Genomic DNA, 57,671 nt, shown 5'->3' with positions numbered 1-57,671 from the left:
GATGAAGGCCTCGGGCATCTCGATGGACGACGTTGAAGTGGGCGGGGTGGACGCCACCCCAGACGCCCTGGTTTCGATGCAGGCGGGTGATATGGACGTAACGGTGTTCCAAGATCTTGCTGGTCAGGGCGCAGGCTCGATCGATACGGCCATCAAACTGGCGGCTGGAGACGATGTTGATAAAACAGTCTTCATCCCCTTCAAGCTGGTTACTCCGGACAACGTGTCCGATTTCCTGAACTAAGCTAGTGAACAGGTCAGGCGGTGCTCATGTGCCGCCTGACAGACTTACCCTGACAAAAGAAGCGGCCCGACGGACCGCTCAAACTGGAGGCATCCATGGCCGACGCAACGCAGGGCACCGGCGGGCTGACATTTGACGCCAGAAAGCGCGCCTGGCCGAACGAACTCAATATCTTTTTTGCGCTGATCCTGATCATCTTCGCGTTCGAGGCGGCGGGCCAGTTGCTGCCCTACATGAACGGGCAAAGCTTTCTGTTCGATACACGTGACCGCTTCGACAGTATTTTCAACGAAGCGCGGCTGCGCATCATCATTCTTCAAGTTGCGATCATCGGGATCATCGCGTTGGGGGTGACGCAAGTGATCATCTCAGGCGGCATCGACCTCAGCTCCGGCCCCCTTGTCGGGGCAACGGCTATGATCGTGATGTCCTTTGCACAGACAGAGTTGGTCAATGGCGGTCCAAATCCCAAGGCGGTGTTTGGCGACTGGGCCTTTGACTTGCCGCTTATCATCCCATTGATTGTCGGGCTCAGTTTCGGGGCCTTTATCGGGGCCATAAACGGCAGTCTGATCGCGTACACCCGCATCCCGCCCTTTATCGCGACACTGGGTATGTTCCTAATCTGCCGTGGCATCGCACAGGCTTGGACACGCGGGCAGCCGGTGTCTTTCCCCACCGAGAGCTACGCACTGATCGGCAAGGGTATGATGCCGGTGTATCTGTTTATTGCATTGGCCATACTGTTCCATTTCATCCTGAAATACACCGTCTACGGCAAACACACCTACGCCATAGGCTCGAATGAGGATGCCGCTCGGATGTCGGGCATCAACGTCAAACGGCACAAGGTGATGGTCTATATGATCGCTTCGATGCTTGCGGCCTTTGCTGCCATCGTGCTGAGTTCAAAGAACCTGACGGCGCAGTCTGGCATGGGCATTTTCTACGAACTCTACGCCATTGCCATGGCTGTGATCGGCGGCGTTAGCCTGACGGGCGGGCGTGGGTCCATCATCGGCACCGTGCTGGGCGCCATGGTGTTCGGGGTCATCCAGTCAGGGTTCACTTACATCAAGCTCGACGCCTTCTACCAGTTGATGGCAATGGGTGGGATCATCATTGGCGCGGTCGTGCTGGACAAGGTCCGGCAGGAACGCGCGGCATCGCGAAGTTGAGGGGAAGCACCATGAACGACGACATAGTTCTCGAAACGCGGGGTCTTACCAAACACTATGGTGGGGTGCACGCACTCAACGACGCGAACTTCACCCTGAAAAAGGGGGAGCACGTGGCGATCATGGGCGACAACGGAGCGGGCAAGTCTACCTTTGTCCGCCAGATCACCGGGGTAGAACAACGCACGCGGGGTGATATTCTGTTCTACGGCGAACCGGTACAATTCGACGGCCCACTTGATGCCCGTAAGGCAGGCATTGAAACAGTGTTCCAAACGCTTGCCCTGGCGGACGACCTCGACGTACCCGACAATCTGTTCCTGGGTCGCGAAAAGACCAAATTGGATTGGCTGGGACCTTTTCGCCTGCTCGACTACAAAGCGATGCGGCAAGCCACTATGGATGGGCTTGAAAAGACGGCCGTGAAAATCCCCAATATCCGCAACACCATCCGCAATATGTCTGGTGGACAGCGGCAATGCGTAGCGATTGCACGGACGGCCACCTTCCACTCGAGGCTCACCATCATGGATGAACCAACTGCGGCGCTGGGCGTGCAGGAAACGGCGCAGGTTGAAAATATCATCCGAACGCTGAAAGAAGCGGGCGAACCGTTGATTCTTGTTAGCCATAACATGCGGCAGGTGTTTGACTTGGTGGACCGGATCGTGGTTTTCCGGCGCGGACGCATTTGCGCGAACCTACGCAAGGAAGACACTGATGGCCAAGACGTGGTCGCCTACATCACCGGTGCCAAGACGCAGGAAGGATACGAGGACGCGGCCTGAAGAGGTGTGCGACCTTGGGTGCGGCCCGGACGGCGACCAAGTCGGTACGAGGGTCTGATCTGTGGCTGTAACGCTTAAGGATGTGGCCCAACGGGCAGGTGTTTCTCGCTCTGCTGTGTCCCGCTGTTTCACACCTGGCGCGTCGATCAGTGGCAAAACGCGGGAAAAGGTTGAAAAGGCTGCGGCTGAGTTGGGCTATAGTCCCAATGCGCTGGCCTCATCCCTCACAACGGGCCGGACCAAGCTGGTCGGCGTGATCTCCAACAACTTCCACAACCCGATCTTCTTGGAAGTGTTCGATCTCGTCACGCGCGAGTTGCAGAAGCGCGGCCTGCGACCTTTGTTGGTCAATCTTTCGGACGAAACCGACCCGTCGAACTCTGTCCGCCTTCTTCAGCAATACTCTGTGGATGCGGTGATCGTGGCGTCCTCTACGCTGCCCGTCAGCTTTGCTGAAAGCTTTCACGAAGCGGGCATGCGCGTGGTTCATTCCTTTGGCCGCCTCACGGACGCGCCGAAGATCAACGTGCTTGGCATCGACAACATTGAGGCAGGTCGGATCGCCGCGCGAGAGTTGATCAAGCGCGGTTACAGGCGGGTCGGGTTTTTGGCCGGACCGCTCAGCGCCACTTCAACCCGCGACCGCCACACCGGGTTTGTCGAGGAGCTCGGGCGCCACCCCGAGATGTCGCTTTCGGTCAGCTATGCTGCTGCCTACTCGTTTAGTGCGGGCAGGGATGAGATGGCGCGCCTTCTCTCCATGGGGCCAGCCGAGGCATACTTCTGTGGCGACGACGTGTTGTCCATCGGCGCATTGTCGGCGATCAAAGATGCTGGGCTGTCCGTTCCGGGTGACGTTGGTATCCTCGGCCTCAACAACATGGAAATGGCCGCTTGGGAGTTGATTGACCTCACGACGATTCACAACCCGATTGACGACATCGTTCGCACTTCTGTCGATCTGGTAGAAGCGATGCTGGATGGCGCGGAAACCGTGGCACAATCCCTGACCTTCGATTGCCATGTGGTTGAGCGCGGCACCTTGCGCCCGGTCTTGACCTGACTGAGCGAACGATCCGATGAAGTGGCTGTCTGGCCGATTGCGTCGGGTACAAAGCCGCTTACCCGGTCAGGCCTTCGCGGACAACGACGGCCTTGGCAGCATTAGATCCGCCCAGATGGGCAGATGATCTGACGCGAGCTTTGCCAGTTTCCCTTGGTCGACACCCGCGTCGGCTACCTTGATGGCGCTGGAATGCGCGATGCGATCCAACGCAGCGACCGGACGTGCTGCGTGAAAAGACTGGCCGGGGCTTAGAACGGTAAATTTCGGCGTCAACGGTTCTAGCCCCCTCCGGGCGGACCATTCGTTGAAGTCACCCAGGATAATCGCGTCATCGACATCCTGAACTTGCGTGGCCAATCTCTCGAGTTGAAGCCGCCGGTGCCGACGCATGAGGCCCAGATGGGCACCCATGACGGCAACCGACAAGGGGCCGAGATCAACTTCAAAATAGACCGCACCACGCGGCTCGAGCCCGGGCAGGTCGATCCGTTTTACACCAGCCGCCTCAATCCCCTTGCGCAAGAGAATGGCATTCCCGTGCCAGCCTAGGCTGACGTCGTTTTGCGCAGTTGGCAGAACCTCAAAGTCGGTGTCTGTCTCGATCATGCGGCACGGCAACGCTGCGGGTCTATCGCCCAGCCTTCTGTCAGCTTCCTGCAAGGCTATGACGTCAGCGCCCAGCTCGTTCAGAACGTCCAGGATACGGCCCGGATTTCGTTGGCCATCCAGTCCGCGCGCCTTGCGAATATTATAACTGGCAAAACGCAGTGTTTGGGGGATGCTAAGCTCGGCCATGGTGCTTACGTATGTAGTGATATTTGAAAAAGAATAGGCCTATGGACCGGCTCAGAAACCAAAACCCTATCTTGTTGATCCTATGGGGTGTCCTGCTTGCGGCGTCTCTTGTTGCTGTTGTCGTTGGCTTTTGGGAACTGGCATTTGTCGCTCTGTTGACGCTTGGGCTCTGTATGGCACCACTTTTTCTGGCTTCCCGATACTCCATTACCGTGCCTTTTCCCTTTCTGATTGCCACGACACTCTTCATCAGTGGTTCCATCTTCATGGGTGAGGCGTTTGGCTTCTATGAGCGTGTCTGGTGGTGGGACCTTGCTCTGCATGGGTCCTCGGCCATCGGGTTCGGTTTGATTGGTTTCTTGTTCATTTTCATGTTGTTCGAAGGTGATCGCTATGCTGCGCCACCGGTCGCCATCGCGTTTCTGTCCTTCTGCCTTGCCGTGACGGTCGGCAGTCTGTGGGAGATTTTCGAGTATGCGATGGACTCGATCTTTGGTCTCAACATGCAGAAAAGTGGCCTCGACGACACGATGGGCGATCTTATTGTAAATGGCATTGGGGCGATCATCGGCGCCGTCAGCGGGTATTTTTACCTCAAGGGGCGTGAAAGACGTTTGTTTGCGCCCTTCATCAGACAGTTCGTTGATGCTAACCGGAACCTTTATCACCGGGCAAAAGACAAGCTACGCCGCTAAGGCATCTCTCCATGAGCCCAAGCATCGCCTGCGCTGGGTCTGGCAAGGCTTCCTCTTTGAGGTGGAGACAAATTCACTTTGGTAGGCAATGTGTTGCGGTCACCCCAGGGGTAACCGCATGCCGACTGTTCAGCCTATCGAAACATCGGTGGCCGCGCATCCAGCCACGCGCCGTCCTGCTTGCCACTTTCAGCCACCGCGAACACGGCAGCCATTGACCGCAGCCCGTCCTCAGCCCGCGGGTAAAGGTTCGCTGCCGGGTCCATCAACCGACCCTCTTTGCGTGCGCAGATTGCTTCGGCCAGATCGGTATAGATATTGGCAAACGCAAGCGGCATTCCCTCGGCATGGCCGATGGTGACACGGGTTGTGCGATCTGCCTCTGGTGACAGGTTCGCCTCGCCCCGTTCGATCACCCGCAGGCGTTCATTCAGCGGCATATAGTAAAGCTGGTTCGGTTGCTCCTGGCTCCACCTCAGACCGCCTGTTTCCCCAAAGACTTGAATGCCTAACCCATGCTGGCGCCCGATGGCCACGGAGGAGGTCCAAAGCCGTCCAACGGCCCCGCCGTCCATGCGGAAGTTGACCATGGCGTCATCTTCCAGCGTGCGCACGTCGATGCAGGACACCGTATCGGCGCTCAGTTTCTCGACTTCTTGCCCCGTGACGAAGGAGGCCATGTGCAGCGCATGGATGCCGCAATCGGCAAACTGCGCGGACACCCCCGCCTGTGCCGGGTCATAGCGCCATCGGACGCGGGGGTTGTCCGCGTCCGTCGCGTCAGCATGGTGACCATGAGCGAATTCAGCAACCACCAGCCGCACCTTGCCGATGTCGCCGCGTGCAATCATGGCCCGCATGTGCCGGACTAGGGAGTAGCCGGTGTAGCCGTAGTTCACGGCGCAGATGTTGCCGGTTTTCTGGGCGATTTCGACGATCTCTTGCCCTTCCTCGACGGTCATGGTCATCGGCTTTTCGCAGAGCACGTGGAAACCGCCTTCGAGGAAGGCTTTGGTGATCTCGTAGTGGGTGGCGTTGGGCGTGGCGACGGTGACAAGGTCGATGCGGTCGTCGCGCTTTTGCTCGCCTTCCAACATCTCTTGCCACGAGCCGTAGGCGCGGTCGCCCAAGCCCAGACGCTTGCCGTAATCACGTCCTTCTTCAGGCCGGTGATCGAGCGCGCCCGCGGTAAAGTCGAAAAGCCCGTCCAGCCCGGCTCCGAGCCGGTGAGCCGGTCCGATCTGGCTGCCTTCACCACCGCCGATCATGCCCCATTGCAGCTTTGCCATGGCTCAGGCTCCTTCAAATCCGATGGATTGCAGATAGGCGCGGTTCAGTTTCGCGTCGTCGATTGGTGACGTGTCGCCTGTCGGGTCGCAATCCTGTTCAACCGTGCACCAGCCGTCGAACCCGTTGTCCAAAAGCGCTTGCCTAACCGCAGGGAAGTCCACATCCCCGTCGCCTAAATTGCAGAAAATGCCCTGACCGCAGGCGTCATAAAAGCCGGTGCGTTTGGTGATGACGTCGGCCTTCACCTTCGGGTCGATGTCCTTGAAATGCATGTAGCTGATGCGGTCGATATGACGTTTCATGAAGGCCACCGGGTCAAAGCCCGCATAGGAGTGGTGCCCGGTGTCAAAGCAGATTTTCAGGATGCTCTCATCAACCTCGTCTAGCAGGCGTTCCAATTCGGGCTCAAAGTCGATGAAGCCTGCGGCATGGGCGTGCATACCAACGGTTAGGCCGTACTCTTCTGATCCCATCTTGGCGACGGTCGCGATGCGGTCACGGAAGGCGGTCCACTCCGCCTTGTCCATCTGCTCGGCCTCATCCGCGCGCCCCGCGGTGGGGGCACGGCGGTCCGAGATGCTGTCGATCAACACCAGATGCTGCGCGCCATGGGCCTTGAGCGCTTTGCAGGTGCGCACCGCGCCGTCCATGACGTCATCCCACGCATCCGGATCATGGAAGGGACGGAAGACAACACCGCCCACCAGTTCCTGCCCGAACTCCTCAAGCGCGTCGCCCAAGGTGGCAGGGTTTTCTGGCATGAAGCCTACGGGCCCCAGTTCGATGCCGGTATAGCCCGCATCCGCGTTCTCCTGCAGCACCTTGCGCCATGCGGGGTTGCGCGGGTCGTCCGCAAATTCCACGCCCCAGGAACAGGGGGCATTGCCGATCTTGATCATGGTGTTTGCCTTTGTTCAGAAATCCGCCACGTTGACCCAGGCCTCTTTCCGAGAGGACGCAAGGGCCGCAGCCACAACTTGATTGACCCGCAGACCTTCTTCGAATGTGGGCCAGACGGGATCGCCCGTATGGATGGCCGTCAGAAAGTCCTTGGCTTCGATGATGATCTGGTCCTGATAGCCAGTGCCGTGACCGGGGCCCTGACAGAAGGGCAGGTAGTCGGGATGGGCGGGACCTGTCAGGATCTTGCGAAAGCCGCGCTCGGCCTCTGGTCCGTCCGCGGTGTAGAGCCAGAGCGCGTTCTGGTCCTCGCCATCGAAGCGAATGGCACCGCCCGTGCCGTAGATGTCATAGGCGTAGCCCATCTTGCGCCCCGTCGCCACGCGGCTGATGAAGAGGCTGCCGTTGATGCCGGAGGCAAAGCGTAGGGTCAGGTAGGCCTGATCTTCATTGGTGACCTGCACGCCACCCCGCTCGGGATGCACAGTTTCGACCCGCGCAAAGAGCGCCTCAATCGGGCCCATGAGCGCCTGCGCGCAATTGATGGGGTGGGGGGCCAGATCGCCCATGCAGCCATTGGCGTCACCCTGCGCCCGCCACGTGCCGGGATCATTCGGATCAGCAAAGAAGTCCTCGGTCATCTCGCCGCGAAAGGACGTGACCTGCCCGATGCGTCCCTCGGCCACCAGTTTGCGAGCATATTGTGTCGCCGGCGTCTTGGCGTAGTTGAAGCCCACCATGTTGGCGACGCCCGCCGCCTTGGCGGCAGCGACCATCTCGCGTGCATGATCGGGTGTCTCAGCTAACGGTTTTTCGCACAGAACAGGCTTGCCCGCTGCAAAGGCTGCAAGTGCAATGTCGCGGTGCGTGTCTTGAGGCGAAGCGATAACGATGGCATCGACTTTCGGATCATCGACCAACACGCGCCAATCATCCGTCGCGCGCGCGAAGCCATAGGTCGCGCGGTACTCCTCAGCGGACGCTTGCGATGTGGCGCAGACCATTTCCAGTCTTGGACGCAAGGCGGTGTCGAACACTGCGGCTACAGCGCCAAACGCCACCGCGTGGGCCTTGCCCATATAGCCTCCGCCGACAATGCCAATCCCGATCTCTGCCATCCGGGCCCCTCCAAAAAGTGTTTGCAACCGGTTGCAATACCGGTATCGTCATTGCGACAGACGGGTCAATACAGAATCGTCGATAAATGAAATCGCGCAGCCATGGGAGGATAGAATGGCGGGCAGCGACACGGTGCGTCTAACGACAGCGCAGGCGATCATCCGCTATCTTGCGGCACAGTACATCGAGATCGACGGGCAGGAATGGCGCCTTTGTGGTGGTGGCTTTGGCATCTTTGGCCATGGCAACGTGACGTGCCTTGGCGAGGCGCTCTATGACCACAAGGACGTGCTGCCACTGTATCGCGGGCAGAACGAGCAGAGCATGGGATTCTGCGGCGGCAGGCTATGCCAAGACGTGGTTGCGCCAGCGGTTTATGTTCTGCACCGCCTCTGCCGGACCTGGCACGGCGAACCTGCTTACGGCCTCGGCCCTGGCTCATGCCAACCGGCTTCCGATGCTGATGCTCTGCGGAGATACGTTTATCACCCGCTTGCCGGATCCGGTTCTGCAGCAGCTTGAGCATTTCGGTGATCCTACCTTTGGTGTGAATGATGCGTTCAAGGCTGTCACACGATACTGGGATCGCATCACGCATCCGGCGCAGATCATCCAATCTCTGCCCAACGCGATTGCCACGATACTGGACCCTGCCGATTGCGGCCCGGCATTCCTTGGCTTGCCGCAGGACGTGCAGGGCTGGGCCTACAACTACCCGGTGGAGATGTTTGAGAAGAAGGTGCACCGCATCCGGCGCCAGTTCCCCGATGTGGCAGAGGTGGCGGATGCCGCTGCGGCACTGAAAGCAGCCAAGCGGCCCGTGATCATCGCGGGCGGCGGCGTGCAGTATTCGCGGGCCGTGGACGACCTGACATCCTTTGCGGAGGCACATAACATCCCTGTGGTCGAAACTATCGCGGGCCGTGCCAACATGATCGACACGCATCCATTGAATTGCGGGCCCATTGGCGTGACGGGATCGGACAGCGCCAATGCAGTGGCCGAAAAAGCAGATGTGATCCTCTCGGTCGGCTGCCGGTTGCAGGACTTCACAACCGGGTCCTGGACCGCCTTTGCACCTGATGCCCAAATCATCGGTCTGAATGCCGGCCGGCATGACGCGGGCAAACATCGGTCGTTGCCCGTTGTAGGAGATGCCAAGCTGGGGCTTGATGCACTGGGTGCGGCGATGATGGGTTACACGACGCCATCCGGTTGGGTCGACTTTGCCAAGGGTGAGCGTAGCAAATGGGTCGCCTATGTCGCGGACAACGTAGCTCATGGGAACCGTCCCAGTTCCTACGCGCAGGCGATTGGCGTTGTGAATGCCACCTGTGATCTGCGCGACCGGGTTGTCGCAGCAGCGGGCGGGCTTCCTGCTGAAGTGACCGCCAACTGGCGCACCCTGGACATCGGGACCGTGGATGTGGAGTTCGGCTTTTCCTGTATGGGCTATGAGATTGCGGGGGCATGGGGCGCGCGGATTGCGCAGGCCGAGAGAGAGCCAGATCAGGATGTGATCACCTTTGTTGGGGATGGGTCATACCTGCTGATGAACTCGGACATCTATTCGTCGGTTCTTTCGCGGAAGAAGATGATTGTGCTGGTCCTCGACAATGGTGGCTTTGCGGTCATCAACAAGCTGCAGAACAACACCGGCAACGAGAGCTTCAACAACCTGCTGAGTGATGCGCCGACGATCCCGCAAGCCTTTGCCGTCGACTTCGAAGCACATGCTGCCAGCATGGGAGCATCGGCCGAGACAGTTGAAAACCCTGCTGAACTGGGCGAGGCGTTCAAGCGGGCCAAGGCCAGCGACAAGACTTACGTCATTTGCATGAAGGTCGACGCCTATGAGGGATGGACCACCGAGGGCCATACCTGGTGGGAAGTGGGCACGCCGCATGTGACGGACAATGAAAAGGTTGCTGCCGCCCATGAAGATTGGGAATCGTCACGTCCGAAACAGCGGAGGGGCGTGTGATGCAAAGCTTCACGGCTGAAACGGCTGATCCCGTTGCGATTTGCGAAGAGTTGCTGAATGGTTCCGGCGCGGTGCGCATCAAAGGTCTGTTCTTGCCTGAGCAGATCGCCGATGCGCGGGCGCGCATCATGGCGCATTCGGAAGGAGAGGGTGAGAAGGTCACTCACTTCCAAGGTGCGGCGATGGAGGAGGGCCGCGCCAACCTGCAGCGCCGTGTCTGGAACCTGCTGGCCAAGGGCGAGGTATTCTCGGACATGGCCACGCACCCTGTCATCATGGCGGTGCTGCGTCGCTGGTTGGGGTCAGAGTTCATCATGGGGTCGATTGCGGCGAACCGCCTGTTACCGGGTGGGCCGGGGCAAGAGCCCCATATTGACTTTCCCTATTGGGATTTTCACCAACCCGACACGCATCCGATGGGCCTGAACGCCAGTTTTCCCATGAACGCACAGGTGACCATCGCGCTTGATCCCTTCACCGAGGAAAGCGGCGCGACCGCCTATCTGCCCGGGTCGCAAAAAGACATGCGCTATCCCACGGCAGAGGATCGCGACCATTTCTACGACAACTGCGCTCGCATGACGGGCGAGCCCGGGGACACAGTGATCTTTTTTGGCGCGGCGTGGCATTGTGCCATGCCAAACAACGCCGATCACGACCGCAACGCATTGCTGATCAATTACATCCCGAAATTTGTCAAACCGCTGGAGGATATGCCGAGGGCTCTGCCACAATCCTTCCTTGATGCAGCCAGCCCCGAGATGCGGCAGCTTCTGGGTTTCAATTACAAGTACCCCGAAATCCTGGACGAAGCGGACGCCGTGAATGCCGAGGGCATTAAATGAGCAGACTTCTGGAGGGCATAAAGACCAATGACTTTGTCATCGTGGGCCGGGCAGGGATCGATTTCTTCACAGATGTTGGTGTGCGCGCCGAGGATGCGGAACGCCTGACCGTGGATCTTGGGGGGTCGGCGGCGAATATCGGCGCAGGCATCTGCAAGCTGGGGGGCAAGGCGGCTCTGGTGACATCCGTGTCAGACGACTCGGTGGGCAGCTACTGTGTGAACCGCTTGCAGCACTACGGCGTGAACACGGATCATGTGCAGCGTGTGGGTGGAGAGTTCCGCAACTCGCTGGCTTTCTATGAAAGCGTGCTGGAGGGGCACCGGAACGTCATCTACCGCAACGGCGCGGCTGATTTTCAAATGACCATGCAAGATGTTGAAGCAGTGGACTACTCCAAGTTTGGTGCACTGATCACTGCGGGAACTGTGTTTGCGGCTGAGCCGTCGCGGACCGCCACCTTCCGCGCCTTTGACCTGGCCAAGACGGCAGGCTTGCCGATCATCTTCGACGTTGACTACCGCCCGTACTCTTGGCCCTCAGCAGAGGTCGCGGCCGATGTTCTCAGCCGCGCAGCCGAAGCCTCGGACATGATTGTGGGCAATGACGAAGAGTTTGGATTCATGGCGGGCGGCATGGACAAGGGACTGGCCAAGGCCAGAGCCTTGTCAGAGACGACTGCTGAAATCGTGATCTACAAGATGGGTGAGAACGGGGCTGTCACCTATGCGGGCGGTGAAGAGATTGCCACTGGCATCTACCCGGTTACGGCGGTCAAACCAAACGGTGCAGGGGACGCGTTCATGGCGGGTCTCATGACCGGAATGGCCGATGGGCGCGATCTGAGAACTGCAATCCTTCGTGGGTCGGCTTGCGCCTCAATCACCGTCTCGCAACCGGGTTGCGCGCCCGCGATGCCCACCCCCGACCTGCTTGATGATTTCCTGACCAACCATCCCGGTCCGACACCAACGTAAAAGGAGGCACGCCGATGCATATCGCGCCTTACGACAACCAGAACAAACCGATCGTGGATGCCGACGATGCCACTGTCCCTCTCAACTACTTCAACATCGTGAAGCTGAAAAAGGGCGAGGCATTTGAATATGCCGTACCCGGCTACGAGACATGCATCGTGCCCGCGACCGGCACCGTCGATGTGAATGTCGAAGGGTTCAAGGTGGATGCCTTGGGCGGGCGCGGCGTAGATGTGTGGGATGGCGAACCCGAAGGCGTCTACGTGCCCACAGCGGCCAAGGCCGAGATGGTGTGCACTTCGGACGAGGCTGAGGTTTTCGTGGCTGGGGCCAGATATGACAAGGTGCTCGACGCCTTTGCCGTTCGCAATGACGAGCTGGATCTGGTGCAATACGGCTCTGACGACACCAAGACGCACCGCAAGATCAAGCATATCCTGGGCACCAAATACCATGACAAGGTCGGCCGCCTGCTGGTGTCCGAACTGTTCACGGTCGGGCAGGGTGGTTGGTCCGGCTTCCCCAGCCACAAGCACGACACCGACCGGTCCGAAGGCGGTGAGATCATTGAGACGCGCCACGACGAGACCTACAACTTCCGCTTCCGTCCCAACCACGGCTCGGGCGTGCAGATGCTGCAACGGAACGACAATACGGCGGGCGACGCCTATCACATCGTGGATGGCTCCACGATCTGCCTCGACAACGGATACCACCCCTGCGCGGTGCTGCCGGGCTACGAGATGTATTACTTTACCATCCTCGGTGGTCTGAGCCAGCGCAGCCTGGTGCAGTATTTCCAACCCACCCATGCCTACCAGATTGAGACGATCCCAGGCATCAAGGACATGATCGCGAAGTTCAAATGACCCTTGCAACACTGGCAGAGGTGCTGGGCCCGGCCAAGGCCCAAGGCCACGCTGTGGCTGGTCTGGTCGCGCTGGGCTGGGAAGACATGCGGGCCTACGTCGCGGCGGCTGAGGCCGAAGATTGTCCTATAATCCTCCAGGCGGGACCGTCCTGCCGGGAACACACGCCGCTGCGGGTGCTTGGCAAGATGTTCCGGCATCTGGCCGAAGGTGCACGCGTGCCAGTGGTGGCGCATCTTGACCATGGGTACACCTTCGACGAGTGCAAAGAGGCGCTCGATAGCGGCTTCACGTCGCTCATGTTTGATGGCTCGCGCAAGCCGCTGGCCGAGAACATTGCCGAGACGGCGGCTATTGCCGAGATGGCACACAAGGCGGGTATTTCCTGCGAAGGTGAGATCGGGTTCGTCGGCTATGACAACGGTGAGGCTTCGGCGGGCACGGATCCGGATGAGGCTGCGCTATTCTCCCGCGAGACGGGCGTGGATGCCATGGCGATTTCGGTTGGCAACGTGCACTTGCAAACCGATCAATCAGGCGGCTTGGACGAGGACCGTATCGCGGCCATCCAGGCGGTCACCGATGTGCCTTTGGTTATTCACGGTGGGTCTGGCGTGCCCGCCGCACAGCGCCGCAAGCTCGCGACCCAAACCAATATTTGTAAGTTCAACATCGGGACTGAGCTACGCCAAGCTTTTGGCAACGCGCTCCGCGATGCCGTGAACAGAGACCCAGACCGGTTCGACCGTGTGCAAATCTTGAAAGATACGCATGATCCGGTGGTCGCAGCGACGCGCACCGTCTTGCAGACAATGAGAGGCTAAGCCCATGATCAACATCGCACTTTTGGGCTGTGGCCGTATTGGGCAGGTCCATGCGCGCAGCCTGATGGGGCTGGAAGGTGCCCAAGTCGCCGCCGTCGCCGACGCCACGCCAGAAGCTGCCAATGCGCTTGCTGCGCGAACCGGCGCTCAGGTCATGGGGGTCGAAGACATTCTCGCAGCATCGGATATCGACGCGGTGGTGATCGGGACACCGACGACCACGCATTACGACTTGATCCATGGGGCTGCGCGGGCGGGCAAGGCGATCTTCTGCGAAAAGCCCATCGACCTGAACGCGACGCGCATTCGAGATTGTCTTGCTGTGGTCGAGCAGCACGGCGTGCCTTTCTTCATCGCTTTCAACCGCCGTTTCGACCCGAATTTCCGGACCCTCAAAGGGCAAATCGATGAGGGCCGCATCGGGAAAGTTGAGATGGTGACCATCCTGTCGCGCGACCCGTCGCCGCCACCCATCGGATACATCAAGACATCCGGTGGTCTCTTCCGCGATATGATGATCCACGATCTTGATATGGCGCGCTTCATGTTGGGTGAAGATCCGATGGAGATTTTTGCCCATGGTTCGTGCCTTGTTGATCCAGAAATTGGACAGGCTGGGGATGTGGACACTGCGATGGTCAGCTTGCGCACAGCATCGGGCAAGCTTTGCCAGATATCGAATTCCCGTCGCGCGACCTATGGCTATGACCAGCGGATCGAAGTGCATGGAGAAAAAGGGATGCTTCGGGCGGATAACGTTCTGACCTCGACCGTTGAAGTGTCCGACGCGCAGGGCTTCACCCGTGCCCCGACCGAGCCGTTCTTCCTTGAACGGTACGCAGCCGCATATACCGCAGAGATGCAGCATTTCGTCGAGGTCGTTACAGCTGGTACTTCGCCAAATCCAAGTGGCGTTGATGGATACAAGGCACAAGTGATGGCCGACGCGGCGCAAGCCTCCTACGAAGGAGGCGTGCCGCAAACCCTGACATTCGACTAAACGTCAGATTGCAGCGCTGTAGGTGCGATCATCGGATTTTTCGTTCTGATCGGTGGTCAAAGTGCCAGCGATCATCCGAACCAATGGGTGAGCCCACCGCACAATGCTGAGTGTCCTGCCGTTCCAGGTCACGGCGTCGCCAAAGCGTTCGACAATGTGCAGAATGGCGGTCAGGATGATTTGCTCTGCCAGCTGCGCGTCGGACAGTGTTGCCGTATGGTAGCACATCAGCTGTTCGACCAGATCGGCTTTCAGGTGGTCCGTGTCGCTCAATTCATAACCACGCCAAACAGCGGATTGCCCCGCTTCGACCTGCGCGGCGTATTTGCCGGTGACTGGAATGTTCTGCGCAAATCCCTGCGGATAGGTTGAAATGGCCGAAGCGCCCAACCCGATCAGGTAGGGCGCCCTGTCGTCGGTGTATCCCTGGAACGAACGTGTCAGGCGCTTGTCGAAATAGGCTTGCGCCAACGCATCGTCAGGCCGTGCGAAGTGGTCGATGCCGATCTGAACATAGCCTTGGCCCAGAAGGGTCCTGCGGGCCAGGTCAAACAGGGCAAGGCGTTGTTCAGGTTTGGGCAGTGCATCACTGGGGATCAATGATTGGCGTTTGGACATCCAAGGCACGTGGGCATATCCAAAAAGCGCAATCCGCCCGGGATCCATCTCCAGCGCTGCTTCGAGGGTTGCCGACAGTGTCTTCTCTGTCTGGAAGGGCAAACCATAGAGCAGATCGAAATTCAGCGCGTTGATGTCCAAACCACGGAGTTGCTCAACGACGTTGGCTGTGAGGTCGCGGGATTGATGTCGACCAATTGCTTTTTGCACTTGAGGGTCAAAATCCTGGATACCCAGACTGACCCGTGACATGCCGTGCTTTTTCAGCATCGCCAGCCGCTTTGAGCCAACATCCGTGGGGTCCACCTCGACGGAAAATTCCTCAAGTTGGTCAAGTTCCCAGATGTCGTTCAGACCGGTTAACAGGCGGTCCAGTAGGGAAGACGACAGAATCGTTGGTGTCCCGCCGCCCAGATGCAGGCGCCTTGGACGTACCCTGTTGGCGAAGCTGTCACGGGCCGACTGTGCCTCGGCTAAAATCCGCTCAACATACGGTGCCAACGGGGCATCGTTTCTCGTGCCTTGGGTTCGACAAGCGCAGAACCAGCAAAGTCTGCGGCAAAAGGGAATGTGGACATAAAGGGAAATCTCTGCATCCTCGGGAGCAGTGGATTGCCAAGTGCGCACGCATTCCTCACCGACAGCATCGCTGAACCAATTCGCGGGCGGGTAGCTGGTAAAGCGTGGCACCTTGGCGTCAAAAAGCCCATGACGGCGGAGGTCTGATACGTGTTTCATGCTCTTAAGCTGAGTGATCTGTCGGCACCACGCATTGACACAGATCAACGGAGGGTGCGGTGAACAAGGTGCTGCCCGTCATGGAGAGCTGTGCAAGCTGCCCGATCCGTCACCGCGCCGTGTGCGCGCGTTGCGATGATGACGAACTGGAACAGCTGAACCAGATCAAGTTTTATAAGACATATGCCGCAGGCCAGACGATCGCCATGCGAGGGGACGCGCTGGATGTGGTGGCTTCAGTCGTTGCGGGCACGGCAACACTGGAACGCGCAATCGAAGATGGTCGGACCCAATTGGTTGGCTTGTTGCTGCCGTCAGACTTCATCGGCCGGCCCGGGCGCGACACGTTGCAATATGATGTTACGGCTGTGACAGATGTCACGCTGTGCTGTTTCCAACGTAAGCCCTTTGAGGCGTTGTTGATCCGTATTCCCCATGTTCAAGAACGGCTGCTGGAGATGGCCTTGGATGAACTGGACGCCGCTCGCGACTGGATGCTTTTGCTGGGCCGTAAGACAGCGCGTGAGAAGATCGCCAGTTTCCTTATGCTCATTGCCAAGCGCACCGTTCACCCGGATGGACGGGTTCTGGGGGACCTGTCGCGTATCGAATTGCCGATCAGCCGCGAGGCGATGGCAAATTTTCTGGGCCTCACTATCGAGACAGTCAGCCGCCAGTTTACCGGCTTGCGCAAGGACGGTGTGATCGAGCTGGATGGCAACCGGAGTGTGCGCATTCCTGACCTTGAGACGCTGTTGCTGGAAAGCGGTGACGATTCAGATGGTGGGCCCCTGATCTGACGTTGGCTTGATCCAAATCAACGCGGCGGTGCGACGCCTTCGCTATCCCTTCTGACCGAAAGGCCAAAGGAGGGCTTGCACATGTATTCCAACATCCTGATCCCCGTCTTGTTCGGCGAGGGACGCGATCATCCGCAGGCTGTGGCCGTCGCCAAGCATCTTGCATCTGAGGGCGCGCGCATAACGTTGCTGCACGTGATGGAACAGTTGCCCATGTACGCCGCTGAATACGTGCCGGCGGATACGGTGGCGGGCAATCGGGAGCGGATTGCAACGCGGTTGAAGATGATGGCCAGTGAATTGCCAAACGGGCAAAGCGCCGTGATTGAAGGCGCAACCGGTCGCAGTATCACCGACTACGCCGAACAAAACGGTGTCGATCTGATCGTCATTGCGTCCCACCAGCCTGCTTTGTCCGATATCCTGCTGGGGTCGACAGCAGCGTGGGTCACGCGTCACGCGAAGTGTGCGGTGCATGTAATTCGGTAAATCGGCCTCTCTTGATCCAGATCAACGCGGCCCGACGCGGGCGCATCTAATCAGCCAACATACGAACAGGTCTGTTGTCCCCGCGGGGACAGCACGCAACCGCGAAGGACGAACCATGTGGGACTATGTTAAATTGATCTTGCTGGGTCTGGTTGCTCTGGTCGCTGCAATTGCAGCGGATTGGGGCCACGATCTGGCCTATAAACTGCATGCCGCGCTGATCATGTTGATCGCTGCAGGCATGTTTATTTGGCAACTACGCCATGTCGGCGAAACGCGCGCTGTCGTTGATGACACCGGTTACATGGATAATGTTGTCCGAGCGGGTGTAATCGCCACTGGCTTCTGGGGTGTCGTCGGATTTCTGGCGGGGGTTTTCATCGCCTTCCAGCTTGCTTTTCCGGGGCTGAATTTTGATTGGGGTCAACCTTTTACCAATTTCGGACGTTTGCGCCCACTGCATACTTCTGCAGTGATTTTTGCTTTTGGCGGCAACGCCCTGATCATGTCGTCTTTCTACATTGTTCAACGCACCTGCGGCGCGCGGCTTTGGGGCGGCAACCTCGCCTGGTTCGTATTCTGGGGTTATCAGCTTTTCATCGTGATGGCGGCCACCGGCTACCTGCTGGGGGCGACGCAATCCAAGGAATATGCCGAGCCTGAATGGTATGTGGACATCTGGCTGACATTGGTCTGGGTCGCGTTTTTGGTTGTCTACATGGGCACGATCTTCAAGCGGCAAGAGAAACATATTTACGTCGCCAACTGGTTCCTCTTGGCCTTCATCATCACCGTGGCGATGCTGCACATCGTCAACAACCTGAGCATTCCGGTCTCGCTGCTGGGCTCCAAGTCCGTGCAGGTGTTCTCGGGTGTACAGGATGCCATGACGCAGTGGTGGTATGGCCACAACGCGGTGGGCTTCTTCCTGACGGCAGGCTTCCTCGGCATGATGTACTATTTCGTGCCGAAGCAGGCGGGTCGTCCGGTCTACAGCTACAAGCTCTCGATCATCCACTTCTGGGCACTGATCTTCCTGTATATCTGGGCCGGTCCGCACCACTTGCACTACACCGCTTTGCCTGACTGGGCATCGACCTTGGGCATGGTGTTCTCGATCATCCTGTGGATGCCGAGCTGGGGTGGCATGATCAACGGTCTGATGACGCTGCAAGGCGCATGGGACAAGCTGCGCACGGATCCAATCATTCGGATGATGGTGATTTCGTTGGCTTTCTACGGCATGTCCACTTTCGAAGGGCCGATGATGTCCATCAAGGCCGTTAACTCGCTCAGCCACTATACCGACTGGACCATTGGTCACGTGCATTCCGGCGCACTTGGCTGGAACGGCATGATCACCTTTGGTGCGCTCTACTTCCTGACGCCGCGCCTGTGGGGCCGCAAGCAGATGTATTCGATGGCTGCCATCGACTGGCACTTTTGGCTCGCGACGATTGGTATCGTGCTTTACGCGGCATCCATGTGGGTGACCGGCATCATGGAGGGCCTGATGTGGCGCGAAGTTGATGCCCAAGGGTTCCTGGTGAACTCGTTCGCCGACACCGTGAGCGCCAAGTTCCCGATGTACGTGGTGCGTGGTCTGGGTGGGGTCCTGTACCTGACCGGTGCTTGCATCATGGTCTGGAACATGTGGATGACCATCCGGGGCGGCCAGCCCGTCCGGGTGGCGCCGCCCGCGGCACCTGTTGCTGCCGCTCAACCTGTACAAGCCGCATAAGGGAGACCGAAACATGGCTTTTCTCAAGCGACACCAGGTTCTGGAACGCAGCCCGACACTTTTGTTCGTCTTCTCGCTGCTCACCGTATCCGTCGGCGGCATCGTGGAGATCGCACCGCTCTTCTACCTCGAAAACACGATTGAGGAGGTGGAAGGCGTGCGGCCCTATAGCCCGCTGGAATTGGTGGGGCGCGACATCTACGTCCGTGAGGGCTGTTACGTCTGTCACAGTCAGATGATCCGCCCCATGCGGGACGAGGTTGAACGCTACGGGCACTACTCCCTGGCGGCTGAATCGATGTACGATCATCCGCATCAATGGGGATCGAAGCGGACCGGGCCCGATTTGGCCCGTGTGGGTGGACGGTACTCGGATGCCTGGCACGTCGATCACCTGATGGACCCGCAATCGGTTGTACCTGAATCGATCATGCCGAAATACGCCTTCCTTGCGGATGCGGTGATAGACGGCGAGCATATCGAAGACCTGGTCAAGACCCACCGCTTCGTGGGCGTGCCCTATACCGATGAGATGGTCGAGGCTGCTGCCGACGACTTTCGGGTTCAGGCCGACCCCGACGGTGATTGGGATGGTCTGGTCGAGCGTTACCCCGGTGCGGTCGTGTCCAACTTCGATGGCCAACCTGAACTGACCGAGATGGATGCGTTGATTGCTTACCTGCAGATGCTGGGCACTTTGGTCGATTTCTCGACCTTTACGCCCGATCCGAGCCGATAGGAGGTTTTGATGGACACGTATTCCTTCCTGCGAGAGTTGGCTGACAGCTGGGTGCTTTTGGCGATGGTGATCTTCTACATCACCGCCTGCCTTTGGGCCTTCCGTCCCTCGGCGCGTGCGGCCAATGAAGAGGCGGCCGGTATTCCACTGCGAAACGACATTGATGCGCATCTGGCGGCGCAAGAACCGGAGGCCGACTAATATGGCTGACAAACAAGAAATTGATGATGTCACCGGGACCGATACCACAGGTCACGAATGGGACGGCATCAAGGAACTGAACAACCCGCTGCCGCGGTGGTGGTTGTGGACCTTTTACGGCACGGTTGTCTGGGGGTTGGCATACACGATTGCCTATCCTGCGTGGCCGCTGATCAATTCGGCCACGACGGGCGTACTGGGATACTCCACGCGCGCCGAAGTTGCCGAACGGATTGCCGAAGTGGATGCGCAGAACGCGGAATTGACTGAACGGCTGGCGTCTGCGGATTTGGCGACACTTGCGCCTGATGATCCTGCGCACCGGTTCGGTGTTGCAGGCGGTGCTTCGGTCTTTCTTGCTCATTGTTCGCAGTGCCATGGGTCCGGTGCTGCTGGCGTTCAGGCGGCAGGCTATCCCAACCTGCTGGATGACGCCTGGTTATGGGGCGGCACGCTGGAAGACATCGAGTACACAGTGCGGCACGGTATTCGGAACGAGACCGATCCAGACGCGCGGTGGTCCGAGATGCCGGCGTTTGGCGACATCTTGTCAGACGAAGAGATCGGCCAAACCGTTGAGTACGTCCTGTCCCTATCGGGCCAGGACCATGATGCGACCATGGCTGAACAGGGCATGGTTTGGTTCCAAGAGCAGTGCACCGCTTGTCACGGCGACAACGGCGAAGGCATCCGGGAACTCGGCGCGCCTACTTTAAACGATGCGATTTGGCTTTATGGCGGGGATCGCGAAACCCTGATCGAGACGGTGACCTATTCACGCTTCGGTGTGATGCCAGCTTGGGGTCAGCGTTTGGACGAAGAAGAGATCAAGGCAGTCACCTTGTATCTGCACCAGTTGGGCGGCGGCGAGTAACTCTCGCCGTATCGCTCCATGCTGCGTATCGGGCTCGGGCCCATCCAGGAGGGATACGCGGCGCTCCCGGTCTCTGTCCTGTTCGTACCAAGCGGGGACCGGGATTTCTCCTCATGCTTGATCCAGATCAAGGTGTTGGCCGCGCAGGCCATGCAGTTTGAACCTACGAACAGGACAATTGACAATGACACAATCTCCGGCCTCTCCGCCGTCTCTTTATGTCGCGCGCGAACCGATCTTTCCCCGTCGGGTGAAGGGCAAGTTCCGTACGCTCAAATGGTGGATCATGGGCGTGACGCTCGCGATCTACTACCTGACCCCATGGATCCGCTGGGACCGTGGTCCGAACCTTCCTGATCAGGCCGTTCTTGTCGATTTGGCCGGGCGCCGTTTCTACTTTTTCTGGATCGAGATCTGGCCGCACGAGTTTTACTTCGTCGCGGGCCTGCTGATCATGGCTGGGCTTGGCCTGTTCCTTTTCACATCTGCTTTGGGCCGCGTCTGGTGCGGTTACACATGCCCTCAAACCGTGTGGACCGACCTTTTCATTCTGGTGGAGCGCTGGATTGAGGGCGATCGCAATGCCCGTGTCCGCCTCTGGAACGCTGACTGGTCGTTGCGTAAGGTCCGCCTTCGCGTCACGAAATGGATAGTGTGGTTCCTGATCGCAATGGCGACAGGTGGCGCATGGGTTTTTTACTTCGCGGATGCTCCAACCTTGGCTGCTGATTTAATGACGTTCAGCGCACCCTTGGTCGCCTATTCCACCATTCTGATCCTCGCTGCGACCACCTTTGTCTTTGGCGGCTTCATGCGCGAGCAGGTCTGCAATTACATGTGCCCCTGGCCGCGCATCCAGGCGGCCATGATGGACAATGACACGCTGACCGTTGCCTATCGTCACTGGCGGGGCGAGCCGCGCGGCAAACACATCAAGGCGGAAGGGGCGGACCAGCTTGGCGATTGCATCGACTGCATGGCCTGCGTGAACGTTTGCCCTGCTGGTATCGACATCCGCGACGGGCAGCAGATGGAGTGCATCACTTGTGCGCTGTGCATCGACGCCTGCGACGAGGTGATGGAGCGGATCGGCAAGCCACGCGGTTTGATTGACTATCTGGCCCTGTCGGATGAAGAGGCCGAAACCCAGGGCGCGAAGCCGCGCCCGATCTGGCAGCATGTGCTGCGCCCGCGTACCATCCTGTACACAGCGATGTGGTCGCTGATCGGTGTGGCACTGGTCTATGCCTTGTTCATTCGTTCGGACATCGACCTGACGGTCGAACCTGTGCGCAATCCGCAGTTCGTAACATTGTCGGATGGAGCGGTGCGTAACACCTACACCTTGCGTATTCGCAACCTGACGGCAGAGGATCGCGACTTCCGGGTCATGCTGACATCAGAGGAGATCCTGCGCATCGATGTCGAAAGTGATGGGGCGGTCGCCAACCACGTCACCGTTCCCGCCAACGAAACACTGCAGGCGCGCGTCTATGTCATTGCCCGCCCGCAGGATGCAGCGGCTGATGCCGAAACCACCGATCTACGTTTGTGGGTCGAGGATGTGGAAACAGACGACCGTGCAGGCGTCGCCACCATCTTCAACGGAAAGGGCTAAGGATGCAGATCAAGGAACTTACCGGCTGGCACGTATTGGCCATCTTCGGGACGGCGTTTACCATCATCATCAGTGTGAACCTTACGCTTGCTTTCCAGGCTGTGCACACTTTTCCGGGGCTTGAGACCAAGAATTCTTATGTTGTCAGCCAAGCCTTTGAAGAGGACCGTGCCGCTCAGGAAGCGTTAGGCTGGCAGGTGTCGGCAGATGCGGAAGACGGAACACTGGCTCTACACATTGATGATGAAATTGGTCCAGTGGTTGCCACGATCACATCTGCGACTCTAGGACGTGCCACCCATGTGGGTGAAGATCTAACTCCGACTTTTCGCCACGATGGTGCCCGGTTTGTGGCTGACATTCCCGAGCTTGCGTCTGGAAACTGGAACCTGCGTCTGACCGCGGTTGCGCCAGACGGAACAGACTTCCGTCAGCGTATTGTCCTTCGGGTGCAGCGATGAGTGTTGCCTCCTGCCCAGGCTGCATAGCCGCTGGTGAGGTCGCTGAAACGGCGGGCCGCGATGCGGGTCTTCCGACGCATGAGCTGATAGTGCCGGGCGTTCACTGCGTTGCCTGCATCCGATCGGTTGAAGGCTTGCTCAATGCCCGCCCTGATATCGCGGCTGCGCGCGTGAACCTTAGCCGCAAGCGGGTGGCAATCACAGCGGAACCGGGGAATGATCCCGCGCCATGGATCGAGGCCCTGACCGATATCGGGTTCGAGGCGCACGAGGCCCGCGATGCTGGCAATCGCGGCCAAGACGATGGACTGACCATGCGCCTTGGCATCGCCGGTTTTGCGATGATGAATGTCATGCTGCTGTCGGTGGCCGTGTGGTCTGGCGCGACCGATGCCACGCGCGATTTCTTCCACTGGATATCAGCAGCGATTTCATTGCCTGCCGCAATTTATTGTGCGCAGCCGTTCTTCCGTTCGGCAGTGTCTGCCCTGCGTGGCATGCGGCTGAACATGGATGTACCGATTTCACTTGCCATCATCCTGGCCTGTGGCCTGTCTCTTTACGAGACGTCTCAGGGTGGAGAGCACGCGTATTTCGACGCGGCGTTGTCACTGACGTTTTTCTTGCTTGGTGGCCGTGTGCTGGAAAAGCGCATGCGGCAAGCTGCGCGTTCGGCAGCTGCTGATCTCGCGGCACTTGAACCTTTGCGCGTGACGCGCATCGAAGGTAAAACCCGGGTGAGTGTCCCTGTCGATGATGTGGCCGAGGGAGACACGCTTTGGCTGGCCGCAGGGGCCCGGGTGCCCGTGGACGGTGCGCTGAACAGTGATGCGGCGCAGGTGGATCGCAGTGCACTCACCGGCGAGAGCGACGAGATTGCAGTGGCGCGTGGTGCTGCCCTGACGGCGGGAGAAATCGTTCTGACCGGCCCGGTCACAATGCGCACAACCGTTGCCGCCAAGGGATCGACCCTGCGCCGACTGATCCAGATCGCCGCGCATGCCGAAGGCTCCAAGAGCCGCTATACCAGCCTTGCCGACCGGGCTGCAGGCGTCTATGCGCCGCTCGTCCATGGTCTGTCCTTTGCTGCTTTCATAGGCTGGTCCATGGCGACGGGTGACATGTATCACGCCCTCAAGATTGCCATTGCAACGCTGATTATCACATGCCCCTGCGCCTTGGGTCTTGCTGTCCCGGCGGTGGCGACCGTTGCAACCGGGCGATTGTTCCGCATGGGCTTGCTGGTCAAATCCGAGACGGCGCTGGAGCGTTTGGCAGAGGTGGATACGGTTGTTTTTGACAAGACCGGCACACTGTCTGCGGCAGCGCTTGTACCATCCCAAGAGATGCCGGTTGAGGCACGCGAGATACTTAAAGCGTTGGCGCAGGCTTCGGCACACCCACTGAGCCGCTCCGTTCTGACTCTGCTAAAGGATGTCAGCGTCGCTGATCTTGAAGGCATATCCGAGCACCGCGGCAACGGCGTTTCCGGGCTTTGGAATGATCAGACGGTGCGTTTCGGTAATGCCGCCTGGATCGGGGCTGGTCAGGGCACAGTCCTGCAAGTCGGGGATACGATTTACCCCCTCGAACGGCGTGAACAAATTTTTGCGGATGCCGCCGATACTGTCGAGCGCCTGCGAGAGATGGGCTTTGATGTGCATATGCTGACCGGTGACAGCGAGCGGAACGCGACACGTGTCGCTGCAGAATTGGGCGTCACCCATGTGCACGCCGAGGTGGACCCGGAGGCCAAGCAGGACCTGATCGAGCAGTTGCAGACCGAAGGCCGCAAGGTGGTCATGGTTGGCGACGGCCTGAACGACACGCTGGCTTTGACACGGGCTTGGGCGTCCATAGCGCCGGGCACTGCTTTGGAGGCCAGTCAGAACGCGGCAGATGTTGTCCTCTTGGGTCAGCATCTGTCCGGTATTCCAGCGGCAATTGGCATCGCGCGCAGTGCAAGGCGGCGCATTCTTGAAAATTTTGCGCTGGCGGCCTGTTACAACGCTGTGGCGATCCCGCTGTCCCTTGCTGGTTTCGCATCACCGCTGATGGCAGCGCTTGCAATGTCCACCAGTTCCATCACTGTTACCTTGAACGCTCTGAGAACAAAGGCATAGCCATGAATGTTCTTGTTATCCTGGTTCCGTGTTCGCTCATCCTTGGGCTTGGTGCACTGGTGGCCTTCGTCTGGACGATGAAGAGCGATCAGTATTCTGATCCCGAAGGTGATGCCCAGCGCATCCTGTTGGACGATGATGAGACGACCTAGAACGCGACGCGATCGCCACCTTTGAGGTCCAGAATGTCCCGGGCTTCATCTGGGCTTGCAACCTCGCAGCCCAAGTCTTCGACGATACGCCGGATTTTGGTGACTTGTTCGGCATTCGACTGCGCGAGCCGTCCACGTGTGATAAACAGGCTGTCTTCCAACCCGACCCGCACATTGCCGCCCATTTGGCTGGCTGTGGTGGCAAGGGGCATCTGCGCAGCGCCAGCCCCGAGCACCGACCATCGGTAGTCGTCGCCAAAGAGCCGGTCGGCGGTGCGTTTCATGAAGATCAGGTTATCAACCTCGGGCCCGATGCCGCCCAGAACGCCGAACACGAATTGCAGGAAAACCGGCGCCTTGAAGAGGCCGATATCCATACAGAACTTCAGGTTGTAGAGATGACCGACATCATAGCATTCGTGTTCGAATTTGATGTCATGCGGGGCCAGTTCTGTCGCCGCCTGTTTGATGTCGGCAAAGGTATTGCGGAAGATGTTCGCCTCTGATCCTGCGATGTATTCCTTCTCCCAATCGTGTTTCCACGTGTCGTAGCGGTCGGCCAGTGGGTGAAAGGCAAAATTCATCGACCCCATGTTGAGCGAGCACATCTCGGGGCTGAAGTGGACCGCTGCTTTTATCCGATCCTTGATAAGCATGGTCGGTGCGCCACCCGTGGTGATGTTGAGCACGGCGTCTGTCGATTGTTTCACACGGCTCAGAATGCCAGCGTAGTGTTCTGGCTCAACAGATGGGCGACCGTCTTCGGGGTCGCGGGTGTGCAGATGCAGGATTGATGCGCCCGCTTCCGCTGCCGCAATTGCCTGTTCCGCGATGTCGTTGTGCGTGACAGGCAGTTGGTCGGACATCGTTGGTGTGTGAATGGCCCCGGTGACCGCGCAGGTGATGATCATTTTTTGCTTGGCCATGGTCACGTGTCCTTTGGGTCGTTCAGTTTGATGCGGTAGCTGAGCGGAAAGAGCTCAAGGTCGTAACGGTCTCGGATCAGCCCCCAGACGCCCTTGGGGGCTTTCAGCATGACCACGATGGCGACCGCGCCGAGCACCATCAAGTAAATGGTGCCGAAATCGGCCAGTGTTTCACGCAGGAGGAAGAACAGAAGCGTGCCGATGATCGGTCCCTCAAGCGTACCGATACCGCCGATAACGACGATGAAGATGACAAAGGCCGTCCAGTCGTTGACTGAGAATGCGGCATCGGGCGAGATGCGTAGTTTTTGCAGAAACAGAAGGCCACCGATAATCGCTGTGAAGGCGGATGTGACAACATAAACCTCCAGCTTCGTGCGCCAGATGTCGATGCCGAGGCCGCTGGCCGCCACTTCACTGTCACGGATGGCTGTCAGCGCAAGACCACGACGCGAACGCAGGAACAGGTAAACGGCCGTGATCACGAGGATTGCGGCACCCAGCGCGAGCCAGTAGCTGAGCGCTTCGCGCGCCGAGCGCCCGTCAGCCAGCGAACGGACGATGCCCACCGGCAGGGAGCTTCCGGACCCGCCGCCAAGCGCAGAGATCTGGGCGAAGGTCAGGCGAAAAACTTCGGCAACCACCCAAGTGCCGATAGCAAAATAGGCGCCTTTAAGTCGGAAGATGAGAGCTGCGATAGGGACCGACAGGACGGCAGCCAGCATGCCGGCCACCAGGATCGCTGTGATCGGATGCAACCCGCCAAAGATCGTCAACGCGAACAGCATGTAGCCGCCAAAGCCCACGAACGCCTGCTGGCCGACGGACACGAGACCCGCGTAGCCCGCCATCAGGTTCCACAGGCAGGCGAGGGACAAGTAGAGGAAAATCTCGCCCATCAGGCGCAGATCTGCGCGGCCCGCCCACCAGGGGGCTGCAGCCAAGACGATCAGGGCCAACACGGCAACGATCATTGCGATGCGGCTGGCACGGGTAGCGCGGTATACAGTTGGGGCGCCCATCAGTGCTGGACCCGTGGGAACAAGCCGTTCGGACGCACGGCCAAAACGACAAGGAAGGCGATGTGACCCGCGAGGACTTGCCAGCCGGGATCGATCTTGGCCCCGATAGTTTGGGCGACGCCGAGGATCACGCCGCCGACGAGCGTGCCCCACAGGTTCCCAAGGCCACCGATTATCACAGCTTCGAACCCGAAGATCAGGCGCCCACCGCCGATAGAAGGATCAAAGCTGGTGCGGATGCCCAGCAGGATGCCCGCGATACCGGTGACGGCAAGGGCCAGTGCCATGGCCAGACCAAAAACGTGTGCCTTGTTCAGGCCCATCAACTGGGCGATGTCCTGGTTGTCGGACACGGCGCGAAAACCACGACCAAGGGCGGTGGCGTAGAACATCCATTGCAGCCCGGCGATAACGCCGACAGCGATGGCAAAAGTCAGCAGGGGCAGGATGCCAACTGTCAGGCTGCCCAAATTGACGCTGGCCGTCTCGATGGCCCCGGCGGACAGTTTCTGCGGATCGGCGGAATAACCTTCAAGCAGCGCGTTCTGGATAATCACAGACAAGCCAAAGGTGACCAGCAGTGGTGGCAGGATGTCCGGCCCCAACGTCTGGTTCAAGATGCCGCGTTGCAAGACGTAACCGATCACCGCCATCACGGGCAGCACCAGAAGGGCGGCGGCAAAAGGGTGGACGCCGAATGTCATTGTGGTGCTAAGCCCGAGATAGGCAGCGAGGATAATGAGATCTCCATGCGCGATGTTCACCAGTCGCATCACGCCAAAGATCAGCGACAATCCGGCGGCGAAAAGGGCATAGAGACCGCCCAGCAGAACGCCCTGTACGATTACGCCAATCCACTCGATCATGCGGCAACTCCGAAATAAGCTGCGGTGATTTGGTCTCGGGTGACGTCACCCGTAGCCCCGCTCAGGGACACGCGTCCTTCTTGCAGGCAGAACACGCGAGAGGAGACCTCGAGCGCTTTGCTGATATCCTGTTCGACCACCAGCGCTGTCATGCCGCCGCCGATGATGCCCGGCAGGGCGTCATAGATCGTTTTGATGATGACGGGGGCGAGACCGAGGCTGATTTCGTCGAACAGGATCACTTCCGGGTTGGCCATGAGGGCCCGGCCGATGGCGACCATTTGTTGTTGACCGCCCGAGAGGGATGTTGAGGCTTGGCTGCGCCGTTCCTTGAGAACCGGGAAAAGCTCGTAGACCTTGCCGAGCGACCATGGGCCGGGGCGGGCAACCTTGCCACCGAGAAGCAGGTTTTCTTCGACCGAGAGCGACGGGAACAGCTGGCGTCCTTCGGGCACCAAGGCAATGCCGCGATAGGCGACCTCGTCCGCGCGTAGGGTGCCTATGCCTTCGCTCTTGAACCGCACCTGTTCCGGCGCGTTGGACATCAGCCCGGAAATGGAGCGCATAAGCGTGGTCTTACCCGCGCCATTGGCGCCGATGATCGCAACGACCTCGCCCGCGTGGATATCCATGTCTATGCCGTAGAGCGCCTGGAAGTCGCCGTAATGCGCATCAAGGCCATTGAGCGACAGGATAGGGTCAGACATCAGGGTCCACTCCCAGATAGATTTCCTTGACCTCTGGGCTGTCCATGATCTCTTTCGGTGCGCCCTCGGCGATCTTCTTGCCGAAGTCGATCACGATCAGCCGGTTCACCACAGCCAGTAGCGCGTGGACCACATGTTCAATCCAGATGATTGTAGTGCCCTTGGCGTGTACAGCCCTGATCGTGTCGATGAGTGCGCTGCATTCGGCTTCTGTCAGCCCACCAGCGATCTCATCGAGAAGGAGGAGTTTGGGTTGCGCCGACAACGCACGCGCCATCTCAAGCCGCTTGCGGTCTAGCAGGGTGAGTGTGCCCGCCCGTTGGTTTGCTTTAGGTAAAAGTCCAGTGTCCGTCAGGACCTGCAGCGCATGGTTTTCAGCGTCGCGACCCGAGAGGCCCGCGCCCTGCATAGCCCCGACAAGCGCGTTTTCATAGACCGTCATGCCGCCAAAGGGCTGGGGCACCTGGAAGGACCGGGCAATGCCAGTCTTGCAGCGTTTGGCAGCGGAGGTGGCAGTAATGTCTGCCCCTTGAAAGATGATCCGGCCCGCGTCGGGGCTGAGCGCGCCGGTAATAAGATTGAAAAGCGATGTCTTGCCCGCGCCATTGGGCCCAAGGATGCCCACGGCATCGCCTTGGGCGATCTCGAAGCTTGAGTCGTCGGCGACCTTGACGGCGCCGAACGACTTTTGCAGGCCGTTAATAGACAAAAGGGCAGACATCGCGGTGCTTTAGCCCAAGAGTTGCAGGTCGCCGCCCACCGGAATCTGTGGTGCGTGGCTGTTGTTTGTGATGACCAACTCGACTTCATTGCCCGCTTTCTGCCATTGCCCCGACACCAGAGGTGTTTTGGACACGTTGGGTACGGGGCCGTTTGACCAGTTCACGTCGCCCACGATGGTCGAGATGTTGGTGCTCGCGATGGCGGCGGCGTTGGCCTCGAAGTCATCAAGGTCCTCGGACCGGGAGATGACATCTGCCACCACTTCGAACAGCGCGTGCTTGAAGCCGATGGGCTGCGTCCACGGACGGCCGGTGGCGGCGGTGAACCCGTTTGCCAGATCGCCTGCCGAAATGCCGGTCAGAGACGAGTTGAACGGGTGGTTTGGGGACCACCAGATTTCGGTCGTCAGACCAATACCGCGATCACCCAAGGCCTCAATGGCCGAGGGGAACAGCAGCGCCTTGCCGATGGTCGCGACCTTGGGGTTGAAGCCCTGTTGTGCGGCTTGCGCCCAGAAGGTGCCGAAATCCGGCGGGATCATCACACCGGTGATGATTTCGCAGCCTGCATCCTTGAAGGCGGAGATGTAGTTCGAGAAATCGTCCGTCAGAGGTTGGAAACGACCGGGATCAACCAATTCGAACCCTTGCGCGGCAAGTGGTTTGGGCAGGCCCAGTTCCGCGTCACCCCATGCGTTACCGTCTGCGTCATTCGGGAATAGGCCGCCCACTTTCTTGGCAACACCGCTGCCGTCCCAGAGGCTGGTGAAATTGGCGATGACATCCTCAAGTCCCCAGAAGAAATGGTAGGTGTATTGGAAGGCTTCCGCAGGGTTGCCGCCACGGCCAAAGAAATAGGGCTGCCAAGGTGCGTCCGTCGTGATGCAGGGCACTTCATTGATCTCGGCCTGGTCTGCCACTGGGTTTGTCGTGTCAGGGGTCGCGGCCGCGGTGATGATGTCCACTTCATCCGACAGGATCAGTTCGGCGGCCACTTCAGCGGCCCGGTTGGGGTTGGACTGACTGTCCTTCTTGATGATCTCTATGTTGTAGGACTTGCCGTTGTTGATCACGCCGCCTGCGAAATGGGCGCGCAAACCTTCGAGAATGTAATCATCGGCTTCCGCGAAACCGGCCAGCGGGCCGGTGGACGGCGTCACGAACCCCACCTTTATGGTCGGATTGGCAGCGTAGGCTCGCGTGGAACGCAGGATCGCAGGTGCCGCGACGCTCGCGCCCAGCCCAGCCAGCATACGGCGGCGTGTGATATAAGTTCTCATGTTTTTCCTCCCAAAGATGCGGTTCGGGTATTCGCCGATCCGGTTGCGCGGACCATTTTTGGCATGGCTTGGCGCTGTCTTGCTCTTCAGACCTATCACATGCAAAAGATGATTCTGATCCGATTTGAATGGCTATTTATAACTCTGCGTTATGATTTAGCAGTGTTTTGCAACATCCCTTCAAGTGCGCTTAAGTGAAGTGCGACTCGCGTTTTCGTCCGTTCAAAATCGTCTTGGGTCCATTTGCGAAACCCATAACCCGAAGCCATACCGGTTCGATCTTCATCCAACAGCGCTTGGAGTAAGGGGGACGGATCAGGCCGCGCATCGAGGTCGAACAGAACTTGACGGTGTATGTCCTGGGTGAGTTCCAACCCGACAAGATCGGCGTTTTCGAGCGGCCCAAGAACAGCGAGACGACGGCCGAAACTGGCTTTCACCACGTCATCAACAGTCTTGGCAGAACAGATCCCATTTTCAACAAGGCTGATCGCCTCGCGCCACAGCGCGTGTTGCAACCGATTGCCGATAAAGCCGGGCACGTCCTTTTCGACAAGTGCTGGGGTTTTGCCTGAGTCCGCCAGCAGGTCAATCATCTTGTCCGCGACTTCGGGAGCGGTCCATTCTGTTTTTACCACCTCCACTAGCGGGATCATGTGAGGCGGGTTCCACCAATGGGTGCCGAGAGCGCGTTGGCGAAGGGTGAGGTGCTCCATGATCTTGGTGATCTGGATAACCGACGTGTTCGAGGCAAGAATAGCATCGACGGGTGCGTACGCCTCAACCTCGGCAAAAATCGCTTGTTTCAGTTCCAGTTTTTCGGGTGCGGCTTCGAAGATGACATCTGCGTAGCTCACGGCTGCTTTGATCCCATCGCACAGCTCGATCCGTTTGAGCATCCTTGCGATGTTATTGTCGGATGTACCTAGCAGCCGCAGGCTGTCGGACACGCGCTGTGGCAGGCTTTGCAGCGTTTCCTGTGCCGGATCGTGTACGGCGACGTAGTGACCTGCACGCGCAAAGGTTACGGCAATTCCGTGCCCCATCAATCCTCCGCCGATCACCGCAATTTGTTGGTTCTTATTCATGCCTCACCCCGCCGTGTAGCCGCCATCGGCATAAAGTATATGGCCGGTGTAGAAGTCTGAGGCGCGGGACGACAGGAACAGGAGCGGTCCTGCCAGATCCTCTGGCTCGCCAAGGCGACCCTTGGGCACGCGTGTCAGAAACCCTTCGCGCACAGCTTTGGCATCGTCGGTGTCTTCGAACATCCACGCCGTGAGCGGGGATCGGAAGACAGTGGGTGCAATAGCGTTTACGGTGATCCCGGTTGGGCCGAGTTCGCATCCCAATGCCTTGGTGATCCCGTCAACTGCCGCCTTTGAAGCGCAGTAGGCGGTGTAACCCGCCGGGTGTCCCAAAAGGCCTCGAGCAGAAGACATGAGAACGATCTTGCCCCCGTCGCCCTGCGCTTGCATCTGTGCACTTGCGGCTCGGGCCATCAGCCAGCTTTGGGTGACGTTGGCGTTCATGACGCCTTCGAACGTTTCGGGGGGCATGTCTGCGATCTTGGCCACTTTATTCATGCCAGAAGCAACAACAAGAATGTCCAGCTGTCCAAACGTCTTGACAGTTTCCAACACCAGAGCCTCGCAGGCGAGTTCCGTATCGGGGCGTGCGTTGATCTGATGCGTGTCACCGGTGCACGTGTTTGCGACGTCTGCCATCGCACCGGCATTGCCTGCTGCAAGCACAACCTTGGCACCGGCACCCGACAGACAACGAGCGGCAACCGCTCCAAACGCACCGGAGGCACCGGTGATCAGGGCGACCTTGCCGGAGACATCAAAGAAGGACAGCGGATCGTCGAGGCTCATGGCTGTTCTCCAGTGGGATAGGGGATCACAACAAGCATTTTGCAAACGTGATTGCTGCGATTTTCGATTTTGCGCACTTCACCTGGCGGGATCGTGCAACTGTCCATGGGACCAAGCACCGTGTCCCCGCCGTCAACGGTTACGGTCATTTCCCCATCCAGCACGACATAGATCTTTTCAAATGGCGTCGCATCAGGCCCGGCACCGCCGCCGGGAAGGAACTGCGAATATCCGACCCATTGGTTTTCCGGTCCACCGTCCTCGAACCCCTGAAGGCGCAGGCCAGTGACACCCCAATGGTTTGGGGCGTCATAGGGTTGAGCATCAGTGAAGCGCTTGACAAGCATCAGAAATCCTCGCCCGCCTCAATACGGTAGCCTTGGGATTTGTCCATCATGGCAACAAGGCGGATGATGCAACCGTCGCCTCGGTCCCAATTCCAGGGGAAGAAGGCGAAGGTGACCCGCTTGCCCGTAACGCGGTCAAGGTCGCCGCCCACGTTCTCGATGCCCAGAATACCATTCGAAAAGAGTTTCTGGTGCACGGGTTCCCATTCTGGGAAATCAACCTCCCACGGAGTGCCGCCAGACCATTCGAGGTACTCTTTCTCAAGGTGCGGCAGGATCGGGCCGTTGCGCTGTGGGCCGATCGCGGTGGCCAACGGGTGATCGTTGGCTTGCGTATCGTGGCCCACGACTTTGACGCCTTTCTCTACCATCCAATCGGCGGCAGATGGCACAAGACCAGGGCAGTAAGCAAAGTAATCACCATCTTCGTATTGCTTGTGCCAGCCCGTATTGATGATGAGTACGTCATTCTTACGGATTGCGTGGCCGCAAGCCTTTTCAAGATCATCACCCGTGATCTGTTCCCATTTCTTCTTCGGGATGCTGACAACCAGACCAGAGCCGAAGAAATGGGGCAGGGGCACCTCATCAATGAAAGGCGTTCCCTGCACCACATGGGCGGGCGCGTCGATGTGAGTGGTGACGTGCATCGTCGTTGTGATCGTCTGGCTCAGAACGCCGGACTTCGCCATGTAGTGCTTGCGATCGATCTGTACGTCTTTGAAATACGGCCAGTTTGGGCATTGGAAACCATATCGGTGGCTCAGGTTCACGAACTCAAGGCCCATGTCGTTGTTGTCGTTTTCTTGGAAATCGATCCCGCGAATATTGACGACCATCGGCTCCTCCCAAAGCTTCGTATTGCTGTCCCGTATTATGGTGCGTATGTATCACATAGCGGTCAACGTTTGATTTGATGGAAGATGAGAAACAGGCGCTTTGGTTCTGTTTGGTGAAAATGCAATCGATACAACAGTTCGTGGCAAGGTAAAAATATGTCGAAAAATCAGGGTATTCAGGTCATTTCGCGTGCGGCTAACATTTTGCGCTTGTTGGGTCGCGAGACAGACGGGTTGAGCCTTGGCCAGATTGCCAAGCAGGTTCAGCTGCCCCGCTCTACGGTACAGCGCATTGTTGCGGCGCTCGTGATCGAAGGGTTTGTATCCACTGAACGTGGAGATGGGGGAATCAGGCTTGGCCGCGAAATTCAAAGTCTGGCCCAAGCGGTGTCATCGGACATGCGGACGCGCCTGCGCCCCATCATGGAACGGCTGTCGGACGAAACGGGGGAGACGGTTGATTTGGCAGTTCTTGAAGGCGCACAAATGCTGTTCGTCGATCAAATCGAAGGCAGTCATCGCTTGCGCACCGTGTCGCGGATCGGAGAGTATTTTCCACTGACCACGACCGCCAATGGGCGCGCAGTGCTGGCTTGCATGCGTCCCGAGCGGGCGCTTGCCCTGATCCGCGCCGAACATAGGTCACGTGGTCCATATGCACCGCCATTGTCGGACATCATCGACGGTATCGATGCTATCCGAGAGGGTGAACTTGCATGTGATGAGAACGAACACACGGATGGTATTTGCGCGATGGGATTTGCTGTGGCGGACCAGACGGGTGACATTTTCGCAGTATCAGTTCCCGTCCCAAGCTCACGTTATGACCGGGTTAAACCTGCTTTGGCCGACTCTGTTCGCGCCGCTATTTCAATGCTTCAGGCATAGCGCAGACGCCACATTGTGACCGCGATATCTGGGCGGTTCGTTCTCGGCTTGGTGCGCGTGATGCGGGAACTGAAGCCGTTCGTAGCGATGGGGATCGGATGGTCGACAGGTAACTTCACAAACTACCTAGTTGGCACGTTCCGATAGCAATGCACTTGCCGTTTGGTTCGAATACCACTCTGGTGCAGGTAGGCCGAATAATTGTCTGCAACTCCTTATGCCCTCTGTCGAGGCAACCGCATGCCATGTCTAAGTTCCTGCAAAATTGATACTTTTGGTTTGTAAAACCCGATCGAAATTGATGTCAGCCATCGGTGTTATCAGCTGTTGTAATAGTGCTCGGGCTCTGGATCGTTTTCCCGGTGGGCGGATCGACTGACGCTTTGAGGTCGGCGGAACTACGCTTATCGCGTTTGACAGAAAAACCCATCAGTGGTTGAAATTTTGTAGTTTTATTTCTTTTGTTGCCTCCTTTTCGCAAATATATTTTTCAAGGGTCTCTGGCTCATGCCTTTCGATCTTGCCTTGGTGGATTTGTTCCGGCCCTACATTCTTCGGGGCGAGGCGACAACTTGGCATGCAGTCCTCTCCGTCATCTATGTTGAAAGCTACGAAACCGCGACTGGGCCGGGGGGAACCGTCATTCGCGGCGTGGCGCGGTTTTCCGGTGATGTCGATCTCCCCAGCTTTGATCCCACCACAGGCACGCTGACTGCCGGCGCTGCAAACGCCGAAGGACACCCCCGAAACCAACCTGATCGGTCCGAACCATGGCTCGACATCACGGACACGCGGGTTGAGTTTTCCATGACAGTACCGCGCGTCGCGGGCGCAATCATCGCAAACGGGGTCGCGACAGTTCCAGGGGGCGACGCTGACTTTCAGCCTATGCGTGATGTTCTTGATGCGCTGGACACGCCGCCTATCGATCCACCGCCGTCGGACTATCCCAATACTGCGTTCACACTGGATCTGATCCTGGCTGGGATCGAATTGCGACCACCCTTCCTGCAGCCAGCGGAGATGCGGCCAGATGGTCTACTGATCCCTCACACGAAACGCACCGACGTCGTTTTTCATCTGCCCAAGATCAAACTGCGCGTAACACAGGGCTCGGATGCCAACGCGCAGGTGCAGGTATGTCTGGTGTCGCTCGGTGCAACGGGTCTTGATGATCCGGGCGCACTGGCCGCAGCTGAACTGGTTACAATGGAGCCAAGCCACGCCTTCATCGGGCCGGGTCGCGTTGTCGGGTTTGGGTTTCGCTCAGCTTACCTTGATCTGTCGGACGGCTACACGCCGCCGGAAATCCTCTCCCAATTCGGGTTTGATGAGGCATGGACCGGGCTTTACCTGCCGGAAATCCGCATCTTCTTTGCACCAAACGGAGCCGAGGACTTTGCCGTCAATGCGGGTGTTGAGAACCTGCTGATCGGGCTTGGCGGGTCGAATGGGGTCACGGGTGATTTCGATGTTGCAGTGATCAACCAGGGCAGTGGTGATCTTGCCATAGGTGCTAACTTCTTCACCAGTGACCGACAGGGCATTGGGATCACCCGCACAAGCCCCGGTGCTGCAACGGCTGCCTTGCCGGAAACGACACGGCTGGCCGTGGATGTGCGCGGCGGCCGCGCGCCTTATAGCGTGACTGTCGATCAGGGCAGCGGTGCGGAGGCAGGAGTAATCCATGATGTGACCACGCCTGCCACCGGGACACGAACCATCACGATCACGGCGACGGATGCCAGCGCGCCTCCGAAACAGGCCACCCTCACGATTACTGCGGCACGGCGTGCGCCGCCTGCTGTCGCTCCGCCGCCGGGTGAGCCGTTGGCCGCGATCCTGACAACCACGTCAATCACACGCGAGGCAGAGCCACTGGCGGCGCCACCTCTGGTACTTCTCAATGACAACCGGCAGGCGGGGACAGTGCGCGTGAGCCTTGCCAGTGTGACCGTGCCCCCCAACACCGAATGGATCATAGACGGTGGGCCGCCGAGTGTCGGTACGTCCGTGGATGTGGATGTTTCTGGTGGACAGAGCCGAACGATCGAGGCGCGGACACCCGATGACAGCGTCTCGTCTTTGACGGCCTATTTCCGTTATGACACCCCGCCAAAGAACAATCCTGAGAGCTATTCAAAGGTGCGGGGGAACATACGGGACGATCAGGCGCTTATTGCGCACAAGGAGTCTGATTGGCGCACCGGTGCTGAGCCGTTTGACGAGGCCTATTCGAGCATTCTGTCGCGTATCAATCCGCGTGACATCACGATCACTGGGACTGCCAGCTATGACGGGGATGACGGAAAGGCCCAGTACAACTGGCTTCTGAGCCAGCGCCGTGCCGAAGGTCTGCGCGCGCTGCTGAATGATCGGTTCAACCCGGATTTTACTGGCGCGGATGAACCCAGCGGCCCCAGCTTCCCGATCAGTTGGCGCGATAATGTCTGGAAGATGCAGGGAGAGCCTGACCGCTCACAATGGTGGAAAGCGGATGTCACTGGTTTCCTTGTCAATCTGCCGGGCGAGGTCATCACCGGGGATGTACGTCGGCCCGACGTGCCGGACCCACCACCACCTCCAGAGGTTATTGACACCCCACCCAGTGAGCCGGCAACGCCGGACTGGTTCCGTTCGGCTCGCTTAAAAGTGCGGATCATTCGAAACCAGTTCGTGGCGTTGGAACTGTCTGGTCAGATTGATTTCCAAACCGGGGTCGAGGGGGCGCTTCAGCGCGGCGGAGCGGGCGAAACGCCGGATGACATCCGCGGCGTGGGCAACAACCCGGCCGATGGCATTACCGACTTCCTGTTCCTCTATCAGACCGATCCGGCCAGTCAGACGGACGAGGTGAAGCTTTATATCGGAGCAGATCCGGCGGACAAAGACGGGCTAGTGATGACCGGTCAATTGCCGGGACAGGCGCTTGAACCCAAGAACTTCGGGCGTGACTTGCTGGGTATGACCACCATCTTCACTCCGCTGTTGTCCGAGATTGCGCCTGCCAACCCCGCTGATGGTGGCGTGGCCCCAATTGTGGCTTCGGCAGCCGTTGTTGGCGTGGCCACTGGCCTTGCATCAGCGGGCTTCTTCAACATCGAGCGGGTGATCTTGTTTGGCGGTGAAGGCGCGTTCCGCCGCCAGGGCGACCGTTGGCAGATGAGTTTCCTCTTTGATGTTGAGACTGCGGTTTCAGTTAATATTGCCTTTGGCGGCGGTGACCCGCTGTTGGAAATCCCACGCGATACGCCCTTGGCCGTGCGGTACAAAGCCATCGGTCTCAGCTTTGGTGAGCCACCGGGTGGTGGTGGTAAGTTCGAGTTCCGGCCGGTCTTTGACAGTTCCAAGGGATATTCAATTGATGTATCCGGCCCCGGAGCCATCCGTGTGGCCGATCCATTGGGTCAAATCCTGCAAGTTCTTGGCGCACGTATCGCGCGCACGAACCCGCTGAGTTTCGAGATTGATCTGGGCTTTGCCATCGATCTTGGCGTCGTGTCCGTGGATCGCGCCCGCGTGCGCTTGCCGGTTGACCCGCTGGGTGCACCGGAACTGACAGCCTTTGGTGCGGGCCTGAAAGTGCCGGGTGTGCTCGAAGGCTCCGGCTATATGGAATTCAACGACGGTGCCCAGGGGACCGAGATCAAGGGCGGTATCGACGTGCGCCTGATCCCGGTCAAGATGCGCATCGCGGCACAGATTGCTGTTGCGCAAATCTCCGAGGCTTCGGGCGGCCCAGCAACTGGTGTGGCCGTCGCTTTGGAAGTCGAGTTGCCTGTGGCAATTCCGCTCGCCCAATCCGGTTTCGGCATCTATGGCTTTGTCGGCCTGTTTGCCATGCATTACGCACGCGACGAAGACGGCATCACATCTCTCACCCCTGCGCTGGAATGGCTCAAGAACCGCGCCAACGGGGACCCCACGAACCTGCAAGCCTGGAAAACCAACGTCGATAGCTGGGCCTTCGGTGTCGGCATTACGCTGGGCACAATGGGCAGCCCGATCATTTTCAACGTCAAGGGTATGTTCATGCTGGAGCTGCCCGGCCCGCGCGTTCTGCTGGTGGTTAAGGCGAACCTCTTGGCTGTGCTGCCTGCACTCAAGGACAAAAATGCCGAAGGCACGTTCCTGTGTGTCATCGACCTCGACTTCGGCCGTGGCACACTGACGATCGGGATTTCCATCGACTTCACCATCGACCCGCTGGTTGAAATCAAGATCCCAATCGAGGCGTTCTTTAACCTCAAGGACGGTAAGTTCTGGCATATCTATCTGGGCAGCTTTGAGGGCAGTGACCTGCAAGGCAACCCGTTGCCGGGGCCAATTCGTGCGTCCATCCTCGGAGCCTTTGATGGCGCTGGATATGTCATGTTCTCAGGCCATGGCATTCCCAGCTATCAGCCGCCGGGCAACAACCTTCCTGCTCTAAGTCAGGTCAACGGCTTTGGTATTGCTGCGGGCCTCGAAGTTTCGATCATCTGGGGTAACACTTCGATCAACCTCTATTTGAAGGTGACCGCAGGGTTTAACGCGATCATCGGGTTCCAGCCTTTCTATGTTGGCGGATTGTTGTATCTGCGGGGCGAGCTGAAGCTGTTCATCATCAGCTTGTCCGCCTCTGCTGCCCTGTCGGCGCAGGTGGGTGAACGCGCTGATGGCACGCAGGTCAGCCGCATTGATGGCGAGGTATGTGGCGAGCTTGATCTGTTCTTTTTCTCCATCAAGGGCTGTGTCGATTTTCATATCGGCGAGGATCTCGAAAATCCTGCCGCCGCCGCCGGACTTGTTTGCGGGTGCTGTGCTGGTCAGCCGTACGCCTGCACTTGCCGAAGGCACGGGGGTTGACCGCGGCATCGACAGCAAGATCGGCGACATGCCTCGCGGCAGCAGTCAGCCCTCCGGAAGTGAAATCCCAGTAGTCCCCATCGACGCCATCCCAGTGCTGAGCCTCGCCATGCCAGCGCTTGACGGGGGGATCATGCCGCTAGGTGAAACGCCCGGTGGCAGCACCGGTGCACCGACGGGCGGTTTCATCGGACGCGGCGATTTTGCCTATCGCTACACGATGACAGACGTGACGCTTGAGCGTGTCGGATCGGCTGACGTGGTGATGCCCGGCAACACCCCATCAACATGGTGGACGCTTGAGCCGCCCGATGGCGAGAACCTGACAACGCATCTGTCCCTGCTCAATTGGACACCAAACCCTGCTCCCAAGGCCTTGGAACGCTCTGAAATCCTAGAAGAAACCATTCATGAGCGCTGGGGGCGTGTCTGTAACCCCGCCGCGCCTGCAGCACCCGTGTTGTGGACCTTTGCGGATGAACGGCTTGGACCATCACCAAGCGGGTGGGATCTGGATGGTATCGCATGGCCTGACCCCGAAGACACGACGAGATCGGCTGACGCAGATAGGGCTTTGCATGTGCATGAAACGTGGCGGTCCGGTGATCTGGGCTTGGATCAGTTGCGCGGCATTGTTCCAGCAGTTGTGGAAGGTGGGCTTGTAGATTGCGCCCCTGAGTTCGAGGACGATGTCCCGCCGACGCGTGGCGTAATCGGGCGCGATGTTACGGGGCGTCCGTTGGATTTGAGCATCAATACAGACCGCTTGCGTGACCTGTCGGAAACGCTGAACCCGCTTGAACTGGATGCGAACATTGGTGCAACGACCCGCGGTTTGAGCCCGAACCTGTCTTTGGGCGCTGGAACACTGAACCGAGGGCTGACTGCGACGCTCGACACCAATGTCGCCACTGCACCACTGACCGGGCGGACACGCCGTCTGGCTGAGCGCGCGCTGGTTGATCGTGCGGTGATTGGGTCCTTTGGCTCCGCCACCGTGGATAATCTGACCGCTGAGCGTCTTGACCTCGGCGAAGCCGCACGTCGTGTGGCGCAAGGGGTGTCCATCAATCGGAGCACCTTGCTTGGCGTTACAAACGGAGCGGCGACCCACGCCACTCACGTGCCTGGCGGTCCGCTAGTGGACGAGCCGCAATGCCCTGGACGTGTACTCGCTTCGCCCCTTTGGGATATCGGAGAGCCGGTCGTCTTCGGAGATGTGAGCCGCGCGGACGAGGTTGCTGACCGGTTGGCCGAATTGGGTATGAAGCACGGACCATTGTCCGATGTGATCGAGGTCGACAGTGGCGCCATCCTCGAAGGTCACGTACTGATGTGGGTCAACCGTGGTCTTCTGAACGATGATCAGGGGACAGGCCGTGGTTTGATGATCCATTTCCTTGATGAGGGTGGCAATGTTCTTGACGTGCGCCCCGTGCGTGTGTCCGACCTACTGTCCGTTACCAGCGTTCCGCCACGCTGGGCAGATGTGAACGGCCCGTGGTTCGAGGATATCTATCACACCGTTCTCTACGGCCAGTCCCGCCTGTCACCGCGCCAGCCGGTCTGTGTAAAACTGTCGCCGCCAGAGGGAACCGAGCGTTTCCGTATTGGTGTCCTGTATCTGGATGAGAAGCAAGCCAGCCGCTTCGAACAGCAAGGTCGCCCCTTCTACGTGGGTGCGATTGAGCTGACCCGCCTGAGTGAGGCCGAGCGCGAAGAATACGACACAACCGAAATTCAGAAAGATCGTGATGCGATCGAAGAATTCCTGGGCCCGCAAAGCGCTGATGTCGCCCTGTTGTTCCCGGACTCGATCTACCGTGTGACCTGCCGAAGCGACGTGCGCATCCGTGATGATGAAGGTGCGGAAAGCGACGCGGCCGAGCAGACGGCGGAATTCTGGTTCCGTACGGATGCAGAAGCACCGAAACGGCTTGATCCATGGGTTCTATGCACATTGCCGGCCGAGGATGAGGCACATGTATTCGGCCTCGATTCCCCGCGCGTTGTTTTTGCGACCAATGCTGTTGATCAACTGTTCGCCGCCTATGGCAAGGAACTGCGTGTCCGGCTGAAGGCGGCCTCGTTCAAGCAAGTGGAAGAACCCGGACTACCACACCCTGTGCCGATTGATGCAGGAACGCTTGAAAACGTTCAGGCCCATGTCCTGTCGCCCTTCGAAGCCGTGCTGCAAGACGTGATCAAGGAAACGGGCCCATGTGTTCCAGTAGATGGAGAGCGGGTACGGCATTCCATGATCAAACTGCCCATCCCGCTTGACCCGTACACTGACTATGTCATGGACATTGAGTCCGTAGATATCGGCGCGGACGCAGGCACGGTTGGTGATCGTGTGTATCGGCTGAACTTCTCGACTGGGCAGTTTGGCCTGATCGAAGACTTTGCCCGGGACATTCAGGCCACGGTGACCGAGCACAGGTTCGTGGAAACAGGCGCGCTGCAGGCCATTGGGAACAGTCCACGTTTTGCTAGCCGTACAATGGACAGCATCGTGCCGGGGCAAACTCTTCTGATCACCATGGGGCCTGAGCTGGACGAAGAGCTGATCGGCGCAGGGCTTGAACCAATGGATGTGCCCGGAGCGGCCCGCGTGATCGTCTTCTGGGAGCAGGCTAACCCAGCAGCTGATCCGCAACCCGCCGCAATCATCCTGGATGCGAGCGAACCGATGCATCGGACCCGTCCATTGCCCCAGGAAGTGACCGAAGAAGACCCGGATGGCATCGCCACAACCCGGTGGAAGCTTGAGCCAACACCGTGGCTGTCGGTTGCGGAAAGCAACGCATCGGATGATCTGGTGGACAAGATCCTGTTCTCACCCGGTACGCAGCGTGTGCTGATCACACTCAAACCGGGTGCCCGAGGCCAAAGCCTGCGGCTGAACATGGTGCGCAAAGCCTTCACTGAGCCGTATCTCGACGAAGGGTTCGCAGGGGATGTCGAAATCGAGATTGTCGCAACTGACCTGACCCGCGCACCGTGGGAAGAGGACTAGGAGGGACCGATGAACCGTACATTCAGCCCCTATTTGTTCCGTGGTCAGGGCGCGATGATCACAGCGGATTCCCTGTTGCGTCCCTTTGCCGACGAAAATGGCGTGGTCAGCGGCACCTCGGGGCCTTCTTTCAATACATTCGCCACGCACGAAACGTTCCGGCCCACACGCGCTGCACCAAAGGGTCTTGATCTAAAGGATTTTGGCAATCGTGTCCTGTCAGTCTTTCTGCGTTGGCAGGTCAATCCCGGCGTCGGCTTGCCATCCGAACCGTTCAAAGTCTGGCGCCGCGTGGCTTTTCCGTTGTTGCAGAACCCCGAACCGGTGCTGACAAGCAGGATCACGCTTCCCCCTTTGGGCACGGTACATCGGTTCACGGAACCGGTCATGTCGATGGCCGTCCGTGTCAAAAGCACGGGCCCCGCATTGGGCGTCACAATCGTGCCCTTGGCGAACGGCGTCGGGTTCGAAAACATGCTCGGGTTCGAGACCCTGAATGTTCCGGCCAATGGTGAGCGCACGTACCGGTTTTATGCACCTTTCATTACTGCGGTTCTGATTGGTGGTGCAGATGGGCAGGAGGTTTCCGCGTTCGGTGAAGCGCTGTCGCAAGCGGAAAAGATTGAGGGCTGGGAACTGATCGAAACGGTCGGTTTGCCGGTTGGTCAGGGTGAGTTCAGCGATCTCGACGGTCAGGAACACGGCAAGGATCAGGGCCTGGTGAGCGCTGAAGTGCCCGCGCAAGAGGCCGCGAAGCAGCGTTTCACAAGGGGCATCAACCCCTTCGGTTGGTATCCAACCTTCCCCACGGGTAACGCTGCACCGACATGGGAGTTGCCCGACCCCGACGGCATGATCGACGATGCCAACAAGACACTGCTTGATATGTTGCACAAGGCCATGCAGGCACCGCCGAACCAGCAGGCCGAAGTGTTGGATCACCATGTGATCAGCCCACCCCAGAACGCCAACGGCGACACGATGCCCGCCGAAGATGGCGAAGCGCGGATATCATCCGTCAAGTTGATGCAGATGGCTGTTGCAACCGACCCAATGCAATCCGTTTTGATGGGGTTTGGCACAGGATATCCGTATGTCGATCTGGATCCGATCAATCTGGGTGCGATTAGTCTGCTCGGGTCGCCGGACATGGCTGACTATGACTTCATGGTGACAGGCCTATGGCATCGTGGGCTTGATGGCGAAAGCGAACCGCTGGAACTGGCCACAATAATACCCCGACCACGGCGCGTGGAGCGGCCCATTCCGCCGACAGACCTGCGCCTGCATTTCCTGGCGCACCAAAGACCCACCGCACCAGATAGAGACTGGACCGCAACCAGCCGTGCAAGCTGGGAACGCTTGCCCCTCGACAACTTCAATGCCGTTTCGAGCTTTGCGTTCGGGCGCGCAGAGGGAGGCGTCGCCGGGCCTGCCACACCGTTGATGGAGCCCCGCCCATCTGGCAAGGGTCTTATGCCGATTGGGAACAACGAAAACCGGCAGGATCCCGAGTATCCGCGGCAATCCGCATCCGACACCGATTTTGTGATTCCGAACTCCCCGGGATCGGTCAACGCGCAGTACGGTCTTGCCACCCAGAACCTGTTCGGGATCTGGAGCCCATGGTCCACGCAGCCATTTTCCACCACGCAACCCGAACCTGACACGGTCAACATCATTTCCGCCGAATTGCGACCCATTGATACGGGCAGCGGTACTGTGTGTCCGGCCGACCTCGTCGTCGAATTCGTCGTGGACTGGCGGGTGCGTTCGGTTGCTCGGATCGACTTTGTCGGGCGTTTGTTTCCAGCCGCGACGCGCCACGAGGAGCCGCCAGCTGGTCTGCCCGGCGGGCTGCAAAAAAGCATTGGTGGTTCTGCGCAGAATGTCTTCATCGATTTTGCGGGCGATGTTCCGTCGCTCAACGATCCAAGTGTTCCCGGTCTCGATGGTATGGCCAACGTCATCAGTCTGGATGCCCAAGGGGATGCCGAGGTCGCAACGCCCGGTTTTGCCAGCCAAGGTCATGCGCGCAGGTACCGTGTGACCATTCCCGGATTTTCTATTGATTACAACGGCACACCGCATGTTGGGCTGGCGATGCGCGCCCGGCTGCGCGAGGCGCTTGCCCCCGGTCGCGTCGGCAGCTTTGGACCCCGCAGCAAACTGACCTATGCGTCTGATCCGCGGTCACGAGCGACACAGGTCATTGATGTTGTGCGGCTGGCGAGCCTGCCAGATGCCAAAGGCGAATGCCATGCGATTATAGAATGGCAATCAGTCCCGGCTGCTGAAGGCTACATTCTCTATCAAAGTACCGAAACCCGGATGCTGGCAAGCCGCAGCATTCCCGAAGCATTACCAGGTGTGACCCTCAGCACCCGCTTGACCACGCTGAAAAATGCATTCACCACCTCGTCTGATCGCCGCGATTTCAACCGTGTAAACAAGACTTTGCTGACAGGCACCAATCTGGATGTCGCCTTGCCACGTGGATCGCAGGCTATTCACCTGTTCGTGGTGATCCCGGTCAGCGCTGGCGGTGTGGAAGGACCGTGGCCAAGCGGTCCTGATGCGGACAAGGCCATGATCCCCTTTGTTGCGCCACGCATCGCGACACCGGCCCCTCCGACGATCGAGGCACAGCGGATCGAAACGCCCGGTGGTTTCGCCGCGCGCATTCGGGTCGAAACGCGCGCAAGTTCAGGCGCGCGTCCCGGTGGTGTCGATCTGTATCGGACGCGCGTTGCCGATGCGGCGCGCCAGATCGACAGTATGGGACCGCCATTGGTGTCGCTGACAGGCAGCACTGCAGACTGGATGGTCGGAATCGACACGAACGGGACCGAGACTTGGATTACTGACATCACCGGTGAGGACGCGCCCGGCGGCTCATGGGGACCACAATGGTATCGAGCGATTGCATGGGGTCTAGACGATGCGCAGCGCGGTGTACGCAAGGGGCGGGGGCGCCCATCCCCGGCGGTTCCAGTTGTGATCCCGCCCAACGATCCGCCGCAGCTCACACCGCCCGCGCTGACATGGCCGGGTGGCGGCAACCTGGGTGACATACTTGTGTCGACGACATCCGATGCGCCGATCACACCTACCACGCTTGGTCCACATACCCTTTCAGCCGAGGTGCGTTTGGACGGCGAACCGCACTTACACTACTACACCATCGGGCCTGACGCCGGCGAAGATCCGTTGAACCCAGGTCAAAAGCAGCCCGGGCCGACGCCGCTTGAACTGATCCCCGAAGTGCCCGAGATGACGCAAACCGCGCTATGGCGCGCGCCGGACGGGCTCGACCGGAACTATCGGCTGTTCATTCGGCGGCCAAACACCATGCCAGCGGGCAGCATACTTCTGCGCATGACTGATCCTCTCGGAAGGGTGACGGAGCGTGCCATCAGCTTTGGCCAAGGGTCCATCATTCCACTGCCCGACCTCAGTGAAGTGGATAGCTTCGGCATATCAGGTCGCGGTACCGTGTATTCCGTAACGACGGATGCCCCGGTGACGGGGCCACTGGAGTACCTGGTAAGGATCGTCATTCGACCTGCATCTGGGCGTGGTGGTGGTTTCCTGGGAACGGATCGGTTCCGTGATCTGCGCGAATTGCCAGATGGATTTGGCCGCTTTGGCAGACAACCCGATGACACACCAGAGCCAAACCCCGGCTTTCGCCTGCCGCGCAGGTTTGAGCCGCGTCCGGGTCCAATTCTTGACCTCGGCGCAAACAGGCCCGCGTCCCAATTCAAGACCGATGGGCGGAACCTGGTTTATGAAGCACCTTTGGGCGAAGTGCCCTTGGCGCGTGCGCGACCAGGCTCAGGTGCGCAGGATCCGCTCTATTTCGCGAACCGCCAGAAGATCGGTGCGCGCACCGGGATCACCGTGTTCGCCCGAACGGACATCCGCAGCATCACGTTCGAGATCATTTCGCCAGACGGGCGCCGGGTCTCAAGCTCTGACCGGGATTGACCGCCATGACACAGCTGAACGTTTTCACACTTACGCCTCAAGCCGCAGCACAAGCGCTGCAGGACAATGGTTTGGATGCACTTGGGCTGACAATGCCTCATCTGTCGAACGTCTGGGGGACTGTAGACCCATCGTTTGATGCCGCCACGCTTCGGCTGACACCGTCAGGCAATGCCTTGGCGCCTTTCCGCGGCACGCTGGAGTATCTGGATCAAGGTCATGAGTTTCGCGATGTAAGCGGTGCCGGCATTGCTGGTCCGGTCGCCGCATTCCGGTTCCATCCACAAGCCGTTACCCGATTGTCCAGCCTCATGGCGCGTTATGCGGTCGCGCCCGCGCCGCATCATCGCCCGGTCCCAGAAACGCTGGTGTTTACCGGCGCTGTACCTGCCCCGGATCGATCACCGCAGACATATGAACCCGGCGACAGCCTTGGCCGGTCAGAACCGATGAGTTTTCACGATCATCGCGGATTGATCATCGATCCCGTGGCAGTCGCCGCCTTGTTTGACGATCTCATCACGGCATTTCCCGCGCTCGATTTCTCAGATGGCGGTGGAACGGGTGGGACTGGCGGCGTTGGAACCATTGCAGCACTGGCATCCGGGGTGATTGCGCAAGTTGTAGATCTGCATGGAAACCCATTTGTCGCCGCGTTGGGTGGTGTCGGGGTCGAGAAGCAGGATGGTTCGGACAATTCTACGGGCAGCCTTGACGGGTCGGGGCTGGTGACACTCACGGCTGGCGAGGTGATTGCAGCAACAGGTGACGATGCCGACAGCCGCATTCGATTGGGCTGGGCGACAGGTGGAACAATGGGGGAGGGGCCGCTCGCACAACCTGGCCTCCCCGGTGGCGTGGCCTTGCCCCGTCAGTTTTTGCGCGCTTTCGCAGTGGACCTTGATTGGCACTTGCGTGGCAACCGGACCACAAATGCCGTGGCCGGGGTGCCAGCGGAAGACGGAGATATGTCAGATGACCTCAAGCCGCAGGTGCGGACTGAAGTCGTCATCGACTATGCGGCAGATGGCCCCGACCTGATAGCCCTGTCCAATGCAGTTCTGACGCGGATGGATGGTGCCACTGGGAACCCGTTGGTATTCGCAGCAGCACCACAGCTCAATGACAATGTACCCGTACCGCCTGCGCCCGGTGCGCCCGCCCGATGGCCCGCGTTCCCAGCTGCCGCTGGTGCAGGTGTGTTCGGAGCGAACCCTGCACCACTTGTTGGCGCAACGGCGACATGGACGGCAGACGAAGATGTGGTTGTTGTGCTGGCAGCCGACACCGTTCCGGACGGCAGCGCGGTGCGTATTTACAATCAGCGGTTCATCTCGATCCCGGCGATCGGCGAGACACCGTCGTTCAAGCGCGGGGACGGTGGAGCCGCCATTGCAATCACCGGTCAGCCCACTCAAATATTGGTCCACAATCCACTGGGCTTGGAACCGGGTGACCCCAAGCCCGACCCCGCCACGCTTGTCTTTGATATGGTGGTCACCCCCAGAACGCAGAACCGCAGACTGTTTGCTGCGCGTACGCTGGCTATCGCTGCCGGTCCAGCCCCAGTGCCAACGGACATTTTTGTGCCCGCACCTGACCGTATGGCGGCCGTGCCGGACACGGTGAAGTCGCTTGCGCCCGTGCCTCTGTTCGGCACTGATGACGGCCCGGCTGACGGCGCTGCCGGGACCCCTGTGGATGCCGCACGTGCGCTCGCGTCTGAAACGGTGCCACGTACCGGACCGCGCTTGCCCACCATGGGGCGGCTGGAGGCTGTCGTTGTCAGCGGTATCGGGTCTGCAGCGATTAGCGAAGGCCTGGATTGGAGCGGAGTGCTGAGCGGAACATCGTGGTCGCGCGACGCGCTTTCCGCGAACCACGGGCAGGGGAACCCGGGAAACCCGCCGGGTCCAGACACTCATTTGTCCGGCGTTAGCGTTGAAGGGCCGTTGGCCTATGATCTGGCCCGTCACGCCGTCCGCAGGGTGCAACCGTTCATCCCACTTCCGGGTGGTCCACCGCCCGCACAAGCCCCGGGCTGGCTTGCAATGTCTGGCGGCGACAATATGGACGTGCCGGAACGTGCAGGGGGCCCGCCGGCTGACGCAACCTCGTCAGGTGTGTTGCTGCAATCCATCGCTGCCGTTGCAGAAACGCCCGAGCTGTCGTTGCTGCCCCCTGGCAACCCGTTGGATTCAGATACACCGATTGATTTGCAGACCGTTATCAATGACATCGCCAGTGCCCTGGGCCTGCCCGCGCCAACGCTGAACGTCACCAATGGGAACCGTCTTCTGAACGAGCTGCGCCGCGAGTATGAGCTTTCTGTTCACGGTGCACGTGACGCGCTTTGGTCACTCGCCCGCGCCTTCCATCAGGCGGAAGAGCTGGTTTACATCGAAACCGCAGGGCTGGCGCGCACTGTCCACGCAGGCGGCGATGCCGATGCTGTTTCCGTGGATCTCATACAAATCTTGGCCAATCTGGCTGGCCGCGCAGCCAAGATTGAAGGTTGTGATCTGCACACCACGTGAAACTGACTTCGAACCTGCCCCCTTTGTCCGTGCGGCGATCCAATTGAGGACGGAGGCGCTTCAGGCGTTGGCTGGGGTTGCGCCTGGTCGAGTTGCGGCTTTCCATCCCAACGCCTTCCCTGGACGCGCGGCGCGCTTACCTGGAACTGCCGTCGTTGTTGACGATGTGTATTCGCTGACCGGCGCAACACATGTACGACGTCGAGGGATCAGCTTTGACGGCAGCGCCGCCGTCGCTTCCGTCGATCAGACCATCGCGCAAGGCTATAGTGCAAAGGTGCGCGCGCAACGGGTGATCTCAATGGCGGCTCGCATGGGCATCGCCCAACGTGATGGCATGGGATTACCGACCTCGGATTTCATCCGTCTCCAGCGTCCGGCCGCCGCCTTTTCGATTGTTCGCGATCTCATCGAACAAGGCGGGCTGGGACGGCTTGAACCAAATTGGGAGGGGCCGAGCGATGCTACGGTCATCCCACAAACAGCAGATGTCGCCGACCCGGATGGCAGTGATGGCGCCAACCTAACGCTCTTCCTCGCAGCCCTGTTGAGTTGAACAAGAGCGCCACGCGCAAAAACAGTGTTTCTTAAAGGTATGTGGTGCCGCTGAAGGGACTCGAACCCCCGACCCCATCATTACGAATGACGTGCTCTACCAGCTGAGCTACAACGGCCTGATGGCGGGGGTTATACTTTATGTGCACCGCAGGGCAAGGGGACAAGATCAAGAGTTGGAGCGGTTAAGTCCACCTTAAACTCGATGATCTAGATGCTTACTGAATGTGGTTTGAAAATGATGTGACAGCCTTGGTGAAACTGCTTCTGACAGCCATCCTTGTCTCATGTTGCGCGACACACGCGGCGGCAGGGGAACAAACAACCGTCCGTGGCTTGGCGGATCAGGCCGTGTTGGTTCACCGCATAACCAAATCCGTGTGTCTGCTCTTTGTCGGGGCACAAACCCCCGTGCACGCGGAAGACGTGGCTGCATCAGTGGGGGAGCTCAACAGTTTTTCGTCTGCTATCGCCGCGCAGCCTGGTGCAGATACCGGCCTGGCAGATGAAGTTGCGACCCTTACAAAATCCGCGCAACAGATTGTCGCAGGGGATCGGCACACCGTTCCTGTGACCTTGCTGATAAAGACCAACCCGACGCTCGCATTCCGCTACAGTCAGATGCGCTATCGGGCGGCGTCCGAGGTAGCAAGCAAGTACCGAAACTCTTATGCAGTACTGCACGAACTGCGTGTCGTTTCGCAGGCCTTTCAGCGAGATTTGTGCCTGTTCCTCACAGGTTTGGCGTCAACAGGCGCCGAGCGCGCGATGATTGAGCGAATTGCCTACTTCAAAGCGTCCCTTGACGCTCTGGTGTCCGGCAACCGGGCGGTTGGTCTCGAGGCCGCGCCAAACATTCACATCAAGATTACGCTGGGCAAAGTTGTTGCCAAGTGGAACACCTTGCAACCTATCCTGTCCGCGGCGGCCTCGGGTGATCCAATAGATCCGCGCGACGTGCAGTTGGCGTCGGTCCTAGGGGACGCGATATTGAACAACCTTGATCAGATTTCTGACCGGTTTCTCGACCTGTAGGATCTATGCCTGCAGGGCTTTCACACCCACATCTCCTTGCGACTGCTCACGGATTGCCAATGCCGCCGCATAGGCCCCGGCAGCCGTCGTGAAATAGGGAATCTTGTCATACAAAGCGATCGACCGGATTGATTTGCTGTCCTCAACCGCCTGTGCGCCCTCGGTCGTGTTAAAGACCAACTGAATGCCATGGTCTTTCATCATATCGGTGACGTCAGGACGTCCTTCGTAGACCTTGTTGACCGTACCGCAAGGCACACCGTTCTCTTCCAGCCAGCTTGCCGTGCCGCGCGTTGCAACCGTTGTAAAACCCAACCCGTGCAGGATCTGCGCGGCCTCCAGCATTTGTGGCGTCTTGTCCATGTCCTTGATGGAGATGAACGTGCATCCCGCATCTGGCAGAACCATGCCCGCGCCCATCTGTGCCTTGAGGAATGCGCGCGCAAAAGTGCGATCCCATCCCATGACCTCTCCGGTCGAGCGCATTTCCGGTCCCAGAATGGTGTCTACGCCCGGGAACCGTGCAAACGGCAGAACAGCTTCCTTGACCGAGAACCAGGGCATATTCGGGTCGGCCAAAGTCATTGGATCTGCCAGCGGAAGCACACTGTCGTAGCTTGCATCAGCATCATATGCGGGGCGTTGCGGGAAATTCGAGAGCGGCTCACCTGCCATGATACGCGCCGCGATGGACGCAATCGCACTGTCCGTAGACTTTGCCACGAACGGCACGGTCCGAGAGGCGCGCGGGTTGACCTCGATCAGGAAAATGTCGTTGCCCTGAATGGCAAACTGGACGTTCATCAATCCTACGACATTCAGCGCCTTTGCCAGTGCGTGTGTCTGAATTTCAATCTCGGCAATGACATCAGCAGACAGCGAGTATGGGGGCAGTGAACAGGCGCTATCGCCGGAGTGCACGCCTGCTTCCTCAATGTGCTGCATGATGCCAGCAACATGTACGTCTGAGCCATCGCACAGAGCGTCTACATCCAGCTCGACGGCACCTGCGAGGTAGCTGTCAAGCAACACAGGGCTATCACCGGAAACCACCACGGCTTCGGAAATATAGCGCTCAAGGTTGGCCTGGTCGCGCACAATCTCCATCGCACGCCCACCCAGGACATAGGATGGGCGGATCACCAACGGGAACCCGATTTCACCAGCAATCTCCAGCGCCTCGGCGTCTGAATGCGCGATACCGTTCTTGGGTTGTTTCAAGCCAAGATTGTTCACCAGTGCCTGGAACCGTTCGCGATCTTCGGCCAAATCGATGGCGTCTGGCGTCGTCCCAAGGATCGGAATGCCAGCTTCATTCAGTGCGTTGGCCAGCTTCAAAGGTGTCTGCCCACCGAATTGCACGATCACCCCGTGTAGCAGGCCATTCTCCTGCTCAACCCGCAGGATTTCCATGACATGCTCAAAGGTCAGCGGCTCGAAATAGAGGCGATCCGACGTGTCGTAGTCCGTCGATACCGTTTCGGGATTGCAGTTGACCATGATGGTTTCATAGCCCGCCGCAGTCAGGGCAAAACAGGCGTGACAGCAGCAATAGTCAAACTCGATCCCCTGACCGATCCGGTTTGGACCACCCCCAAGGATCACGACCTTCTTACGGTCCGACGGACGGGCCTCGCATTCAACCTCGCCGAAGACAGGCGTTTCATAGGTCGAGTACATATAAGGCGTTTGGGCTTCGAACTCGGCGGCACAGGTGTCAATCCGTTTGAAAACGGCGCGGACACCCAGATCCTCGCGTATGCGGCGTACCTGATCTTCGGCGCTTTCAGTCAACTGGCCCAAACGCGCGTCGGTGAAGCCCATCATCTTGAGCGCGCGCAGCCCCTCTTCGGTCGCGGGCAGGCCTGCGCTGCGGACCTTTGCTTCGGTGTCAACGATTTCCCGGATACGGGCCAGGAACCATGGATCGAACTTGGTCGCACCAAATATGTCGTCATCGCTCAACCCGTGCCGCATGGCTTGCGCAATAAGGCGCAGCCGGTCCGGAGTCTGGGCCGAAATGGCCTTGACCACTGCGGCCTTGTCTGGCGCGCCGGGGATATCGATGTCGTCCAGACCGGTCAGGCCGGATTCCATGGATGCCATCGCCTTTTGCAGGCTTTCATGGAACGTGCGACCGATGGCCATCACTTCGCCTACGGATTTCATCGCTGTGGTCAGGGATGCCTCGGAACCAGGGAATTTCTCGAACGCGAATTTCGGGATTTTGGTGACGACATAGTCGATGGTCGGTTCGAACGAGGCCGGCGTGACCTTGGTGATGTCATTGTCCAACTCATCCAGCGTGTAGCCAACCGCCAGCTTGGCTGCGATCTTGGCAATCGGAAAGCCTGTCGCCTTCGAAGCCAGCGCTGACGACCGCGACACACGCGGGTTCATCTCGATCACCACCATGCGCCCGTCATCAGGGTTGATCGCCCACTGTACGTTGGACCCGCCCGTTTCCACGCCGATCTCGCGCAGCACTGCGATCGAGTGATTGCGCATGATCTGGTATTCTTTGTCCGTCAATGTCAGGGCAGGGGCCACGGTGATGCTGTCGCCGGTGTGCACGCCCATTGGGTCAACGTTTTCGATGGAACAGACGATGATGGCGTTGTCGGCAGTGTCACGCACCACCTCCATCTCGTATTCCTTCCAACCCAGCAGGCTTTCGTCCACAAGGATCTGGCCCACGGGCGACGCGTCCATGCCAGAGTGACAAATCGCCATATAGTCGTCGCGGTTATACGCAACTCCGCCGCCCGTGCCGCCAAGGGTAAAGGCCGGGCGGATGATGGCAGGCAGACCAATGTCTTCCAGTGTCTCAAGTGCAATGGCAACACCAGCAGCAAGGTCCTTGTTGCCATTTTCGTCCTTGGGGGCCGTCACGATGGTGGCGCGCGGATTCTCGATTCCCAGCCGGTCCATCGCCTCGCGGAACAATTTGCGGTCTTCGGCCATCTCGATGGCATCGCGCTTGGCGCCGATCATTTCTACGCCAAACTTGTCCAGCACCCCCATTTCTTCAAGCGCAAGGGATGTGTTCAGGCCGGTCTGCCCGCCCATCGTCGGCAGCAGTGCGTCGGGGCGTTCCTTCTCAATGATCTTGGCAACCACTTCGGGCGTGATCGGCTCTATATACGTGGCGTCGGCCAGGCCCGGGTCGGTCATGATGGTCGCGGGGTTCGAGTTGACCAGGATGACCCGGTACCCTTCTTCCCGCAGCGCCTTGCAGGCCTGCGCGCCGGAGTAGTCAAACTCGCAGGCTTGGCCAATCACAATGGGACCCGCGCCGATAATCATGATCGACTTGATGTCGGTACGCTTTGGCATCTTGCCCCCCATATGTGCAAATTGTCCTGCCTTATAGGGATGGCGCGGGAAGGTGCAAGGGCGTGTCCGCACTTGATTGACAATTTCCGCATGGCGGGCGGACTATGAGAGGCTTCCAGAGGACCAAAACAGCGAAAACGCCCTGTGCTCAGGGCGTTTCACGCAAATCTATACCTGTGTCGCGGGTGTCAGCCGCCGATCAGCCGTCTGAGGAAGGAGCGGGATTTTGGTTCGCCCGAGGGTGTGGTTTCAGCGGGCGGTTGGTCCGCCGCGATCTCGACTGGAGGCATCGCCATTGGTGGCGTGTTGCGCTCCGCTTCAACTTGTGGTGCGGTCCCGGCTATAAGCTCGGCCTTGTTCGTAGCGGCAATCTCGTTGATGGGGGGCTGCGGTGAGGGCGAGCGCAGATGCGGCGGCATTTGAATGCCCGCCTCGGGCTGCGGAAAACTCTGCGTTGGGTCCGCGCCGCCCGCGGCGATTTCCTCGGCCAACAGCTCCTGAATTGTCTTCATGGTGAAGGCCGTCGGCTCTTTGGCCGAGGTGCTCTTCATCGGCTCGCGTCGTCCATATTCCATTCGCATTCCTCCGGGCATCGACAATCGCCCGAATGAACAGTGACACCAGAATCTGGCAATTTCGTGGTTTTCAGGGGGAAAAGTGATGCCCGGCTGTCATGCGACTGGTGCAGATACCGGCGCGTGCGTCTGCTCCTTGTGGCGGGTGGGCGAGGCAAGCGATGGATGCAGATAATCGCGCGTCAACGGCACCGCATTGCGCTTGTGCGCCAATTGCAGGTGATAGACGCCCTGCATCTGATGTTCGAAGGCCAGAATGCACACCGTTAGATAATAGCGGAACATCCGTACAAAGCGCTCATCATACCGTGTCGTGATCTCGTCCAGATGCGCATCGAAACGATCGCGCCAGTGTCGGATGGTCTTGGCATAGTGCAAGCGCCAAACCTCAATATCGGTCTGCCACAGACCTGATCTTTCCATCGCGGGCGCCAACTCGGAAAGAGAGGGGACATAGCCGCCGGGAAAGATGTATTTGTTGATCCATGATGAATGCGCGATCGGCGGCGCCGACCGGCCAATCGTGTGGATCAAGGCCACACCATCAGGATCCAGCAATTCGGCCACGCGGCCGAAATACGTGTCGAAGTTGGGGACGCCGACGTGTTCCAGCATCCCGACCGATACAATGCGATCAAAAGTGCCCTTCGTATGCCGGTAGTCCTGCAATCGGAAGTCGATCTGATCCGACAGCCCCGCTGCATCTGCCCGCTGCCGGGCGGTTGCCAATTGGTTTTCGCTTAGGGTGATCCCGGTCACGCGGCATCCATAGTCCTGCGCCAGCGTCAACGCCATGCCGCCCCAGCCACACCCAACATCCAGCACATGCATGCCCGGCTCCAGACACAGTTTGCCTGCTATATGCGCCTTCTTTGCGGCTTGGGCCTGCTCCAGTGTCATCTCGTCATCCCGGAAGTACGCACAGGAATACTGCATGTCCTGATCCAGAAAGAGCCGGTACAGGTCGTCGGAGATGTCATAGTGATGGGCGACGTTCTTGCGCGATGCGTTGGGCGTATTGTTTTGAATGAAACGGCGCATGTGAAACCGGGCGCGATTGGCCACGAGCATCCAGGGCGGAATGGTGCCCTTGAAACGGTTGCGGATGATAAGCGTCAATGCGTCATCCAACGTGCAGTTTCTCGGCGTGATTTTTTCGTCCATATACCCTTCGCCAAGACCCAGGTCTGGATTCAAAACCAGTGCGCGCAGGGTTGCCTCATCGGAAATCTCAAGGTGAGCCGATGCCCCGGTGTCTGGCCCATAGTCCCGCGTCGTTCCATCCGGATAGGTCAGGCTAAGACGGTCCTCCACCATCATGCCTGTCAGAAAACGGTCAAGCAGTGTGTCCCACATGATCGCACTCCCCCAAAAAAGCACTCCGAAACTAAAATTGGGGTGGCTGTTGGGGTTACGTCAAGGGCTAGGGCGCTTCTGCGTCCAGATACGCCCTCACGGTACCTTCAAATGCGCGTGGATCATCTGCGTGCAGCCAATGCCCCGCATTGGGTATCTTCACGAAACGCGTTCTGGGAAACAGGGTGCGGATGATTGGACGGTGGTCACCCGTGACATAGTCGCTTGCCCCGCCCGAGAGGAAGAGCGCGGCCCCCTCGAACGACGTGTTCATTTTGGGAAAATCAAGAATTGCAGGCATGTTTTCTGCCAGTGCATCCAGGTTCAGGCGCCACCGCGCTTCGGCCACGTCCAGCGATTGGGTCAGAAAGCTGCACAAAGCGGGTTCGACCCCCAGTGCCGCAAGTTGCGCATTCGCCTCTGATCGTCTGGTGACTTTTGTCAGATCGACGGCCCGCATAGCGTCAATGTATTGCATCTGGCTGTGGCCATAGCCCACCGGCGCAATATCGCCGACTACGAGCCTGCGCACAGTGTCTGGGCGGTTCAGCGCCAGCATCATGGCGGCTTTGCCCCCCATGGAATGCCCAACGACATCCATCGGCCCACCCAATGTGTCAATCACCTGTGCCAGATCGCCAGCCATATCGGCATAGCCATGATCATCCGACCAAAAGCTCTGCCCGTGGTTGCGCATGTCCACCGTTATGACGCGCCGCGTGTCAGATAGGCGCTTTGCAATCACACCCCAATTGCGACCCGATCCATACAGACCGTGCGCGATCAAGACAGGTGTGCCATCGATGTTGCCGTGTTCGGAATAGCTAAGCATAAGGGCAGACTTAGCCATGTTGGGCAGGCGCCACCAGAGGGATTGAGCGCTGGGGGACACGAGGTTAGAAAACGGTATGGAAACGCAGGACAGCATTCAGGCCCGCGCAGCCCGCGTTCAGGGCGCACTGGCCGCAGCATTTGGCGTGCGCGCCAAGTCGTTGGAGGTTGCCCTGCGCCGCACCGGTCGTCGATTGCCCAAACGCCTGCACGCCGAGGCGAAGAAGATCGTCGCGGCACAATCGTTCGGAGCGCACCCCCGCCTGATGCGGCAGGTAGATGGCGCGGCACTGTCATCGGCCGAAGACCGGATTGTCGTTTTTTTGCATGGAATAGACCGGGCCGACCGCCGCAAGGGGATGTGGCTGGGGATCGCAGCCGCCGTCGCGTTCAACATTCTGCTGGTGTTCACAGCGGTGATTGTCTGGATGTGGTGGACCGGGCAGTTCTAGTCGACGCTGGATGTTTGCAGCAGGGTGTGACAACGCTTTGTCCGCCATGGCTTTGAATTACAATCAGGGTTTGACCAAGCAATCCGGCCGCGTCCTCGTCCTTGGGGCGACCGGCACAATTGGTCTCGCGACCACGGCGGCGCTGATGCGTCACGGGTATGACGTCACCTGCGTTACGCGCCCGGGTTCTGGCACATTGGACCGGCAGGTCAACCTGCAAGGCGCAGAGATTGTCGAGACAGATATCACGGATTCCGACCACTTGCGAAGCACCGTATTCGCCAATGCCTCATTCGACGCGGTGATTTCCTGTCTTGCGTCTCGCAACGGCGCACCCAAGGACGCCATGGCCATCGATCATCACGCCACAGTCGGCGCAATCGAGGCGGCGAAGGCAGCAGGGGTTGCGCATTTTGTGCTGCTGTCAGCGATCTGCGTGCAGAAGCCGCGCCTTGCATTTCAACATGCCAAGCTTGCGGCAGAACGGGCGCTGGTTGCTTCGGGTCTGACCTTTTCGATCGTGCGCCCGACGGCC

48 protein-coding genes, 1 tRNA gene and 1 pseudogene (2 of these 50 cut by a window edge) are annotated in these 57,671 nt (G+C 59.0%); 30 read left to right on the top strand and 20 right to left on the bottom strand.

The features are described 5' to 3' along the window. The 4 genes from ACZ1HN_RS20145 to ACZ1HN_RS20130 all read left to right on the top strand — a co-directional run. A protein-coding gene (locus ACZ1HN_RS20145) for a sugar ABC transporter substrate-binding protein (RefSeq protein ID WP_299599389.1) crosses the window boundary here: on the top strand, positions 1-244 show its 3' portion. It extends 695 nt beyond the left edge of the window; only the last 244 of its 939 coding nucleotides appear in the window; the start codon falls outside the window, past its left edge; it ends in the stop codon at positions 242-244. Positions 245-339: 95 nt separating this feature from the next. Next, entirely contained in the window at positions 340-1,422 is a 1,083-nt protein-coding gene (locus ACZ1HN_RS20140) for an ABC transporter permease (RefSeq protein ID WP_299201619.1), read from the top strand. 11 nt (positions 1,423-1,433) lie between these two features. Beyond that, on the top strand, positions 1,434-2,210 hold the full coding sequence (locus tag ACZ1HN_RS20135; RefSeq protein ID WP_472728792.1) for an ATP-binding cassette domain-containing protein: 777 nt from the start codon (positions 1,434-1,436) through the stop codon (positions 2,208-2,210). A gap of 61 nt (positions 2,211-2,271) precedes the next feature. Further along, positions 2,272-3,273 (top strand): LacI family DNA-binding transcriptional regulator, encoded by a 1,002-nt coding sequence (locus ACZ1HN_RS20130; protein ID WP_472728791.1) that lies wholly within the window; start codon positions 2,272-2,274, stop codon positions 3,271-3,273. 66 nt (positions 3,274-3,339) lie between these two features. On the opposite strand, the gene ACZ1HN_RS20125 is transcribed toward ACZ1HN_RS20130, so the two are convergent. Further along, complete coding sequence (locus tag ACZ1HN_RS20125) at positions 3,340-4,071, bottom strand: endonuclease/exonuclease/phosphatase family protein (RefSeq protein WP_472728790.1); 732 nt, start codon at positions 4,069-4,071, stop codon at positions 3,340-3,342. A gap of 41 nt (positions 4,072-4,112) precedes the next feature. Between ACZ1HN_RS20125 and ACZ1HN_RS20120 the strand changes: the two genes are divergently transcribed. Beyond that, entirely contained in the window at positions 4,113-4,766 is a 654-nt protein-coding gene (locus ACZ1HN_RS20120; protein WP_472728789.1) for a DUF2238 domain-containing protein, read from the top strand. A 134-nt stretch (positions 4,767-4,900) separates the two neighbouring features. On the opposite strand, the gene ACZ1HN_RS20115 is transcribed toward ACZ1HN_RS20120, so the two are convergent. From ACZ1HN_RS20115 to ACZ1HN_RS20105, 3 genes are read right to left on the bottom strand one after another with little or no spacing between them, the layout of a single operon-like run. Continuing rightward, positions 4,901-6,055 (bottom strand): Gfo/Idh/MocA family protein, encoded by a 1,155-nt coding sequence (locus ACZ1HN_RS20115; protein ID WP_472728788.1) that lies wholly within the window; start codon positions 6,053-6,055, stop codon positions 4,901-4,903. A 3-nt stretch (positions 6,056-6,058) separates the two neighbouring features. Further along, the gene (locus ACZ1HN_RS20110; protein WP_472728787.1) at positions 6,059-6,955 is read right to left on the bottom strand and encodes a TIM barrel protein; all 897 of its coding nucleotides are present in this window, start codon (positions 6,953-6,955) and stop codon (positions 6,059-6,061) included. 15 nt (positions 6,956-6,970) lie between these two features. Beyond that, on the bottom strand, positions 6,971-8,074 hold the full coding sequence (locus tag ACZ1HN_RS20105) for a Gfo/Idh/MocA family protein (RefSeq protein WP_472728786.1): 1,104 nt from the start codon (positions 8,072-8,074) through the stop codon (positions 6,971-6,973). A gap of 115 nt (positions 8,075-8,189) precedes the next feature. Between ACZ1HN_RS20105 and iolD the strand changes: the two are divergent. From iolD to iolG, 6 genes and pseudogenes are all read left to right on the top strand, one after another. Next, a pseudogene (gene iolD, locus ACZ1HN_RS20100) lies at positions 8,190-10,059 on the top strand (3D-(3,5/4)-trihydroxycyclohexane-1,2-dione acylhydrolase (decyclizing)). After that, on the top strand, positions 10,059-10,904 hold the full coding sequence (locus tag ACZ1HN_RS20095) for a phytanoyl-CoA dioxygenase family protein (RefSeq protein ID WP_472728785.1): 846 nt from the start codon (positions 10,059-10,061) through the stop codon (positions 10,902-10,904). The pseudogene iolD and the gene ACZ1HN_RS20095 overlap by 1 nt, the downstream one beginning before the upstream one ends. Continuing rightward, a complete protein-coding gene (gene iolC, locus ACZ1HN_RS20090; RefSeq protein WP_472728784.1) occupies positions 10,901-11,881 on the top strand; it encodes a 5-dehydro-2-deoxygluconokinase in 981 nt (326 codons plus the stop codon). The genes ACZ1HN_RS20095 and iolC overlap by 4 nt, the downstream gene beginning before the upstream one ends. Positions 11,882-11,895: 14 nt before the next feature. After that, complete coding sequence (locus tag ACZ1HN_RS20085; protein WP_472728783.1) at positions 11,896-12,750, top strand: 5-deoxy-glucuronate isomerase; 855 nt, start codon at positions 11,896-11,898, stop codon at positions 12,748-12,750. Continuing rightward, positions 12,747-13,574, top strand: a complete 828-nt coding sequence (locus ACZ1HN_RS20080) for a class II fructose-bisphosphate aldolase (RefSeq protein ID WP_472728782.1) — start codon at positions 12,747-12,749, stop codon at positions 13,572-13,574. The genes ACZ1HN_RS20085 and ACZ1HN_RS20080 overlap by 4 nt, the downstream gene beginning before the upstream one ends. Before the next feature lie 4 nt (positions 13,575-13,578). Next, positions 13,579-14,574, top strand: a complete 996-nt coding sequence (iolG, locus tag ACZ1HN_RS20075) for an inositol 2-dehydrogenase (RefSeq protein ID WP_472728781.1) — start codon at positions 13,579-13,581, stop codon at positions 14,572-14,574. 3 nt (positions 14,575-14,577) lie between these two features. Here iolG and hemN read toward each other — a convergent pair whose 3' ends face one another. Next, positions 14,578-15,930, bottom strand: coding sequence for an oxygen-independent coproporphyrinogen III oxidase (gene hemN, locus ACZ1HN_RS20070; protein WP_472728780.1), 1,353 nt, complete (start codon positions 15,928-15,930; stop codon positions 14,578-14,580). A gap of 80 nt (positions 15,931-16,010) precedes the next feature. Between hemN and fnrL the strand changes: the two genes are divergently transcribed. The 10 genes from fnrL (at position 16,011) to ccoS (ending at position 25,128) form a co-directional block, all read left to right on the top strand. Beyond that, on the top strand, positions 16,011-16,730 hold the full coding sequence (gene fnrL, locus ACZ1HN_RS20065) for a transcriptional regulator FnrL (RefSeq protein WP_299202531.1): 720 nt from the start codon (positions 16,011-16,013) through the stop codon (positions 16,728-16,730). Between the two features lie 81 nt (positions 16,731-16,811). After that, positions 16,812-17,219, top strand: coding sequence for a universal stress protein (locus ACZ1HN_RS20060; RefSeq protein WP_299201667.1), 408 nt, complete (start codon positions 16,812-16,814; stop codon positions 17,217-17,219). A gap of 115 nt (positions 17,220-17,334) precedes the next feature. Beyond that, positions 17,335-18,960, top strand: coding sequence for a cytochrome-c oxidase, cbb3-type subunit I (gene ccoN / locus ACZ1HN_RS20055; RefSeq protein ID WP_472728779.1), 1,626 nt, complete (start codon positions 17,335-17,337; stop codon positions 18,958-18,960). Between the two features lie 13 nt (positions 18,961-18,973). Beyond that, positions 18,974-19,699, top strand: a complete 726-nt coding sequence (gene ccoO / locus ACZ1HN_RS20050) for a cytochrome-c oxidase, cbb3-type subunit II (RefSeq protein WP_472728778.1) — start codon at positions 18,974-18,976, stop codon at positions 19,697-19,699. Between the two features lie 9 nt (positions 19,700-19,708). Continuing rightward, on the top strand, positions 19,709-19,900 hold the full coding sequence (locus ACZ1HN_RS20045) for a cbb3-type cytochrome c oxidase subunit 3 (protein WP_472728777.1): 192 nt from the start codon (positions 19,709-19,711) through the stop codon (positions 19,898-19,900). 1 nt (position 19,901) lies between these two features. Beyond that, positions 19,902-20,774, top strand: coding sequence for a cytochrome-c oxidase, cbb3-type subunit III (gene ccoP, locus ACZ1HN_RS20040; RefSeq protein ID WP_472728776.1), 873 nt, complete (start codon positions 19,902-19,904; stop codon positions 20,772-20,774). Between the two features lie 184 nt (positions 20,775-20,958). Then, positions 20,959-22,392, top strand: a complete 1,434-nt coding sequence (gene ccoG, locus ACZ1HN_RS20035) for a cytochrome c oxidase accessory protein CcoG (RefSeq protein WP_472728775.1) — start codon at positions 20,959-20,961, stop codon at positions 22,390-22,392. A gap of 2 nt (positions 22,393-22,394) precedes the next feature. Continuing rightward, positions 22,395-22,853, top strand: coding sequence for a FixH family protein (locus ACZ1HN_RS20030; RefSeq protein ID WP_299599350.1), 459 nt, complete (start codon positions 22,395-22,397; stop codon positions 22,851-22,853). Then, on the top strand, positions 22,850-24,976 hold the full coding sequence (locus ACZ1HN_RS20025; protein ID WP_472728774.1) for a heavy metal translocating P-type ATPase: 2,127 nt from the start codon (positions 22,850-22,852) through the stop codon (positions 24,974-24,976). The genes ACZ1HN_RS20030 and ACZ1HN_RS20025 overlap by 4 nt, the downstream gene beginning before the upstream one ends. A 2-nt stretch (positions 24,977-24,978) precedes the next feature. Further along, positions 24,979-25,128 carry a cbb3-type cytochrome oxidase assembly protein CcoS gene (gene ccoS, locus ACZ1HN_RS20020; protein WP_299201691.1) on the top strand — a complete coding sequence of 50 codons (150 nt, stop codon included), beginning with the start codon at positions 24,979-24,981 and terminating at the stop codon, positions 25,126-25,128. On the opposite strand, the gene kce is transcribed toward ccoS, so the two are convergent. The 10 genes from kce to ACZ1HN_RS19970 form a co-directional block, all read right to left on the bottom strand. Beyond that, positions 25,125-26,054 (bottom strand): 3,5-dioxohexanoate:acetyl-CoA acetone transferase, encoded by a 930-nt coding sequence (gene kce, locus ACZ1HN_RS20015; RefSeq protein WP_472728773.1) that lies wholly within the window; start codon positions 26,052-26,054, stop codon positions 25,125-25,127. The genes ccoS and kce overlap by 4 nt on opposite strands. Positions 26,055-26,056: 2 nt before the next feature. Next, positions 26,057-27,076: a branched-chain amino acid ABC transporter permease gene (locus ACZ1HN_RS20010; RefSeq protein WP_472728772.1), complete on the bottom strand. Its 1,020-nt coding sequence runs from the start codon at positions 27,074-27,076 to the stop codon at positions 26,057-26,059. Next, complete coding sequence (locus ACZ1HN_RS20005) at positions 27,076-27,942, bottom strand: branched-chain amino acid ABC transporter permease (RefSeq protein ID WP_472728771.1); 867 nt, start codon at positions 27,940-27,942, stop codon at positions 27,076-27,078. Before ACZ1HN_RS20005 ends, ACZ1HN_RS20010 begins: the two co-directional genes overlap by 1 nt. Next, positions 27,939-28,649, bottom strand: coding sequence for an ABC transporter ATP-binding protein (locus ACZ1HN_RS20000; protein ID WP_472728770.1), 711 nt, complete (start codon positions 28,647-28,649; stop codon positions 27,939-27,941). The genes ACZ1HN_RS20005 and ACZ1HN_RS20000 overlap by 4 nt, the downstream gene beginning before the upstream one ends. Continuing rightward, positions 28,642-29,370 carry an ABC transporter ATP-binding protein gene (locus ACZ1HN_RS19995; RefSeq protein WP_472728769.1) on the bottom strand — a complete coding sequence of 243 codons (729 nt, stop codon included), beginning with the start codon at positions 29,368-29,370 and terminating at the stop codon, positions 28,642-28,644. The genes ACZ1HN_RS20000 and ACZ1HN_RS19995 overlap by 8 nt, the downstream gene beginning before the upstream one ends. A gap of 9 nt (positions 29,371-29,379) precedes the next feature. Continuing rightward, complete coding sequence (locus ACZ1HN_RS19990; protein ID WP_472728768.1) at positions 29,380-30,651, bottom strand: ABC transporter substrate-binding protein; 1,272 nt, start codon at positions 30,649-30,651, stop codon at positions 29,380-29,382. A gap of 149 nt (positions 30,652-30,800) precedes the next feature. Further along, positions 30,801-31,739 carry a 3-hydroxyacyl-CoA dehydrogenase family protein gene (locus ACZ1HN_RS19985; protein WP_472728767.1) on the bottom strand — a complete coding sequence of 313 codons (939 nt, stop codon included), beginning with the start codon at positions 31,737-31,739 and terminating at the stop codon, positions 30,801-30,803. A gap of 3 nt (positions 31,740-31,742) precedes the next feature. Further along, positions 31,743-32,528, bottom strand: a complete 786-nt coding sequence (locus ACZ1HN_RS19980; protein WP_472728766.1) for an SDR family NAD(P)-dependent oxidoreductase — start codon at positions 32,526-32,528, stop codon at positions 31,743-31,745. After that, entirely contained in the window at positions 32,525-32,875 is a 351-nt protein-coding gene (locus ACZ1HN_RS19975; protein ID WP_472728765.1) for a cupin domain-containing protein, read from the bottom strand. The genes ACZ1HN_RS19980 and ACZ1HN_RS19975 overlap by 4 nt, the downstream gene beginning before the upstream one ends. Beyond that, complete coding sequence (locus ACZ1HN_RS19970) at positions 32,875-33,714, bottom strand: cyclase family protein (RefSeq protein WP_472728764.1); 840 nt, start codon at positions 33,712-33,714, stop codon at positions 32,875-32,877. The genes ACZ1HN_RS19975 and ACZ1HN_RS19970 overlap by 1 nt, the downstream gene beginning before the upstream one ends. 156 nt (positions 33,715-33,870) lie before the next feature. Between ACZ1HN_RS19970 and ACZ1HN_RS19965 the strand changes: the two genes are divergently transcribed. The 6 genes from ACZ1HN_RS19965 (at position 33,871) to ACZ1HN_RS19940 (ending at position 49,552) form a co-directional block, all read left to right on the top strand. After that, positions 33,871-34,602 (top strand): IclR family transcriptional regulator, encoded by a 732-nt coding sequence (locus tag ACZ1HN_RS19965; protein ID WP_472728763.1) that lies wholly within the window; start codon positions 33,871-33,873, stop codon positions 34,600-34,602. Positions 34,603-35,109: 507 nt separating this feature from the next. Continuing rightward, positions 35,110-39,450, top strand: a complete 4,341-nt coding sequence (locus ACZ1HN_RS19960; protein ID WP_472728762.1) for an OmpA family protein — start codon at positions 35,110-35,112, stop codon at positions 39,448-39,450. Continuing rightward, entirely contained in the window at positions 39,404-42,469 is a 3,066-nt protein-coding gene (locus ACZ1HN_RS19955) for a hypothetical protein (protein WP_472728761.1), read from the top strand. The genes ACZ1HN_RS19960 and ACZ1HN_RS19955 overlap by 47 nt, the downstream gene beginning before the upstream one ends. 9 nt (positions 42,470-42,478) lie before the next feature. Further along, the gene (locus ACZ1HN_RS19950) at positions 42,479-46,459 is read left to right on the top strand and encodes a hypothetical protein (protein WP_472728760.1); all 3,981 of its coding nucleotides are present in this window, start codon (positions 42,479-42,481) and stop codon (positions 46,457-46,459) included. 5 nt (positions 46,460-46,464) lie between these two features. Then, a complete protein-coding gene (locus ACZ1HN_RS19945) occupies positions 46,465-48,996 on the top strand; it encodes a hypothetical protein (protein ID WP_472728759.1) in 2,532 nt (843 codons plus the stop codon). Continuing rightward, positions 48,968-49,552 (top strand): phospholipase D-like domain-containing protein, encoded by a 585-nt coding sequence (locus tag ACZ1HN_RS19940; protein WP_472728758.1) that lies wholly within the window; start codon positions 48,968-48,970, stop codon positions 49,550-49,552. Before ACZ1HN_RS19945 ends, ACZ1HN_RS19940 begins: the two co-directional genes overlap by 29 nt. A 42-nt stretch (positions 49,553-49,594) precedes the next feature. On the opposite strand, the gene ACZ1HN_RS19935 is transcribed toward ACZ1HN_RS19940, so the two are convergent. Next, positions 49,595-49,670 (bottom strand) — tRNA-Thr (locus ACZ1HN_RS19935). Between the two features lie 124 nt (positions 49,671-49,794). Between ACZ1HN_RS19935 and ACZ1HN_RS19930 the strand changes: the two genes are divergently transcribed. Further along, entirely contained in the window at positions 49,795-50,586 is a 792-nt protein-coding gene (locus ACZ1HN_RS19930) for a hypothetical protein (RefSeq protein ID WP_472728757.1), read from the top strand. Positions 50,587-50,589: 3 nt separating this feature from the next. Here the strand turns inward: ACZ1HN_RS19930 and carB are convergent, their stop codons facing one another. The 4 genes from carB to ACZ1HN_RS19910 all read right to left on the bottom strand — a co-directional run bounded on the left by carB (position 50,590) and on the right by ACZ1HN_RS19910 (position 56,685). Then, positions 50,590-53,922 carry a carbamoyl-phosphate synthase large subunit gene (gene carB / locus ACZ1HN_RS19925; RefSeq protein ID WP_472728756.1) on the bottom strand — a complete coding sequence of 1,111 codons (3,333 nt, stop codon included), beginning with the start codon at positions 53,920-53,922 and terminating at the stop codon, positions 50,590-50,592. A gap of 188 nt (positions 53,923-54,110) precedes the next feature. Beyond that, positions 54,111-54,497, bottom strand: coding sequence for a hypothetical protein (locus ACZ1HN_RS19920; RefSeq protein ID WP_472728755.1), 387 nt, complete (start codon positions 54,495-54,497; stop codon positions 54,111-54,113). A gap of 96 nt (positions 54,498-54,593) precedes the next feature. Next, the gene (locus ACZ1HN_RS19915) at positions 54,594-55,853 is read right to left on the bottom strand and encodes a class I SAM-dependent methyltransferase (protein ID WP_472728754.1); all 1,260 of its coding nucleotides are present in this window, start codon (positions 55,851-55,853) and stop codon (positions 54,594-54,596) included. Between the two features lie 67 nt (positions 55,854-55,920). Then, positions 55,921-56,685, bottom strand: coding sequence for an alpha/beta fold hydrolase (locus tag ACZ1HN_RS19910; RefSeq protein WP_472729357.1), 765 nt, complete (start codon positions 56,683-56,685; stop codon positions 55,921-55,923). A 76-nt stretch (positions 56,686-56,761) separates the two neighbouring features. Here ACZ1HN_RS19910 and ACZ1HN_RS19905 point away from each other — a divergent pair, with 76 nt between their 5' ends. Further along, complete coding sequence (locus ACZ1HN_RS19905) at positions 56,762-57,136, top strand: hypothetical protein (RefSeq protein ID WP_472728753.1); 375 nt, start codon at positions 56,762-56,764, stop codon at positions 57,134-57,136. Between the two features lie 46 nt (positions 57,137-57,182). Next, on the top strand, positions 57,183-57,671 hold the 5' portion of the coding sequence (locus tag ACZ1HN_RS19900) for an NAD(P)H-binding protein (protein WP_472728752.1). The gene runs 516 nt beyond the window's last position; only the first 489 of its 1,005 coding nucleotides appear in the window; its start codon is at positions 57,183-57,185; its stop codon lies beyond the right edge, outside the window.

This window comes from Tateyamaria sp. GN1-10 (assembly GCF_055693845.1).
This window is presented reverse-complemented; position numbering and strand designations above follow the sequence as displayed.

What these genes read in the sequence shown, in the direction of transcription:
- ACZ1HN_RS19980 (WP_472728766.1), bottom strand. Translation starts at nt 32,528, where the DNA reads ATGAGCCTCGACGATCCGCTGTCCTTCTTTGATGTCTCCGGCAAGGTC.
- ACZ1HN_RS20005 (WP_472728771.1), bottom strand. Translation starts at nt 27,942, where the DNA reads ATGATCGAGTGGATTGGCGTAATCGTACAGGGCGTTCTGCTGGGCGGT.
- ccoN (WP_472728779.1), top strand. Translation starts at nt 17,335, where the DNA reads ATGTGGGACTATGTTAAATTGATCTTGCTGGGTCTGGTTGCTCTGGTC.
- ACZ1HN_RS19910 (WP_472729357.1), bottom strand. Translation starts at nt 56,685, where the DNA reads ATGCTTAGCTATTCCGAACACGGCAACATCGATGGCACACCTGTCTTG.
- ACZ1HN_RS20010 (WP_472728772.1), bottom strand. Translation starts at nt 27,076, where the DNA reads ATGGGCGCCCCAACTGTATACCGCGCTACCCGTGCCAGCCGCATCGCA.
- ACZ1HN_RS19985 (WP_472728767.1), bottom strand. Translation starts at nt 31,739, where the DNA reads ATGAATAAGAACCAACAAATTGCGGTGATCGGCGGAGGATTGATGGGG.
- hemN (WP_472728780.1), bottom strand. Translation starts at nt 15,930, where the DNA reads ATGAAACACGTATCAGACCTCCGCCGTCATGGGCTTTTTGACGCCAAG.
- ACZ1HN_RS20120 (WP_472728789.1), top strand. Translation starts at nt 4,113, where the DNA reads ATGGACCGGCTCAGAAACCAAAACCCTATCTTGTTGATCCTATGGGGT.
- ACZ1HN_RS19960 (WP_472728762.1), top strand. Translation starts at nt 35,110, where the DNA reads ATGCCTTTCGATCTTGCCTTGGTGGATTTGTTCCGGCCCTACATTCTT.
- kce (WP_472728773.1), bottom strand. Translation starts at nt 26,054, where the DNA reads ATGGCCAAGCAAAAAATGATCATCACCTGCGCGGTCACCGGGGCCATT.
- ACZ1HN_RS19915 (WP_472728754.1), bottom strand. Translation starts at nt 55,853, where the DNA reads ATGTGGGACACACTGCTTGACCGTTTTCTGACAGGCATGATGGTGGAG.
- ACZ1HN_RS20105 (WP_472728786.1), bottom strand. Translation starts at nt 8,074, where the DNA reads ATGGCAGAGATCGGGATTGGCATTGTCGGCGGAGGCTATATGGGCAAG.
- ACZ1HN_RS20115 (WP_472728788.1), bottom strand. Translation starts at nt 6,055, where the DNA reads ATGGCAAAGCTGCAATGGGGCATGATCGGCGGTGGTGAAGGCAGCCAG.
- ccoG (WP_472728775.1), top strand. Translation starts at nt 20,959, where the DNA reads ATGACACAATCTCCGGCCTCTCCGCCGTCTCTTTATGTCGCGCGCGAA.
- ACZ1HN_RS19950 (WP_472728760.1), top strand. Translation starts at nt 42,479, where the DNA reads ATGAACCGTACATTCAGCCCCTATTTGTTCCGTGGTCAGGGCGCGATG.
- ACZ1HN_RS20025 (WP_472728774.1), top strand. Translation starts at nt 22,850, where the DNA reads ATGAGTGTTGCCTCCTGCCCAGGCTGCATAGCCGCTGGTGAGGTCGCT.
- ccoS (WP_299201691.1), top strand. Translation starts at nt 24,979, where the DNA reads ATGAATGTTCTTGTTATCCTGGTTCCGTGTTCGCTCATCCTTGGGCTT.
- ACZ1HN_RS20060 (WP_299201667.1), top strand. Translation starts at nt 16,812, where the DNA reads ATGTATTCCAACATCCTGATCCCCGTCTTGTTCGGCGAGGGACGCGAT.
- ACZ1HN_RS19965 (WP_472728763.1), top strand. Translation starts at nt 33,871, where the DNA reads ATGTCGAAAAATCAGGGTATTCAGGTCATTTCGCGTGCGGCTAACATT.
- iolC (WP_472728784.1), top strand. Translation starts at nt 10,901, where the DNA reads ATGAGCAGACTTCTGGAGGGCATAAAGACCAATGACTTTGTCATCGTG.
- ACZ1HN_RS20125 (WP_472728790.1), bottom strand. Translation starts at nt 4,071, where the DNA reads ATGGCCGAGCTTAGCATCCCCCAAACACTGCGTTTTGCCAGTTATAAT.
- ACZ1HN_RS20000 (WP_472728770.1), bottom strand. Translation starts at nt 28,649, where the DNA reads ATGTCTGACCCTATCCTGTCGCTCAATGGCCTTGATGCGCATTACGGC.
- ccoP (WP_472728776.1), top strand. Translation starts at nt 19,902, where the DNA reads ATGGCTGACAAACAAGAAATTGATGATGTCACCGGGACCGATACCACA.
- ACZ1HN_RS19945 (WP_472728759.1), top strand. Translation starts at nt 46,465, where the DNA reads ATGACACAGCTGAACGTTTTCACACTTACGCCTCAAGCCGCAGCACAA.
- ACZ1HN_RS19995 (WP_472728769.1), bottom strand. Translation starts at nt 29,370, where the DNA reads ATGTCTGCCCTTTTGTCTATTAACGGCCTGCAAAAGTCGTTCGGCGCC.
- ACZ1HN_RS20135 (WP_472728792.1), top strand. Translation starts at nt 1,434, where the DNA reads ATGAACGACGACATAGTTCTCGAAACGCGGGGTCTTACCAAACACTAT.
- ACZ1HN_RS20110 (WP_472728787.1), bottom strand. Translation starts at nt 6,955, where the DNA reads ATGATCAAGATCGGCAATGCCCCCTGTTCCTGGGGCGTGGAATTTGCG.
- ACZ1HN_RS19970 (WP_472728764.1), bottom strand. Translation starts at nt 33,714, where the DNA reads ATGGTCGTCAATATTCGCGGGATCGATTTCCAAGAAAACGACAACAAC.
- ACZ1HN_RS19920 (WP_472728755.1), bottom strand. Translation starts at nt 54,497, where the DNA reads ATGGAATATGGACGACGCGAGCCGATGAAGAGCACCTCGGCCAAAGAG.
- ACZ1HN_RS20140 (WP_299201619.1), top strand. Translation starts at nt 340, where the DNA reads ATGGCCGACGCAACGCAGGGCACCGGCGGGCTGACATTTGACGCCAGA.
- ACZ1HN_RS20030 (WP_299599350.1), top strand. Translation starts at nt 22,395, where the DNA reads ATGCAGATCAAGGAACTTACCGGCTGGCACGTATTGGCCATCTTCGGG.
- fnrL (WP_299202531.1), top strand. Translation starts at nt 16,011, where the DNA reads ATGGAGAGCTGTGCAAGCTGCCCGATCCGTCACCGCGCCGTGTGCGCG.
- carB (WP_472728756.1), bottom strand. Translation starts at nt 53,922, where the DNA reads ATGCCAAAGCGTACCGACATCAAGTCGATCATGATTATCGGCGCGGGT.
- ACZ1HN_RS19905 (WP_472728753.1), top strand. Translation starts at nt 56,762, where the DNA reads ATGGAAACGCAGGACAGCATTCAGGCCCGCGCAGCCCGCGTTCAGGGC.
- ACZ1HN_RS19990 (WP_472728768.1), bottom strand. Translation starts at nt 30,651, where the DNA reads ATGAGAACTTATATCACACGCCGCCGTATGCTGGCTGGGCTGGGCGCG.
- ACZ1HN_RS20095 (WP_472728785.1), top strand. Translation starts at nt 10,059, where the DNA reads ATGCAAAGCTTCACGGCTGAAACGGCTGATCCCGTTGCGATTTGCGAA.
- ccoO (WP_472728778.1), top strand. Translation starts at nt 18,974, where the DNA reads ATGGCTTTTCTCAAGCGACACCAGGTTCTGGAACGCAGCCCGACACTT.
- ACZ1HN_RS20080 (WP_472728782.1), top strand. Translation starts at nt 12,747, where the DNA reads ATGACCCTTGCAACACTGGCAGAGGTGCTGGGCCCGGCCAAGGCCCAA.
- ACZ1HN_RS20045 (WP_472728777.1), top strand. Translation starts at nt 19,709, where the DNA reads ATGGACACGTATTCCTTCCTGCGAGAGTTGGCTGACAGCTGGGTGCTT.
- ACZ1HN_RS19975 (WP_472728765.1), bottom strand. Translation starts at nt 32,875, where the DNA reads ATGCTTGTCAAGCGCTTCACTGATGCTCAACCCTATGACGCCCCAAAC.
- iolG (WP_472728781.1), top strand. Translation starts at nt 13,579, where the DNA reads ATGATCAACATCGCACTTTTGGGCTGTGGCCGTATTGGGCAGGTCCAT.
- ACZ1HN_RS20085 (WP_472728783.1), top strand. Translation starts at nt 11,896, where the DNA reads ATGCATATCGCGCCTTACGACAACCAGAACAAACCGATCGTGGATGCC.